The organism is Amycolatopsis sp. NPDC049868 (assembly GCF_044461365.1).
Lineage (GTDB): Bacteria > Actinomycetota > Actinomycetes > Mycobacteriales > Pseudonocardiaceae > Amycolatopsis.
In genome coordinates this window covers 1-56,717 of record NZ_JBITKV010000007.1, presented here as the reverse complement: position 1 = coordinate 56,717, position 56,717 = coordinate 1, and the positions used below count along the sequence as shown (strand labels likewise).

54 protein-coding genes and 1 riboswitch (1 of these 55 running past the window's edge) are annotated in these 56,717 nt (G+C 69.2%); of the genes, 23 read left to right on the top strand and 31 right to left on the bottom strand.

Going from position 1 to position 56,717, the window contains the following annotated elements:
- Positions 1-319 carry the final stretch of a winged helix DNA-binding domain-containing protein gene (locus ACIBTM_RS27320; RefSeq protein ID WP_395879999.1) on the top strand. It extends 728 nt beyond the left edge of the window, so 319 of the gene's 1,047 nt are visible here — the last part of the coding sequence; its start codon lies off the left edge, out of view; the stop codon is at positions 317-319.
- Here the strand turns inward: ACIBTM_RS27320 and ACIBTM_RS27315 are convergent.
- Positions 312-1,469, bottom strand: coding sequence for an epoxide hydrolase family protein (locus ACIBTM_RS27315; RefSeq protein WP_395879997.1), 1,158 nt, complete (start codon positions 1,467-1,469; stop codon positions 312-314). The two genes, ACIBTM_RS27320 and ACIBTM_RS27315, sit on opposite strands and share 8 nt — an antisense overlap.
- Positions 1,470-1,547: 78 nt before the next feature.
- Between ACIBTM_RS27315 and ACIBTM_RS27310 the strand changes: the two genes are divergently transcribed.
- The gene (locus tag ACIBTM_RS27310) at positions 1,548-1,940 is read left to right on the top strand and encodes an NUDIX hydrolase (RefSeq protein ID WP_395879996.1); all 393 of its coding nucleotides are present in this window, start codon (positions 1,548-1,550) and stop codon (positions 1,938-1,940) included.
- Here the strand turns inward: ACIBTM_RS27310 and ACIBTM_RS27305 are convergent.
- The gene (locus ACIBTM_RS27305; RefSeq protein WP_395879995.1) at positions 1,918-3,123 is read right to left on the bottom strand and encodes an MFS transporter; all 1,206 of its coding nucleotides are present in this window, start codon (positions 3,121-3,123) and stop codon (positions 1,918-1,920) included. The genes ACIBTM_RS27310 and ACIBTM_RS27305 overlap by 23 nt on opposite strands.
- 80 nt (positions 3,124-3,203) lie before the next feature.
- On the opposite strand from ACIBTM_RS27305, the gene ACIBTM_RS27300 reads away from it, so the two are divergent.
- The 6 genes from ACIBTM_RS27300 (at position 3,204) to ACIBTM_RS27275 (ending at position 8,399) form a co-directional block, all read left to right on the top strand.
- Complete coding sequence (locus ACIBTM_RS27300; protein ID WP_395879994.1) at positions 3,204-4,649, top strand: PLP-dependent aminotransferase family protein; 1,446 nt, start codon at positions 3,204-3,206, stop codon at positions 4,647-4,649.
- Between the two features lie 155 nt (positions 4,650-4,804).
- Positions 4,805-5,248, top strand: a complete 444-nt coding sequence (locus tag ACIBTM_RS27295; RefSeq protein WP_395879993.1) for a single-stranded DNA-binding protein — start codon at positions 4,805-4,807, stop codon at positions 5,246-5,248.
- An 84-nt stretch (positions 5,249-5,332) separates the two neighbouring features.
- The gene (locus ACIBTM_RS27290) at positions 5,333-6,361 is read left to right on the top strand and encodes a polyprenyl synthetase family protein (RefSeq protein WP_395879992.1); all 1,029 of its coding nucleotides are present in this window, start codon (positions 5,333-5,335) and stop codon (positions 6,359-6,361) included.
- A gap of 36 nt (positions 6,362-6,397) precedes the next feature.
- Complete coding sequence (locus ACIBTM_RS27285; protein WP_395879991.1) at positions 6,398-6,706, top strand: cupin domain-containing protein; 309 nt, start codon at positions 6,398-6,400, stop codon at positions 6,704-6,706.
- Between the two features lie 91 nt (positions 6,707-6,797).
- Positions 6,798-7,451 carry a TetR/AcrR family transcriptional regulator gene (locus ACIBTM_RS27280; protein ID WP_395880322.1) on the top strand — a complete coding sequence of 218 codons (654 nt, stop codon included), beginning with the start codon at positions 6,798-6,800 and terminating at the stop codon, positions 7,449-7,451.
- A gap of 78 nt (positions 7,452-7,529) precedes the next feature.
- A complete protein-coding gene (locus tag ACIBTM_RS27275) occupies positions 7,530-8,399 on the top strand; it encodes a hypothetical protein (protein WP_395879990.1) in 870 nt (289 codons plus the stop codon).
- Here ACIBTM_RS27275 and ACIBTM_RS27270 read toward each other — a convergent pair.
- Complete coding sequence (locus ACIBTM_RS27270; protein ID WP_395879989.1) at positions 8,396-8,959, bottom strand: hypothetical protein; 564 nt, start codon at positions 8,957-8,959, stop codon at positions 8,396-8,398. The genes ACIBTM_RS27275 and ACIBTM_RS27270 overlap by 4 nt on opposite strands.
- Before the next feature lie 57 nt (positions 8,960-9,016).
- Positions 9,017-9,529: a DUF664 domain-containing protein gene (locus ACIBTM_RS27265; RefSeq protein ID WP_395879988.1), complete on the bottom strand. Its 513-nt coding sequence runs from the start codon at positions 9,527-9,529 to the stop codon at positions 9,017-9,019.
- A gap of 99 nt (positions 9,530-9,628) precedes the next feature.
- On the opposite strand from ACIBTM_RS27265, the gene ACIBTM_RS27260 reads away from it, so the two are divergent.
- Complete coding sequence (locus ACIBTM_RS27260) at positions 9,629-9,976, top strand: ArsR/SmtB family transcription factor (protein ID WP_395879987.1); 348 nt, start codon at positions 9,629-9,631, stop codon at positions 9,974-9,976.
- Between the two features lie 33 nt (positions 9,977-10,009).
- The gene (gene recQ / locus ACIBTM_RS27255; protein ID WP_395879986.1) at positions 10,010-11,851 is read left to right on the top strand and encodes a DNA helicase RecQ; all 1,842 of its coding nucleotides are present in this window, start codon (positions 10,010-10,012) and stop codon (positions 11,849-11,851) included.
- Here recQ and ACIBTM_RS27250 read toward each other — a convergent pair.
- The gene (locus ACIBTM_RS27250) at positions 11,848-12,066 is read right to left on the bottom strand and encodes an antitoxin (protein ID WP_037344960.1); all 219 of its coding nucleotides are present in this window, start codon (positions 12,064-12,066) and stop codon (positions 11,848-11,850) included. The genes recQ and ACIBTM_RS27250 overlap by 4 nt on opposite strands.
- Before the next feature lie 153 nt (positions 12,067-12,219).
- Here ACIBTM_RS27250 and add point away from each other — a divergent pair, with 153 nt between their 5' ends.
- Complete coding sequence (gene add / locus ACIBTM_RS27245) at positions 12,220-13,194, top strand: adenosine deaminase (protein WP_395879985.1); 975 nt, start codon at positions 12,220-12,222, stop codon at positions 13,192-13,194.
- Positions 13,195-13,264: 70 nt separating this feature from the next.
- Here add and ACIBTM_RS27240 read toward each other — a convergent pair whose 3' ends face one another.
- A complete protein-coding gene (locus tag ACIBTM_RS27240) occupies positions 13,265-14,689 on the bottom strand; it encodes a cellulase family glycosylhydrolase (protein WP_395879984.1) in 1,425 nt (474 codons plus the stop codon).
- Positions 14,690-14,963: 274 nt separating this feature from the next.
- On the opposite strand from ACIBTM_RS27240, the gene ACIBTM_RS27235 reads away from it, so the two are divergent.
- Positions 14,964-15,785 (top strand): lytic transglycosylase domain-containing protein, encoded by an 822-nt coding sequence (locus ACIBTM_RS27235; protein WP_395879983.1) that lies wholly within the window; start codon positions 14,964-14,966, stop codon positions 15,783-15,785.
- On the opposite strand, the gene ACIBTM_RS27230 is transcribed toward ACIBTM_RS27235, so the two are convergent.
- From ACIBTM_RS27230 to ACIBTM_RS27220, 3 genes are read right to left on the bottom strand one after another with little or no spacing between them, the layout of a single operon-like run.
- Positions 15,782-17,134 carry a VWA domain-containing protein gene (locus tag ACIBTM_RS27230; protein ID WP_395879982.1) on the bottom strand — a complete coding sequence of 451 codons (1,353 nt, stop codon included), beginning with the start codon at positions 17,132-17,134 and terminating at the stop codon, positions 15,782-15,784. The genes ACIBTM_RS27235 and ACIBTM_RS27230 overlap by 4 nt on opposite strands.
- A complete protein-coding gene (locus ACIBTM_RS27225) occupies positions 17,131-18,012 on the bottom strand; it encodes a MoxR family ATPase (RefSeq protein WP_005155088.1) in 882 nt (293 codons plus the stop codon). The genes ACIBTM_RS27230 and ACIBTM_RS27225 overlap by 4 nt, the downstream gene beginning before the upstream one ends.
- Before the next feature lie 21 nt (positions 18,013-18,033).
- Entirely contained in the window at positions 18,034-19,479 is a 1,446-nt protein-coding gene (locus ACIBTM_RS27220) for an MFS transporter (protein ID WP_395879981.1), read from the bottom strand.
- Between the two features lie 62 nt (positions 19,480-19,541).
- On the opposite strand from ACIBTM_RS27220, the gene ACIBTM_RS27215 reads away from it, so the two are divergent.
- The 3 genes from ACIBTM_RS27215 to ACIBTM_RS27205 are packed head-to-tail and all read left to right on the top strand — an operon-like array spanning position 19,542 to position 22,340.
- A complete protein-coding gene (locus ACIBTM_RS27215; protein WP_395879980.1) occupies positions 19,542-20,498 on the top strand; it encodes a helix-turn-helix transcriptional regulator in 957 nt (318 codons plus the stop codon).
- Positions 20,499-20,508: 10 nt separating this feature from the next.
- Complete coding sequence (gene mgrA / locus ACIBTM_RS27210; protein ID WP_395879979.1) at positions 20,509-21,543, top strand: L-glyceraldehyde 3-phosphate reductase; 1,035 nt, start codon at positions 20,509-20,511, stop codon at positions 21,541-21,543.
- A gap of 44 nt (positions 21,544-21,587) precedes the next feature.
- Positions 21,588-22,340: a class I SAM-dependent methyltransferase gene (locus ACIBTM_RS27205; protein WP_395879978.1), complete on the top strand. Its 753-nt coding sequence runs from the start codon at positions 21,588-21,590 to the stop codon at positions 22,338-22,340.
- A gap of 284 nt (positions 22,341-22,624) precedes the next feature.
- Here the strand turns inward: ACIBTM_RS27205 and ACIBTM_RS27200 are convergent, their stop codons facing one another.
- The 5 genes from ACIBTM_RS27200 to sigC all read right to left on the bottom strand — a co-directional run bounded on the left by ACIBTM_RS27200 (position 22,625) and on the right by sigC (position 28,314).
- Complete coding sequence (locus ACIBTM_RS27200) at positions 22,625-23,437, bottom strand: aldo/keto reductase (RefSeq protein WP_395879977.1); 813 nt, start codon at positions 23,435-23,437, stop codon at positions 22,625-22,627.
- Positions 23,438-23,447: 10 nt separating this feature from the next.
- On the bottom strand, positions 23,448-24,689 hold the full coding sequence (locus ACIBTM_RS27195) for a PucR family transcriptional regulator (RefSeq protein ID WP_395879976.1): 1,242 nt from the start codon (positions 24,687-24,689) through the stop codon (positions 23,448-23,450).
- A 141-nt stretch (positions 24,690-24,830) separates the two neighbouring features.
- Positions 24,831-25,286 (bottom strand): (2Fe-2S)-binding protein, encoded by a 456-nt coding sequence (locus ACIBTM_RS27190; protein ID WP_395879975.1) that lies wholly within the window; start codon positions 25,284-25,286, stop codon positions 24,831-24,833.
- 26 nt (positions 25,287-25,312) lie between these two features.
- Positions 25,313-27,565: a molybdopterin cofactor-binding domain-containing protein gene (locus tag ACIBTM_RS27185; RefSeq protein WP_395879974.1), complete on the bottom strand. Its 2,253-nt coding sequence runs from the start codon at positions 27,563-27,565 to the stop codon at positions 25,313-25,315.
- 179 nt (positions 27,566-27,744) lie between these two features.
- A complete protein-coding gene (gene sigC, locus ACIBTM_RS27180) occupies positions 27,745-28,314 on the bottom strand; it encodes an RNA polymerase sigma factor SigC (RefSeq protein WP_240593837.1) in 570 nt (189 codons plus the stop codon).
- A gap of 58 nt (positions 28,315-28,372) precedes the next feature.
- Between sigC and ACIBTM_RS27175 the strand changes: the two genes are divergently transcribed.
- Both ACIBTM_RS27175 and ACIBTM_RS27170 read left to right on the top strand, forming a co-directional pair.
- A complete protein-coding gene (locus ACIBTM_RS27175) occupies positions 28,373-29,101 on the top strand; it encodes a zf-HC2 domain-containing protein (protein WP_395879973.1) in 729 nt (242 codons plus the stop codon).
- 207 nt (positions 29,102-29,308) lie between these two features.
- Positions 29,309-30,511, top strand: coding sequence for an ROK family protein (locus ACIBTM_RS27170; protein WP_395879972.1), 1,203 nt, complete (start codon positions 29,309-29,311; stop codon positions 30,509-30,511).
- Here the strand turns inward: ACIBTM_RS27170 and ACIBTM_RS27165 are convergent.
- Positions 30,508-30,984 (bottom strand): pyridoxamine 5'-phosphate oxidase family protein, encoded by a 477-nt coding sequence (locus tag ACIBTM_RS27165; RefSeq protein ID WP_395879971.1) that lies wholly within the window; start codon positions 30,982-30,984, stop codon positions 30,508-30,510. The two genes, ACIBTM_RS27170 and ACIBTM_RS27165, sit on opposite strands and share 4 nt — an antisense overlap.
- Between ACIBTM_RS27165 and ACIBTM_RS27160 the strand changes: the two genes are divergently transcribed.
- Both ACIBTM_RS27160 and ACIBTM_RS27155 read left to right on the top strand, forming a co-directional pair.
- Positions 30,983-31,465, top strand: coding sequence for a MarR family winged helix-turn-helix transcriptional regulator (locus ACIBTM_RS27160; protein ID WP_395879969.1), 483 nt, complete (start codon positions 30,983-30,985; stop codon positions 31,463-31,465). The genes ACIBTM_RS27165 and ACIBTM_RS27160 overlap by 2 nt on opposite strands.
- Positions 31,466-31,519: 54 nt before the next feature.
- Positions 31,520-31,873: a nuclear transport factor 2 family protein gene (locus ACIBTM_RS27155; RefSeq protein ID WP_395879968.1), complete on the top strand. Its 354-nt coding sequence runs from the start codon at positions 31,520-31,522 to the stop codon at positions 31,871-31,873.
- On the opposite strand, the gene ACIBTM_RS27150 is transcribed toward ACIBTM_RS27155, so the two are convergent.
- A complete protein-coding gene (locus ACIBTM_RS27150) occupies positions 31,870-32,376 on the bottom strand; it encodes a PaaI family thioesterase (RefSeq protein WP_038510496.1) in 507 nt (168 codons plus the stop codon). The two genes, ACIBTM_RS27155 and ACIBTM_RS27150, sit on opposite strands and share 4 nt — an antisense overlap.
- A 72-nt stretch (positions 32,377-32,448) precedes the next feature.
- Here ACIBTM_RS27150 and ACIBTM_RS27145 point away from each other — a divergent pair, with 72 nt between their 5' ends.
- Genes ACIBTM_RS27145 through ACIBTM_RS27135 form a run of 3 tightly spaced genes read left to right on the top strand, consistent with a single transcriptional unit; the run spans position 32,449 to position 36,142 of the window.
- Positions 32,449-33,006, top strand: coding sequence for a TetR/AcrR family transcriptional regulator (locus ACIBTM_RS27145; RefSeq protein WP_395879967.1), 558 nt, complete (start codon positions 32,449-32,451; stop codon positions 33,004-33,006).
- A gap of 44 nt (positions 33,007-33,050) precedes the next feature.
- Positions 33,051-33,785, top strand: coding sequence for an HAD family hydrolase (locus ACIBTM_RS27140; RefSeq protein ID WP_395879966.1), 735 nt, complete (start codon positions 33,051-33,053; stop codon positions 33,783-33,785).
- Complete coding sequence (locus ACIBTM_RS27135) at positions 33,782-36,142, top strand: glycoside hydrolase family 65 protein (RefSeq protein ID WP_395879964.1); 2,361 nt, start codon at positions 33,782-33,784, stop codon at positions 36,140-36,142. The genes ACIBTM_RS27140 and ACIBTM_RS27135 overlap by 4 nt, the downstream gene beginning before the upstream one ends.
- A gap of 81 nt (positions 36,143-36,223) precedes the next feature.
- Here the strand turns inward: ACIBTM_RS27135 and ACIBTM_RS27130 are convergent, their stop codons facing one another.
- The 4 genes from ACIBTM_RS27130 to ACIBTM_RS27115 form a co-directional block, all read right to left on the bottom strand.
- Positions 36,224-36,403, bottom strand: a complete 180-nt coding sequence (locus ACIBTM_RS27130) for a hypothetical protein (RefSeq protein ID WP_395879963.1) — start codon at positions 36,401-36,403, stop codon at positions 36,224-36,226.
- 39 nt (positions 36,404-36,442) lie between these two features.
- On the bottom strand, positions 36,443-37,399 hold the full coding sequence (locus ACIBTM_RS27125) for a Ppx/GppA phosphatase family protein (RefSeq protein WP_395879962.1): 957 nt from the start codon (positions 37,397-37,399) through the stop codon (positions 36,443-36,445).
- Positions 37,400-37,603: 204 nt separating this feature from the next.
- Positions 37,604-38,644 (bottom strand): LLM class F420-dependent oxidoreductase, encoded by a 1,041-nt coding sequence (locus tag ACIBTM_RS27120; protein WP_037344934.1) that lies wholly within the window; start codon positions 38,642-38,644, stop codon positions 37,604-37,606.
- Positions 38,645-38,724: 80 nt separating this feature from the next.
- Positions 38,725-42,036 carry a DUF885 domain-containing protein gene (locus tag ACIBTM_RS27115; protein ID WP_395879961.1) on the bottom strand — a complete coding sequence of 1,104 codons (3,312 nt, stop codon included), beginning with the start codon at positions 42,034-42,036 and terminating at the stop codon, positions 38,725-38,727.
- Between the two features lie 136 nt (positions 42,037-42,172).
- Here ACIBTM_RS27115 and ACIBTM_RS27110 point away from each other — a divergent pair, with 136 nt between their 5' ends.
- Complete coding sequence (locus ACIBTM_RS27110; RefSeq protein ID WP_395864054.1) at positions 42,173-43,168, top strand: AsnC family protein; 996 nt, start codon at positions 42,173-42,175, stop codon at positions 43,166-43,168.
- 42 nt (positions 43,169-43,210) lie between these two features.
- Here the strand turns inward: ACIBTM_RS27110 and ACIBTM_RS27105 are convergent, their stop codons facing one another.
- From ACIBTM_RS27105 to ACIBTM_RS27055, 11 genes are all read right to left on the bottom strand, one after another.
- Complete coding sequence (locus ACIBTM_RS27105) at positions 43,211-44,137, bottom strand: RluA family pseudouridine synthase (protein WP_395879960.1); 927 nt, start codon at positions 44,135-44,137, stop codon at positions 43,211-43,213.
- Positions 44,134-44,697, bottom strand: coding sequence for a signal peptidase II (lspA, locus tag ACIBTM_RS27100; protein ID WP_037344928.1), 564 nt, complete (start codon positions 44,695-44,697; stop codon positions 44,134-44,136). Before lspA ends, ACIBTM_RS27105 begins: the two co-directional genes overlap by 4 nt.
- 24 nt (positions 44,698-44,721) lie before the next feature.
- Entirely contained in the window at positions 44,722-45,330 is a 609-nt protein-coding gene (locus ACIBTM_RS27095; protein ID WP_395879959.1) for a hypothetical protein, read from the bottom strand.
- A gap of 19 nt (positions 45,331-45,349) precedes the next feature.
- Positions 45,350-46,693: an aminotransferase class V-fold PLP-dependent enzyme gene (locus ACIBTM_RS27090; protein WP_395879958.1), complete on the bottom strand. Its 1,344-nt coding sequence runs from the start codon at positions 46,691-46,693 to the stop codon at positions 45,350-45,352.
- A gap of 32 nt (positions 46,694-46,725) precedes the next feature.
- Positions 46,726-46,840: riboswitch (SAM riboswitch) on the bottom strand.
- A gap of 128 nt (positions 46,841-46,968) precedes the next feature.
- Positions 46,969-47,652: a M23 family metallopeptidase gene (locus ACIBTM_RS27085; RefSeq protein WP_395879957.1), complete on the bottom strand. Its 684-nt coding sequence runs from the start codon at positions 47,650-47,652 to the stop codon at positions 46,969-46,971.
- A gap of 131 nt (positions 47,653-47,783) precedes the next feature.
- Positions 47,784-49,262, bottom strand: coding sequence for a potassium/proton antiporter (locus tag ACIBTM_RS27080; protein WP_395879956.1), 1,479 nt, complete (start codon positions 49,260-49,262; stop codon positions 47,784-47,786).
- Between the two features lie 112 nt (positions 49,263-49,374).
- On the bottom strand, positions 49,375-50,058 hold the full coding sequence (locus ACIBTM_RS27075; RefSeq protein ID WP_395879955.1) for an ArsR/SmtB family transcription factor: 684 nt from the start codon (positions 50,056-50,058) through the stop codon (positions 49,375-49,377).
- A 43-nt stretch (positions 50,059-50,101) separates the two neighbouring features.
- Positions 50,102-51,703, bottom strand: coding sequence for a penicillin-binding transpeptidase domain-containing protein (locus ACIBTM_RS27070; protein WP_395879954.1), 1,602 nt, complete (start codon positions 51,701-51,703; stop codon positions 50,102-50,104).
- A 210-nt stretch (positions 51,704-51,913) separates the two neighbouring features.
- Positions 51,914-55,075: an isoleucine--tRNA ligase gene (ileS, locus tag ACIBTM_RS27065; RefSeq protein WP_395879952.1), complete on the bottom strand. Its 3,162-nt coding sequence runs from the start codon at positions 55,073-55,075 to the stop codon at positions 51,914-51,916.
- Between the two features lie 263 nt (positions 55,076-55,338).
- Positions 55,339-55,845, bottom strand: coding sequence for an Imm21 family immunity protein (locus ACIBTM_RS27060; RefSeq protein WP_395879951.1), 507 nt, complete (start codon positions 55,843-55,845; stop codon positions 55,339-55,341).
- Positions 55,846-56,045: 200 nt separating this feature from the next.
- On the bottom strand, positions 56,046-56,717 hold a 672-nt coding region (locus tag ACIBTM_RS27055; protein ID WP_395879950.1), incomplete at its 5' end, for a DUF222 domain-containing protein.

Genomic DNA, 56,717 nt, shown 5'->3' with positions numbered 1-56,717 from the left:
GACCGAGCTGTCCGCTTCCCCATGTCCACCGCGTCTGCTCGGCGCCTTCGACACGTACCTGCTGGGCTACCGCGACCGCGATCTTCTCCTCGACCCGGCCGAGGCGAAGCGCGTCAACGCCGGCGGCGGGATGATCGCGCCGACCGTACTGGTCGACGGCAGGATCGCCGGAACCTGGCACACCAAGCGGACCGCGAAGCAGACGAAGGTCGTCGTCGAGCCCTTCGCCGTGCTTTCGCGATCCGCCATCACCGGCCTGGAGTCCGAAGTGGACGATTACGGTCGCTTCCTCGGCGAGACGGCCGTCCTCGTCATTTGAGCGACCGGAAGAACTCCCGTACATCCGACACCAGGATCTCGGGCTCTTCCAGCGCCGCGAAATGCCCGCCGCGATCGACGTCGGTCCACCGCACGATCGTGTGGGCCTTCTCGGAGTACCGCCGGATCCCGACATCGTGCGCGAAGATCAACGCCGCCGTCGGCACGCCCGAGTTCTGCTCGACGGCTCCCCAAGTTTCAGCCTGTGCGTAGCCGACGTACGCGGACGAAGCCGCCGTACCGGTCAGCCAGGTGAACATGACGTTGGTCAGCAACCGGTCCCGGTCGATGATCTCCTCCGGCAGGGTGGGGCGCGGATGCGTCCACTCGCGGAACTTGTCCATGATCCAGGCCAGCTGCGCGACCGGGGAATCCACGAGCCCGTAGCCGAGGGTCTGCGGCCGCGTCGACTGGATCGAGATGTAGCCGATCTCCTCCCGCATGAAAGCACCGATCCGGTCGATGCGATCGCGTTCGATGTCGGTGAGCGAGGCGAGTTCCTCGTCCGACAACGACATCGGGGGCATCGGTGTCAGCCCGCCGTTGACGTGCACGCCGATCACCTTGTCCGGCGCGGACCTGGCCACCTCCGGCGACACCGACGCGCCGAGGTCGCCGCCCTGCACGCCGTAGCGTTCGTATCCGAGCCGGCGCATCAGCTCCGCCCACGCCCGGCCGATCCGCGGCATGGTCCAGCCGGAATCCGAGACAGGGCCCGAAAAACCGAATCCCGGAAGCGACGGGATCACGAGGTGGAACGCGTCCGCCGGGTCGCCGCCGTACGCTTTCGGGTCCGTGAGCGGACCGATGACGTCGAGGTATTCCACCACCGAACCCGGCCAGCCGTGCGTGAGGATCAGCGGCGTCGCGCCGGCTTCGGGCGAACGGACGTGCAGGAAGTGGATCCGTTGCCCGTCGATGACCGTGGTGAACTGCGGATGGCGGTTGATCTCGCGTTCGGCGGCGCGCCAGTCGTAGCCGTCACGCCAGTATTCGGCGAGTCCGCGCAGCCAGGCCACCGGCACTCCGGTGTCCCAGCCGTCTCCGGGAAGCGGAGCGGGCCAGCGCGTGCTGTCGAGCTTCGCGTGCAGCTCGTCCAGCTGCTCCTGGGGGACGTCGAGGCGGAAGGGGCGGAGCTCGGTGTTTTCCATGAAGCCCACGTTACGAGCCATTGCGGACAGTTTCTGTCCGCGATCAGGAAGGCATTCCGAGTACGGGAAGATTCGCTCGTGACGGACAAGTACTTGGCGTACGGCAGGCTCATCCGCGACGGGAAGATCCTGTTCATCAGACGGCAGCCGTCGTCGTTCCTGGGCGGCCACTGGGAACTTCCGGGCGGGACCGTCGAGCCGGGCGAGCGACCGGCCGAGACCGTGGTCCGCGAGTTCGCCGAGGAGACCGGGCTGACCGTCCACGTCACCGGTGAACGCGGCACCCACAGCTGGGACGACGTCGCGGGCAGGCCGATGCGGATCCACGCCGCGGTGTACACGCTCGCCGAGGAGAAGCCGGGCGACGTCGTGCTGGATCCCGAGGAACACGACGCCTTCGTCTGGTGCGCCCGGGAAGAAGCCGCGGGGCTCGACCTCGCCGAGCACTTCAGGCGAGCACTGGAGGACTGACTTCGAGACCGCGCTCCGGCCTTGTTCGCTCCGCCCACCGGACGGCTGGCGCGGTGAGCGTCCCCGCCAGCAGGAACAGCCCGCCCAGCACCACCCAGCCGACCGTTCCGCCGACCAGGATCAGACCGGTCAGCAGGACCGGGCCGAGCATGCGGGCGATGGCCGTCCCCGCGCCGAAAAGCCCTTGGTACTGCCCCTGTTTGCCGTCGGGCGCGAGACCGAAGCCGATCTCCCAGGAGCCCGCCGCCTGCACCATCTCCCCCACCACCTGCAGCGCGGCCCCCGCGAGCAGGACCAGTGCCGCCGCCCACGCGGAATCGCCCATGGCGGAGAACGAGAAGATCAGGCAGGAGACGAAAAGCAGCAGTCCCGCGTGACGGACGTAGCGGGAGGCGCCGCGCAGACCGGTCACGCCGCGCGCCACCCGCACCTGGAAGACCACCACGCTCGCCGTGTTGAGCACCAGCATCGCCGAGACCAGCCAGCTCGGCGCCGCGGTCCGGGTCGAGATCCACAGCGGGAGGACCAGACTGAACAGCGGCATGTAGAGCAGCATGATCATGTTGAGCAGCGCCAGAAGCGCATACGGGCGATCGCGCAGGACGGCCACGGACGGCTCGCCCGCCCGCGGTGGGGTCGGAGCCACCGCAGGCACTTTGCGGAGCACGAGAGCCGCGGCGACGAAGGCCAGCGCGTCGACGGCGAACACCGTCAGGAACGCCTCCCGCGTCCCGATCGCCAAAGCGATCCCGCCGAGCGCCGCGCCGATCGCGATCCCCGCGTTGGACATCGCCTGCAACCGGGCGCGGAACGTCGTGCGCTCGGCGGGGTCGATCAGGCCGGCGAGCAGCGCCTGCCGCGCCGCGCCGAGACCGCATTGGAAGCAGGCGTAGCCGCAGGCCGCGATCACGAACGCGAAAACCGAGTCCACGAAGAGGAACGCCGTGACCGACGCGGCCGTGCCCAGTGCCAGCAGGACGGCCGTGCCCTTCGGCCCGCGGCGGTCGGCCAGCTGCCCCAGCGCGATCCCGGCGACCGAGCCGACCGCCCAGCCCACGGTGAGGCCGAGCCCCACCTGCGCGGGCGAAAGCCCGACGATCAGCGTGAAGTACAGGGCCGAGCTGACGTAGTAGGCACCGTCGCCGACGGAGCTGATCAGCTGGGCCGAGGTCAGTCGCTTCATGTGCTCAACATAAGCACCGGATTGGCCACATCCCAGTTCCAATATCCACCATTCCGGTTGGGCCAATATAGGCTCGGGACGTGCCGTTCCACATCAGCCTCGACGGGCACGCCGACCTGGCCGCGCGCATCTACCGCCAGCTCCGTGACGGCATCCTCGACGGACGCCTGCTCGCCGGGGAACGCCTGCCCCCGACCAGGGAACTGGCCCGCGAGCTCGACGTCTCGCGTAACACCGTCGCGGTCGCCTACGAACGGCTCACCGCCGAAGGCTTCCTCGAAAGTCACGTCGGACGCGGGACCTTCGTCAGCCCCGGCTTCGTGGCGCGCTCGAAGCGCGCCGCGCCCGCCGGCACCGGAGTGCGGCCCATCGCGCGTTGGAGTTCGCTGCCGGACCCTCCCGGCGGCGACCGCCTCGCCCCCACCCCCGCCCCCACCCCCGCGTTCGACTTCCGTGTCGGCGCCCCGGATCCGGCCCTGTTCCCCTTGCGGACTTGGCGACGGCTGGTCAGCCAGGCACTCCGGCCGTCGTTGCTGCCCCCATCGGGGTACGCCGATCCAGCCGGGCTCGAAGCACTGCGAGTGGCGATCGCCCGGCACATCGGCGCCGCCCGATCCGTGCGAGCCGGCGGCGACGACGTCCTGGTCACCCAAGGCGCGCAACAGGCACTCGACCTGATCGGCCGGGTCCTGATCGAGCCCGGCACGCGTGTCGCCGTCGAAGACCCCGGCTATCCGCCGGCCGAACGGCTCTTCACCGCCCACGGGGCCCGAATCGTGAAGGTGCCGGTGGACGCCGAAGGCCTCGACGTCACCGCACTGGTGAAGGGCACCCGTCTGATCTATACGACACCCTCGCACCAGTTCCCGCTCGGCACGCCGATGTCACTCGCCAGGAGGACGGCGTTGCTGGCGTGGGCGGAACGGAACGACGCGGTGATCATCGAGGACGACTACGACAGCGAGTACCGGTTCTCGGATCGGCCGCTCGAACCTCTCCAAAGCCTGGACCACGACGGCAGGGTGCTCTACGTCGGATCCTTCTCGAAGACGCTGCTTCCCTTGCTGCGTTTGGGTTTCCTCGTCGCGCCCGCCTCGTTGCGCCCGGCGTTGCGGCAGGCGAAGCAGCTCATGGACTGGCACGGCGACCTCGTCACGCAATCGGCGTTGGCGAGCTTCATCGACGAAGGGCTGCTCGCCCGCCACGTGCGCAAGGCCACCAGGGAGTATTCGGCGCGACGTGATCGGATCCTGGCCTTCGCGCGCGACGAGCTACGGGACTCGCTGGAGGTCGTCCCGTCCAGCGCCGGGCTCCATCTGTGCGCACCGGTTTCTCCACATGCGACGGTCACTGTGGACAGTGCGGTCGCCGAAGCGGCCCGGGCCGGGGTGGCCGTCGAAAGCCTGTCCACGTACGGAGGAACGCGCGGCGGACTGGTGATCGGCTACGGGCTGGTCGGTTCCGACCGCATCGACGAAGGACTCGCCCGGCTCGGCGAGTGCGTTTCGGCCGCCAGGATGTCATGAAAGGGGCGTTCAGGACACTTTCCGTCTTGAACGACCCTTTCCTGACATCCGATCGCCGCGGGACGCCGAAAACTGTCGTACCCCGGTGGTCTCCTCTTCCCAGGCGACAGCGGGCCCGTCCGGGGCCGCGCGCGGAAGCAGAGGAGGAAAGTCCCATGGCCGGAGAAACGGTGCTCACGGTGATCGGCAACCTGACGACCGACCCGGAGCTGAAGTTCACCCCGTCGGGGGCCGCGGTCGCGAACTTCACGGTCGCGTCGACGCCGCGCGTCCTGGACCGCGCGAGCGGGGAATGGCGTGACGGGGATCCGCTGTTCCTGCGCTGCGCGTTGTGGAAGCAGGCCGCGGAGAACCTCGCCGAATCGCTCACCAGGGGGACCAGGGTGATCGTGCAGGGCAGACTGAAACAGCGATCGTTCGAAACGAAGGAAGGCGAGAAACGCACGGTGGTGGAGCTCGACGTCGATGAGATCGGTCCGTCGCTGCGGTACGCCACGGCGAAGGTGAACAAGGCGGGCCGGAGTTCGGGAGGCACCCCGTCGGACGGCGCGTGGGAGCGAACGCCGGTGGCCGCCGGAAACCCGGAGCCGCCCTTCTGACCGGGCGGTTTCCCTCTCAGGAGGGAGCGATCTCCCTCCCGCGCGTCATGCGGTCGCGCACCTCCGGCTCGGATGCTGGAGGTCGTGAACACGACCACGATCGTCACGGAACTCGGGCTGGACCCGGCGCTTGAGCGGCACATGAAGTTCGCCGCCGAACTCCGCACCGGGCTCGCCCTGGTCGAAGAAAGACTTCAGGAGGTGTTGCGCAGCCCAGGTCAACCGGAACTCACCGAAGCCGCCACCCATCTCGTCCGCGCGGGCGGGAAGAGGCTTCGCCCGTTGATGGCGTTGGCCGGAGCCGCGTTCGGCGACGGACGGGACGAGGCGATCTCGGCGGCCGTACTCGTCGAGCTCGTCCATGTAGCGACGCTCTACCACGACGACGTCATGGACGAGGCGCCGATGCGGCACGGCGTCACCAGCGCGAACTCCTTGTGGGGGAACAAGAAAGCCGTCTTGGTCGGAGATTACGTGCTCGCCTGCGCGGCGCGGGTCGGTGCCGCGCTCGGCGACTACGCGTTGCGATCGCAGGCGGAGACGTTCGGCAGGCTCGTGCGCGGCCAGTTCCTGGAGACGACAGGGCCGTTCGAAGACTGCGGCCGCCACGCGCCCTACGAGCATCACATCCAGGTGATGGCCGACAAGTCCGCGTCGCTGATCGCGATGGCGGGCAGGCTCGGCGCACAGGTGTCGGGCGCGGATGAGCGGACCATCGAAACGTTGGGCCAGTACGGCGAGCTGATCGGCGTGGCGTTCCAGATCTCCGACGACGTCCTCGACATCTCCGCGTCCACCACGGATCTCGGCAAGTCCGCGGGCACGGATCTCCGCGAAGGCATCGTCACCTTGCCGATGCTTCACGCGCTCGACGACGAGGGGCCCGGCGCGGCTCGCCTGCGCGAGATCATCGGGCACGGGCCGGTTTCCGATCCGGCGGTCCGCCAGGAGGCGCTGGGGCTCCTGCGCGACTCCGCCGGCGTCGTGCGTGCCCTCGCCGAAGCCCACGGGTACGCCGCCAAGGCGAGGGACCTCGCGCTCAGCCTCCCCGACCGGCCCGCCAGAGCACTGCTCGTCGGCCTTTCGGCGTTCGTGGTCGACCGCGGCGAATAGGCCCATGGTGCCCGTGACCAGGGTTACAGTGGCGGAATGACCACCGAAACCCTGGAAAACGTCGAAGGCCGCGACATCGGCTCCGGAGTCTCGATCATCCGCGAACGGACCGGCGTCGACGGTTCCGGGCCGAGACTGCATCAGCATCCGTATCGCGAAACCTTCGTCGTCATCCGCGGCCGGGCCAGGTTCACCATCGGCGATTCCGAACGCGAAGGCGGGGCGGGCGACGTCCTGGTCGTACCCGCGGAGACCCCGCACAAATTCGCCGTGATCGGCCCGGAAGTCTACGAAGCCGTCCACATCCACGAAAGCGACCACTTCATCACCGAGTGGCTCGAATAATTCTGTCGGACGCCAGAAAACCCTTCCCGGTCTAGAATCCGACGACGTGCTCGTGGACGGCGGGCACCCGAGGCGACGGGAACCGGGAACTGTGACCGACGTGGCGGACCGCAGCGGTGACGAAACCCGCCAGGTGGACAGATTCGGCCAACGGCGCGCGCAGCTGGCGATGTCGGCGCTGGTCACGTTGTCCGAACTGGGCTACGCGCGCACGAGCCTGCGGGAGATCGCGCAGAACTCCGAGTTCTCCCACGGGGTGCTGCACTATTACTTCCGCAACAAGGCCGAGCTGATCACCTACTGCGTCAAGCAGTACAAGGCCGAATGCGTCACCCGGTACGACCGGATGGTCGAGACCGCGGAGACGGCCGAAGAACTGAAGTCGGCCTTCGGTGCCGCGACAGCTGCCACACTGCGTGAAAACGCCCGGCTGCACAGGCTCTGGTACGACCTGCGCAACCAGAGTCTGTTCGAGAAACTGTTCCAGGCGGAAGTGCTCGCCATCGACGAGACGCTCGAACTGATGATCTGGCGGGTCGTTTCCCGGTACGCGGAACTGCTGGGCAAGCCGGCGGATTTCACACCATCGACGACGTACGCGCTCTTCGATGGCCTGTTCCAGCAAGGCCTGCTGAAACACCTCGCCGGCCAGGAGGACGCGGCGAGGTGCCTTCAAGACTCGGTCGAGCAGGTGCTGGCGCGGCTCTTCACCACAGCGACCGGCAACGCGGCACCGAAAAGGTGAAAGCGACGCGGTCTCGTGGGATCATCGTCGGACGCGCACCCGATCGGGCCTTGACGGCCACTGACCCTGCGGAGGGCGATGGACTTCGACGAGGTCGCGGACGAGCTCTACGCCGGCGATCCGGCCGAGTTCGTGGCGGTGCGCAACCAGCGGGCGAAAGAGGCCAAGGCGGCGGGTGACGCGGCCTTGGCCGAGCGTATCCGTGCTCTGCGGAAACCGACGCTCGCGGCCACGATCCTCAATCGCCGTGCCGGATCCCCCGAGCTGGCGGAGCTGGCCAGGCTGGGCGACGATCTCCGCAAGGCGCATTCGGCGCTGGCAGGCGAAGACCTGCGCAAGCTCGCCCGGCGGCGCCAGGAGCTGGTGAACCGGATCCTGCGGGACGAACGCTCGATGAGCGAGTCCGTCAGCCGCGAAGTCGAAGCCACCCTCGAAGCCGTCGTGGCCGATCCCGAAGTGGCGGCGCTCGCACTGGCCGGACGGCTGAGCAGCGGCGCGGACAGCTCGGGCGACCAATGGCTGACCAGTGGGTTCACCCCACAACCGAAGCGGAAACCCGCGCCCGAGCGGGAAAAGCCGGCCACCGTGTCGCATTTGGACGATCGGCGGAAGGCGAAACGCGCGGCCGCCGAGAAAGCCGAACAGGAGCGGATCGACAAGGCCCGCGAAGAGGCCGAACGCGAACAGAAGCGGGTGGCGGAGTTCAACCGGCTCCGGCGCGAGGCGGCCGAGCTCGCGAAGGCCCGCAAGCAGGCCGAGATCGACCTTTCCCGCGCCGAACGCCGGGCCGAGAAGGCGACGGAGAAGGCGAACGACCTCCGCCGGCGCCTCGCCGACGCCGAACTAGAGGAAGAGACGGCGAACGGTGACACCACGGCCGCGCAGACCGTCTTGGACGATCTGCGCGCCGAGGCGGAACGTATCGACGAAGCTCTCGAACAGTTCTAGGCAGGCTGCCGTTCACGAAGCCGCGTGGCGGTCACCCGGCGTCCGTACGGTGTCTTGCCACCCGGCTTGTACACCGACAGCACGGTCATGGTCACGTACATGGTCGTGGACACGATGATCGGATAGAACCCGTCCACGCGACGGCCCATTTCCACGAACACACCGTCCATAGTGGACTCGGCCGCGGCCGCCAGCTCCCTGATCCCCGGCAGCAGGGAGAACAACGTCAGCCCGGTGGCGATCAGGGTCAGCAAGAGCTTGATCGCGACCCACTTGTACCGGATCAGCCCCCATTTCGTGCCGACGCCGAGCACGATCCCGCTGACCAGGGCGGTCAGGCTGACCGGCAGCAGCAGATAGCCGCCGATCTGCTCCATCATCAGGATGGCGGCGTGCTGGCGCCGCGCGTCGTCGGTGAACACGGAGGTGAAGGTCAGGACCGTGTTCACCATGGTGATCCCGAGCCAGCCGAGTGACGAAACGACATGGACGACGAGGACGAGTTTCCGCCACCGCGGGGTGAGCGTCATCGGCGGTCGCCGCACTGTGGAAGTACTCATGCGACCAGTGTTTCCGCGGACGGGGCTCCCGTCGTCCGTCGTGAAGCGGCACCTCGGCTACGTATCGCGGCGTACGAGCCCGCGTACGTACGCCGCTTGCCCGGCGTGCTGGAGATCGTCGGACAGCACGCTGACCAGGCGAACCCCGAGGGTGACCGGCGGGTCCCACGCCTCGTCGACGATACGGTCGAGGTCGGCCTCACCGAGCCCGGCGACCCACGCCGCGGTCGCCTCGTGCACCGCGTCGTAGTACCCGGTCAGCAGGTCGGCGGAGCCGACACGGACCGCCTCGACATCCTCGGGGCGGTGTCCGTAACCGATGTCCGACGCCGGGAAGGGCAGCCCGAAACGGCCGACCCAGTCCTGCGCGGTCCAGATCTGCTCGGTGCCCATCAGGTCGGCGACGTGATCGTCCTGCACCCGGGCCAGATGCCAGACCAGCCACGCGATCGTGTTCGCGCCCGGTGCCGGGCTCGCGATCAGCTGGTCGGCGTTCAGCCCCTCGACGGCGTCGTGCACGACTTCCTGGACGCGGCCGAACCCGTCGGCCACCACTTCGGCCAGTTTCATCGATTCCCCTTCCGGCGTCTCCAGCCCACGATGCCACCGCGCGGTGACCCCGGCCTTGCAACCTTGACTTATATAAGCCCAGGCCGTGATAGTTGCCGGATGCACGCGTTCGACGTCCTCGGGGATCCGGTGCGCCGCCGGATCCTGGAACTGCTGGCGGGCGGGGAACAGAGTTCCGGCGACGTGACCACGGTGGTCCGCGCCGAGTTCGGGATCTCGCAGCCCGCGGTCTCCCAGCATCTGCGCGTCCTGCGCGAAAACGGCTTCACCACGGTCCGCGCCGAGGGCGCGCGACGGCTGTACTCGGTCGATCCTGGCCCGCTCAAGGAGATCGACGGCTGGCTGGAGCAGTACCGGCGGTTCTGGGCCGGGCCGCTCGACGCGCTCGCCACCGAGATCGCCCGCGGCCGCCGCGAACGCCGGAAGGCCGCCGAACAGGGCGACTAGGGACTGTCGGACCCCGCCCCTAGAATCGTCCGGGTGGCAGCCCCCGACATCGGTACCTCGGAAGTCTCGGAAGCCCTTGAAACGCTGAACCGCGTCTTCGGCTACGACGACTTCCGCGGCGACCAGCACGCCATCGTCGAACACGTCATCGCAGGCGGTGACGCGCTCGTCCTCATGCCCACCGGCGGCGGGAAGTCGCTGTGCTACCAGATCCCCGCGCTGGTCCGGCCGGGTGTCGGTGTGGTGATCTCGCCGCTGATCGCGTTGATGCAGGACCAGGTCGACGCGCTGCGCAACCTCGGCGTGCGCGCGGGGTTCCTGAACTCGACGCAGGACTACGCCGAGCGGAACAAGGTCGAGGCCGCCTTCCTCTCCGGCGAGCTGGACCTGCTGTACCTGGCACCGGAGCGGCTTTCGGTCGAATCGACGGTGCGGCTGCTCGATCGCGGCAAGATCTCGCTGTTCGCGATCGACGAGGCGCACTGCGTCTCCCAGTGGGGTCACGATTTCCGGCCCGACTACCTGATGCTGTCCGCGGTGCACGAGCGCTGGCCGGACGTGCCGAGGATCGCGCTCACCGCCACCGCCACGAAGGCGACGCACGCCGAGATCGCGTCCCGGCTCAACCTGGAGGACGCGCGGCATTTCGTCGCGAGCTTCGACCGGCCGAACATCCAGTACCGGATCGTCGGCAAGAACTCGCCGCAGCGGCAGCTGCTGGAACTGCTGCGCACCGAGCACAAGGGCGACGCGGGGATCGTCTACTGCCTGTCGCGGAACTCGGTCGAGAAGACCGCGGATTTCCTGGTGGAGAACGGGATTCCGGCGGTGCCCTATCACGCCGGGCTCGACGCGCGAACCCGCGCGAAACACCAGTCGCGGTTCCTGCGCGAGGACGGGCTGATCGTCGTCGCGACGATCGCGTTCGGCATGGGCATCGACAAGCCGGACGTCCGGTTCGTCGCGCATCTGGACCTGCCGAAGTCCGTCGAGGGCTACTACCAGGAGACCGGTCGCGCGGGCCGCGACGGACTGCCGTCGACGGCGTGGCTGGCGTACGGCCTCCAGGACGTCGTCCAGCAGCGCAAGATGATCGACACCTCGGAGGGTTCCGACGCGCACAAGCGGCAGCTGAGCGCCCATCTCAACTCGATGCTGGCGTTGTGCGAGACGGTCGAATGCCGCCGCGTGCAGGTGCTGAGCTACTTCGGGCAGCGGAGCGAGCCCTGCGGCAACTGCGACACCTGCCTGGCACCGCCGGAGACGTGGGACGGCACGATCCCGGCGCAGAAGCTCCTTTCGACCATCGTCCGGCTGCAGAACGAGCGGCGGCAGAAGTTCGGCGCGGGGCAGATCATCGACATCCTGCTCGGCAAGTCGACCCCGAAGGTGACCCAGCACCGGCACGACTCGTTGAAGGTCTTCGGGATCGGCACGGAGCTGAAGGAGCCCGAGTGGCGGGCCGTCGTGCGGCAGCTCCTGGCGCAGGGGCTCGCGGCGGTCGAGGGCGACTACGGCTCCCTCGTGCTGACCGAGGGCAGCGCGGAGGTGCTGAACGGGGCGCGGAAGGTCCAGCTGCGGCGCGAGCCGGAGCGGGCGGCGAAGGCCGCGGCCCGGTCGAGCGCGAAGAAGGCCGCGGCCGCCGACATGCCGGCCGAGGCGGCGCCGGTGTTCGAACTGCTGCGGTCGTGGCGGGCCGCGGCGGCGAAGGAGCAGGGGGTGCCCGCGTACGTGATCTTCCACGACGCGACCCTGCGCCAGATCGCCACCAAACGGCCGGCCACACTGCAGGAACTGGGCACGGTCAGCGGCGTCGGCGAGAACAAGCTCGCGAAATACGGCGAGCAGATCCTCGAGACGCTCGCCGAGGCCTAGTGCTCGTAGGGCCGACGGGGCGGCCGCCCGGTCATCCCGTCGACCTTGCGCACCGCGCCGTCGATCTGGCTGTGGTACTTGCCCTTGGTCTTGTGGTCGACGAAGGTCGCGGCCTTGTTCACGGCCTTGGAGACCTTCTCGGGGTTCTTCCGCACGTACGCGCGCACGGCCGTGGCGGTGCCGGCCAATGCGGTCAACTTCCGCAGTAGAGCCACGATGGTCCCTTTCCTCGGGGTCGTCTGGTTGTCCTGCTCAACGACCGATGGTGGCTCCTGGGTTCCCCGCGGCGAGCCGGATCACTCATTCCGGGGCCCGGCCGCCGGAAAACGGGGCGCGCGACGAGGGCCACGACCACTAAATTCGTGCTCATGCGGGATCTTTCTCTGCTGCCCAAGGCCCATCTGCACGTCCACCTCGAAAGCACCATCCGGCCGGACACGCTCCGTGACATCGGCGAGGCGAACGGCATCGCCGTCCCCGCGGAACAACCCGTATTCGATGGGTTCCGCGCGTTCGGTGACTACAACGGGCTGATCCGGTCCTGCCTGCGGAGACCGGAGGACTTCGAACGGGTGGCGCGTGAGTTCTGCGAGGACCAGGTCGCGGACGGCGTCCGCTACGCCGAGGTCACCTTCACGGCGGCATCGCACGGCGAACGGCTGGGCGAGCCGGACATGCCGCTGGCGTCCGTCCTCAAAGGACTATCGGCGGGTGCCGCCGAACACGGGCTCCACTGGCGGATGATCCTGGACCATTCGCGCCGCCGTCCGGTCGACCGCGCCCGGCTCACCCTCGACCTCGCCCGCCGGTACGCCCCGGACGGGGTGTTCGCCATCGGCCTCGCCGGGGAGGAGAAGTACCCGCTCGCGCCGTTCGGCGGGATCTGCGACGAGGCCGAGGAGGCGGGGCTGCATCTGATCCACCACGCCGGGGAGGACGCCGGCCCGGCCAGTATCCGCGAGGCACTGGAAGTCGGGCACAGCGAACGGATCGGCCACGGCATCCGGATCCTGGAGGATCTCGCGCTGGTCGCCGAAGTGCGGGAACGCGGTATCGCGCTGGAGGTCTGCCCGTCGTCGAACGTGACGCTCGGGCTCGTGCCGTCGTTCGAGGAGCACCCGCTCCCCCGGCTGGTCGACGCCGGGCTCGTGGTCACCCTCAGCACCGACGTCCCTTCGATCACCGGAACGACGCTGACCGACGAGTTCCTGCGCACCCGGGAGGCGTTCGCCTACCACGATCACGCGCTCGCCGGGCTCGCCAGGGCGTCCGTCGACGCGTCCTTCGCGCCCGCTGACCTCAAGCGTTCCCTCCACGCCGAGATCGACGCCTGGCTCGCGTAACGCAATCAGTCCTCTGAATGCGGTACTTGCGCGTGCAAGTACCGCATTCAGAGGACGAAACGCGAGGGGGTCAGCCGGTCGGGAAGTCGTCCGGCGTGCGGATGCGGTCCCGCACCCAGACACCGGCGGGCTTCAGCATCGAAGTGCCGGTGAAGGAGTTCCCGGCGCAGGTTCCGGTCTTGAACACGGCACCGGAGCGGAAGTCGTCGGAGAAGTTCCAGTTCGTCCAGCCGATCTTCTTGGCTGCCAGCAGATCCAGGTACTTCTGCGAGTAGGTGAAGTCGTTCCCGCCGTCACCCGTGTAGGTCTGGGTGCCGAATTCCGTGACGAACACCGGGATCCGGTCGGCCGTCCGTGCCAGCGCTTCGTAGTGCTCGTCGTGGTGCGACGCCGCGTAGAAATGGAACGTGTACATGATGTTGGTCGCGTTCACGGGGTTGTTCAGGATGTCGTTCTCGTCGCGGCCGTCGGAAATGCCGAAGGTCGACCAGCCGTGCGTCCCGAGGAAGACCACGCTGTCCGGGTCCTGAGCCCGGATCACCGGGATGACCTCTTCGGCGTACCGCTTCACGTCCGCCCAGCTCACGCCGTTCGGTTCGTTCGCGACGTCGTAGATGATGTTGACCTTGTCCTTGTGCCGCTGGGCGATCTCGGTGAAGAAGGTCTTCGCGAGGCCGGTGTTCACGTTCGGGTCGCCCGGGTCGAGCTGGTGCCAGTCGACGAGGACGTACATCCCGCGTTTCGTCGCCTCTTCGATGTAGTTGTGCATCATGTCGGTGAACTTGCGCGGGTTGCTTTCGTAGCCGTCGTCCTGGATGTACATGGCGACACGCAGGATGTCGGCCTTCCAGTCGATGGCCAGCGCGTCCAGCGAGGCGGTCTTCACGCATTGGCTGTACCACTGGATCCCGTGCGTGCTCATCCCCCGCAGCTGGATGGGCTTGCCGTACTGGTTGCAGAGTTTGACGCCGCAGACGTGGAGCTTTCCGTTGATGGACACCGGTGTTCCGGTGCCCGAACCGCCGCCGCCTTCGACCGACAGCGAGTCCGCGTTGGGGCCGCCGTTCGACGTGACGGCGGTGGTGCGGATCTTGTTGCTGCCCGCGGCGAGGTTCACAGTGGTGGTGACGGTGTGCCAGGTCGTCCACGCGCCGGTGCCGGCGAACCCGAGGTCGTCGACGGCGATGGAGCCGTTGACGGTGATGTCGAGCGGGCGGTTGGCGGTGGTCCCGTTGGCGTAGCGGAAGGTCAGCGTGTGCTGCCCCGCCTGTGCCGCGTTGACGGTGTACTCGACGTAACTACCGGTGACGTTGTCGTAGTTGACGAAACCGGATCCGGTGAAGCCGGTGTGATTGGATTCGACCACGCCGCGCGAGATCGTCGCGTCCTCGGCTTCGTATCGGACAGGTGCCGCGGAAGCGGTCTGGGCGGAGATCGGGACCGAAGCGGCCGCGAGCACCGTGACCAGCGCCGCCCGCCATCTTGGGCGTACCACTTTGTGCCTCCTTCAGAAGCATCGTTGCGTTCCGTGAAGCAGGGGCGCGGCGAGCCCTTGTTAAGAAACCTTCCTAACGCGGACTAGTCTCACCATTCGGGTGAAGCGCTGTCAACAGGGCAAAGGGGGCGATCGCGCCCTGCGATTAGTCCTCTACTTGCGGTAGTTGCACGCGCAACGACCGCATTCAGAGGACGAAACGCGGGTGGTGGCCCGCATCACCCGGACGGCGGGCCACACAAGTTCTCCACATTCGTCACGTACCGTGGAACCGGTGACCGCTTCGTCCCCTTCGACCCTGGACCTGATGGACCAGTGGCAGCAGCCGCCCCCGAAACGCGGCCCACGCGGCTGCGTGATGCTCGCGCTGCTGGTCGTGGGCGCCTTGGTCGCCGGTGCCGTCTGGGTCGTGATCAGCCTCAACGACCGTGAGCCGGTGCCGGTCAAGCCGGAATTCGTGGTCCCCTCGCTCAAGCCCGCCCCGCGTTCGGCCATCCCCGGCGACGCCGGACCGCTGCCCGCGGAGCCCGCGAAGGACGCATGGATCGCGAAGGTGTCGGAGAACACGGACATCCCCTCGCGCGCGCTGCGTGCGTATGTGAACGCGGCCGAGAAGACCACGAAGACCACTCCGCGTTGCGAGATCACCTGGGCGACCATCGCCGGGATCGGCCGCACCGAGTCCCAGCACGCCCGGCACGACGGTTCCCGCGCCGGCGAGGACGGCATCGTGACGCCGCCGATCATCGGTATCCCGCTCGACGGCTCCCCCGGTGTGCTGGCGGTCGTCGACACCGACAAGGGAGCCCTCGACGGCGACCCCAAATGGGACCGCGCGGTCGGGCCGATGCAGTTCCTACCCGCCACCTGGAAGCGGTACGGCGTCCGCGCGAGCGGCGACGGCGCGGCGCCGAATCCGCAGAACATCGACGACGCGGCGCTGACGACCGCGCGATACATGTGTGCGAAGGGCGGCGACCTCGGCGGACCCGCCGGCTGGTGGACCGCGGTGCTGACCTACAACAACTCCACCCAGTACGGGCAGGAAGTGTTCAGCAACGCCGACGCGTACGGCAAGGCCGCCCTGAAGCCTTAGGTGGGCAACAGCCGGGTGACCAGCCGGGTCAACTGGTGCACGTTCCGGCATTCGTACATCTCGACAACCTCCGCGTAGGCGTGCGCCTCGGAGTCCCCGGTGGACCACAGCGCGGTCCGCTCGGGATTGAGCCAGTACGTATGCCTTGCCGCGGAAGCGATCCCGCGCACCGCGTCGAGGTTCGGGTCGCCGCCGTTGGTCCTCGCGTCACCGAGGATGAGCATGGACGTCCGAGGGCCCACCGCGTCCGAGTAGCGCTCGACGAACTCGCCGAGCGCGTGCCCGTAGTCGCTGTGCCCGTCCCACCGGGTCAGTTCCGCGTCGGCGAGGATGCGCGCGCCGAGGTCTTCGGGATCGGCGGCGCCGGTGTCGACGAGATGGGTGATCTCGTCGCACGCGTCGATGAACGCGAACACCCGCACCTTGCTGAACTGGTCACGCAGGGCCTGCACCAGCAGCATGGTGAAGTTCGCGAAGCCGGCCACCGACCCCGACATGTCGCACAGCAGCACGATTTCCGGCCGCCCCGGCCGGTGCCGCCGGTACGACGGCCGCATCGGGACGCCTCCGGTGGACAGCGAGCGCCGCAGCGTCCGCCGCAGGTCGATATGCCCGCGCGCGTGCCGCCGTCGCCGCGCGGCCAGGCGGGTGGCGAGCTTGCGCGACAACGGCTGCACGACCCGCCGGAGTTCGGCGAGTTGCGCGCGGCTGGCGAGCAGGAAGTCGACGCGGTCGGCGGCAGGCGGTACCGCGTGCCGCGAAACCCGTTCCCTGCCACGGACTTCCGCCACACGCCGCCGTGCTTCGGTCCGCACGAGACCACGGAAGCCTTCGACCCGGCGGCGGACGTCGTCTCGGTCCAGCCGGTCGGTGAAATCCTCCCCCGGCAGACCGACGCGGATCGCTTCAAGCACGCGGACCACGAGTGTCTGCGGCTGAAGCCGTTCCAGTGTCTGGTGTGCCGACCAGCCGCCGCTCCCCGCCGTGCCGCCGTACTCCCCCAGCATGTCGACGGCGAGCCCCGCCAGCTGCGTCAGTTCCGGCTGATCGTTCGCCGCGAGCGCCGTGGCGAGCCGGTCGCGCAGCGCGGCCAGATCGTCGACGGGGTCCTGCGACGGCGCGCCGACGCCGAGCGGGAAGTAGATGTCGAAGGTCGCGTCGAACACCGCGCGCTGGCCGCCGCGCCGGACGAGCGCCGCCGCGAGCCCTTCCCGCATCTGCTCGCGAGAAGCGAGACCCAGCACTTCGAGTGCCGCGGCGGCGTCGACCGTCTCGCTGGGCCCCGCCGGGATTCCGTGTTCCCGCAACGCTTCCACGAATTCGACGAGCCTGCCCGGCACGCCGCTCACGAGTCGAGGACCTTGCCGAGTTCCAGCCGCGCGTCCGCCTTCACGACGTCGTCCTGGTGTTTGAGGATGACGCCGAGACTCGCGCGGACGACGTCCTCGCCGAGGCTGTCCGCACCCAGCGCCAGCAGGGTCCGGGCCCAGTCGATGGTTTCGGCGACCGACGGCGCCTTCCGCAGTTCCATCGCCCGCAGCGCGGTGATCACCTTGACCACGGAAGCGGCGAGCGCGTCGTCGACACCCGGCACCTTGAGCCGCACGATGCGCTGCTCCAGCGCCGCGTCGGGGAAATCGATGTGCAGGAACAGGCACCGGCGGCGCAGCGCCTCGGAAAGCTCCCGCGTCGCGTTGGAGGTCAGCACCACGAACGGTTTGCGCCCGGCGGTGATCGTGCCGAGTTCCGGGACGGTGATCTGGAAGTCGCCGAGCACCTCCAGCAGCAGCCCCTCGATCTCGACGTCGGCCTTGTCGGTCTCGTCGATGAGCAGGACGGTCGGCTCGTCGCCCTTGATCGCCGTCAGCAGCGGCCTGGCCAGCAGGAACTCTTCGCCGAAGATGTCGTTGCGGGCTTCGTCCCACGTCTCGTCCTTGCCGGCGGTGATCCGAAGGAGCTGCTTCGCGTGGTTCCACTCGTACAGCGCGCGGGACTCGTCGACGCCTTCGTAACACTGCAACCGCACGAGCCGGGAGCCGCTCGCCTGCGCGACCGCCTTCGCCAGTTCGGTCTTGCCGACCCCCGCGGGGCCCTCGATCAGCAACGGCTTGCCGAGGGCGTCCGCGAGGAACACCGTGGTGGCGACGGCCGCCGAAGCCAGGTACCCGGTGTCGGCGAGCTTCGCCGTGACGTCTTCGACGGAAGTGAAGTACCCGGTCCCAGCCACGCGGCCTCCCAGCTCGATCGCCTACCCGGCCGACTCTACGTCGCGGATCCGCTTCGGCAGCAGGAACCCGACCGCGAAGGTGAGCATCACCATCACCGCGACCACCCAGAACGTCCGCTGGGCGGCGTCGGTCGGGTCGGCGGTCCCGGCGTCGAAGAACACCGTGCCCAGCAGCGCGAGCCCGAGTGCGCCGCCGACCTGCTGGAGCGACGTCAGCGCGCCCGACGCCGATCCGGCCTCCGCCGGTTCCACCCCGGACAGGGCGATCTCGAAGTACGGCCCCATGATCAGCCCGGAGCCGATCCCGACCACCAGCAACGCCGGCGCGATCAGCCACGGACCCGTCTCCGGGCCGAGGAGCAGCAGCAACGCGACCACCCCGGCGGTCATGATCAGCGCGCCGGTGTGCAGCACCTTGCGGCCGTGTTTGCGCACCGCCTGCACCAGGCCCATCCCGACGATCATCCCCAGCGACATCGGCACCCCGGTCAGCCCGGCCTTGAGCGGCGAGAAACCGAGCCCGAGCTGCAGGTACAGCGTGAAGACCAGACCGAAACCGGAGAACGCCGCGAAGTAGATCGTCCCGGTGGCCATCCCGGCGAGGAAGCTGCGCTTGCGGAACAGGCTGGGCTCGACCAGCGGGTCACCACCTCGACGGCTCTTGCGCTTCTCGAACCACGCGAACACACCGAACACCACGACCGCGGCGGCCATCATCGCGAACGTCCACAACGGCCAGCCGTACTCACGCCCCTGCACCAGCGGGAAGACGATCAGCAACGCGCCGGTGGTCGCGAGCAGCGCGCCGGGGATGTCGAGGGTGAGCGAACCGCCGGGACGGGACTCGGGAAGGAACTTCAGCGCGGCGAGCACGGCCAGCGCGCCGATCGGGAGGTTGATCAGGAAGATCATCCGCCAGCCGGTGCCGAAGAGATCGGCGTCGACCAGCCAGCCCGCGAGGATCGGGCCGCCGACCGCGGCGAGGCCCATCACCGGGCCGAACATGCCGAACGCGGACTGGAGTTCCTTGCCCGCGAACATCTCCTTCATCATGCCGAGGCCCTGCGGCACCATCGCGGCACCGAAGAGGCCCTGCACCACCCGCGCGGTGATGATCATCTCGGGGTTCACCGCGACCGCGCAGAACAGCGAGCCGACGACGAAGCCGATCGCGCCGATCAGGAACATGCGTTTGCGGCCGAAGATGTCGCCGAGCCGCCCGCCGGTGAGCAGACCGGACACCATCGCGAGGGTGTAGGCGACGCCGAGCCACTGGATCATCGCCGTGCCGCCGCCGAGCGACGCCCGCATGACCGGTCCGGCGATGCTCGTGACCGTCATGTCGAGCAGTTCCATCACCGAGCCGGTCAGGATCACGAACAGCGCGGGCCAGCGCCAGCGATACGGCTTCGGCGCGAGGGTGTTTTCCGAGGTCACGCCGCTCGGGGTGTCCAGTGTCATCGTCATGGGAACAACGCTAAAGTCAATTCCGGCCACTTTCTGACCGGAATCGGAGCGAACCTGGATTCATGGCGAACACGAGTGCGCGGATGCTGCGGTTGCTCTCCCTGCTGCAGACACACCGCTTCTGGTCGGGGATCGAGCTGAGCGACAAGCTCGAAGTGAGCGAACGGACGCTGCGGCGCGATGTCGAACGGCTCCGCGAGCTGGGCTATCCGGTCAACGCGAGCCGCGGCGTCGCGGGCGGCTACCAGCTGCGGTCCGGCACGGTCATGCCGCCGCTGCTGCTGGACGACGAGGAGGCCGTGGCGATCGCGGTCGGCCTCCGGACGGCGGCGGGCGGTTCCGTGGAAGGCATCGAGGAGACGTCGGTCCGGGCGTTGACGAAGGTCGTCCAGGTGATGCCGCCCCGGCTGCGCAGGCGTGTCGACGCGCTCCAGGCGTACGCGACGCCGGCGGCCGTCACGGGCCCCCGGGTCAACGCCGCCAGCCTGACGGTGATCGCGCAGGCGTGCCGCGACGACGAGCGGCTGAAATTCGACTACGCGGCGCGCGGCGGCGAGGAGTCCGCGCGGCTGGTCGAGCCGCACCGGCTCGTCTCGCTCGGACGGCGCTGGTATCTGGTGGCGTGGGACCTCGACCGGGTGGACTGGCGCACCTTCCGCGTCGACAGGCTCAGCGAGCCGCGCACCACCGGTGCCCGCTACCGGCCGCGCGAGATCCCCGGCGGCGACGCGGTGAAGTTCGTCGAGGCCCAGATCAAGGCGAGGCCGACCACGCACACACTGGTCGTCCGGGTCGAAGCGCCGAAGGACCGGGTCGAATCGGCGGTGCGGTACCTCGGCGGCGCGCTCGAAGCGATCGACGAGACGTCCTGCCGCCTGACGATGAACGTCGACACCTTCGACTGGCCCGTGCTGATCCTCGCCGCCATCGGCGCGCCGTTCGAGGTCGAGAGCCCCTCGGCGTTCAAAGATCACCTCGGCACCGTCGCCGCGCTCTTCTCCCGCGCTTCCGGCGGCTAGCATCGGGCCCGTGAGCACCTATGTCGCGGCCGAGGGCCGATACGAGAGCATCCCCTACCGCCGCACCGGGCGCAGCGGCCTGAAGCTGCCCGCGATCTCGCTGGGCCTGTGGCACAACTTCGGGAACGACAAGCCGCTGGGCACGCAGCGGGACATCGCGCGGCGCGCGTTCGACCTGGGCATCACCCATTTCGACCTCGCCAACAACTACGGCCCGCCCTACGGCTCGGCGGAGGAGAACTTCGGCAGGCTGCTGGCGTCGGACTTCAAGCCGTACCGGGACGAATTGGTCATCTCGACCAAGGCGGGCTACGACATGTGGCCCGGCCCGTACGGCGAATGGGGCTCGCGCAAGTACCTGCTGTCCTCTTTGGACCAATCGCTCGGCCGGATGGGCCTGGACTACGTCGACATCTTCTACTCGCACCGTTTCGACCCCGAGACGCCGCTCGAAGAGACGGTCGGCGCGCTCGACACCGCCGTCCGGTCCGGGCGCGCGCTGTACGTCGGCATCTCGTCGTACTCGTCGGAGAAGACCGCCGAGGCCGCCCGGCTCCTGCGCGAACTGGGCACTCCGCTGCTGATCCACCAGCCGTCGTACTCGATGTTCAACCGCTGGCTCGAAGGCGACAAACTGCTCGACACGCTCGAAGCCGAAGGCGCGGGCTGCATCGCCTTCTCGCCGCTGGCGCAGGGGCTGCTGACCAGCCGCTACCTCGACGGCGTTCCCGAGAATTCCCGTGCGGCGCAAGGGAAGTCGCTCAACCCGGACACGATCACCGAGAACACCCTCGGCAAGATCCGGGCACTGAACGAGATCGCTCGGCGACGCGGTCAGACGCTGGCGCAGCTCGCGCTCGCGTGGGGCCTGCGCGACCCGCGGATGACGTCGGTGCTGATCGGCGCGAGCAGCGTCGCCCAACTGGAGGACAACGTCGGCGCGCTGAAGAACCTGCATTTCACGAACGAGGAGCTGGCCGAGATCGACCGCTACGCCACCGAGGCCGACATCAACCTCTGGAAGCGCTCGACCGACGCGGGCTAGCTAATCGCGTTGCCCCACCGGGCTGGGGAGCCGAGACTGCGGGAATGACTTTCGAAGATCTGCTCGCCGAAGGAGAAGCCGTCCCGGTCGAAGGCTGGGACTTCTCGTGGTTCGAAGGCCGGGCCACGGAGGAACGGCCGCCGTGGGGCTACTCGCGGTTGCTCGGCGAACGGATGGCGGCGGCTTCGGCGGGGCTGGACCTGCAGACCGGCGGCGGCGAGGTGCTCGCGGGCATCCCGAAACCGCCGCCGGTCCTCGCCGCCACCGAAGGCTGGCCGCCGAACGTCGACGTGGCCCGGAAGACCCTCGCGCCGCTGGGCGGCGAAGTCGTCGAGGCCGAGTACGACGCGCCGCTGCCCTTCCCCGACGAGTCCTTCGACCTGGTGAGCAGCCGCCATCCGATCGAGAACCCGTGGCGGGAGATCGCCCGCGTGCTGCGTCCGGGCGGCACCTTCCTGTCGCAGCAGATCGGCGCCGGCACCGTGCGGGAACTGAAGGAGTTCTTCCTCGGCCCGCAGGACTACGGCGGCTGGACGCCCGACGTGCTGCGCGTCGAGGCGGAAGCCGTCGGGCTCCGGGTGGAGCGACTCGAACCGGCGAAACTGCGGATGGAGTTCTTCGACCTCGCCGCGATCGTCCACTTCCTCCGGAAGGTGATCTGGATCGTGCCGGGATTCGAGGTCGGGAAGTACCGCGACAAGCTCGCGGAACTCCATCGGCTGATCGAGACCGACGGGAAGTTCGTCGCGCACTCCCGGCGGGTGCTCGTGGAGGCCGTCAAGCCCCGCGAGTGGTGAGGACGGTCAGAACCAAGGGTCCGTGAAGGCCTCCTTGCCTACCCTGAAGGTAGTAAAGGAGGCCTTCACGGACTACGCGATCGCCACCCGCAGCCTCAGCAACAACACCAGCCCCAGCAGTCACAGTGGTAGCGCGTGAAGGACCCCCTTCCCTCGGCTCAGCCGAGGAAACTCGACCTTCACACCTTCCCCAGTACATGAAGGCCCCCATCCTTGCGCCTATGTACAGGAAGGGGGCCTTCACGTACCTCAGAGGTAAGCACGGCGATGGTCGTCCTTACCACTCACGAAGCCAAGCGCTCCAGGTGCTCGTCGGTCAGCTTGACCGACGCGGCGGCGAAGTTCTCCTCCAGGTGCGCGATCTTCGCCGTCCCCGGGATCGGCAGGATCACCGGCGACCGCGCGAGCAGCCACGCGAGCCCGGCCTGCGCCGTGGTCACGCCGAGTTCCGAAGCGACGGCCGCGAGCGCGGCGCCGGCGGAGGACGCGGCGCCGTGTACCGGACGCCAAGGCAGGAAAGCGATCCCGGCCGCCTCGCACGCGTCCAGCACCGCTTCGTGCTCGCGATCGAGGAGGCTGTACCGGTTCTGCACGCTCGCGATGTCCACGATCTCCCGTGCCCGCGCGAGTTCGTCCACGGTGACCTCGGACAGCCCGATCCGGCCGAGCTTGCCCTCGTCGCGCAGTTCCCGCAGCGCGCCGAGCTGGTCGGCCAGCGGGGTCTCCGGGTCGATGCGGTGCAGCTGCAGCAGCTCGATCCGTTCGACCCGCAGCCGCCGCAACCCCTCGTCCACCTGCACACGCAGGGATTCCGGCCGTCCGTCGTACTTCCAGTCGTCCCCGGTCCGCACGACGCCGACCTTGGTGGTGACCACCAGATCTTCCGGGTACGGGTACAGCGCTTCCGCGAGAAGTTCCTCGTTGGCGCCGCCGCCGTACAGATGCGCGGTGTCGATCAGGGTGATGCCGAGTTCCACAGCCCTGCGCGCCAAGGCGATGGACGCCTCACGCGCGGGCCCGGGTTCGGTCGGCAGACGCATGGCGCCGAAGCCGAGACGGCGTACGGGCAGGTCTCCGCCGATGGCGAACTGTTCCATGCCGGGAAACCTAGCGCAGCGGGTCCCGCGGCGAGGGCAGATGCGAGGTATCCGGGAACATGTGGAGCGCGCGCAGGGCCGCGCCGAGTTCGGCGATGTCGGCCGGGTCGGTCAGCGAACGGCCCAGTTCCTCGGAGATCCGCTTCAGCCGGTGCCGGATCGTGTTGGGGTGACAGAACATCCGTTCCGACGTCAGCTTCGTGGAGCCCTGGCATTCGAACCACGCCCGCACCGTGAGCAGCAGCACGTTCCGGTCGTCGCCGGGCAGCTCCAGGATCGGCCGGAGCACGTGGTGCGCGAGCTGGACCGACGCCTCCGGCGCGCTGGCGACGAGACCGGCGAGCGGGGATTCGTTGAACTGCACCATTCCCGTCGTCCCCGGCATCATGCTGGAGAGCGCGACCCGCGCGAGGTGCAGGGCGCGGGAGGTGTTCCCGAGCCCGGTGAACACCGGGCTGACACCGATCCGGCCGGTCTGGTTCTCCCGCAGCAGCTCGATAATCACCTGGGACGCCGCCGGATCCCGCATCGAGACCACGCCGACCTGCAGGTCCGGCGTGAGCCGCCAGGCGGACGCGTGATGTCGTTCGCGAAGCCGGTTTTCGATCTGTGGCAACGGTTCGTGTCCGACGCGCGGGGTCTCCGCCGCGACGACCACATAGGTCCCGTCGAGCGAGAGTTCCAGCACGCGCGCGATGTCCCACAGCGTGCCTTCGGTGGCCGCGCCGCCGGCGAACAGCGCCTCGACCAAGGCCGAGCGCCGGCTTTGGTGCGCCAGCATGACTTCGGCGGTGGTGTCGCGGTAGGTCGTCGTCAGCGCCTCGGCGTAGTCGTCGATCAGCGCCCAGATCGCCGACGTCGCGGCGACGAGGCCGCGGAGGTCCTGATGCTCGCCGGAGGCGGTCAGTTCGACGAACCGGTTCCACACCTCGGTGAGCCCGATCCGGTAGGCCCGCAGGAGTTCCGGCAGCGGCGCGCCCTGCAACGCCCGCGCGCGCCCGGTCGCCCGCGCCTGCGCGAGGTCGGGTGCCTCCGTGCCGCGCAGGGTTCGCATGACGAACTCGAGGTTGTTCCGCACCGACGTCCGCAGTTCGGCGGGGGAGACGAACTGCGCGTCGCGGTACACCGGCATTTCGGCGCGGATCTGGTCGACGGTGGCGTCGATGAGTCCTGGCAGCTGTTTTTCGACCTCGCCCGCCAGTTCGGCGACGATGACGGCCGAGCCTTCGCGGAGCACAGTTTCGTAGTGCATGGACGTCCTCCGGGGCAGGGACTCCTCGTCGAGTCCCTGGGGCCGTCATCTAACACGACTTCCCCGGCGGCGGCCTGCCGAAGCCTTACCGCCCCGCTGATGCGGCGAAAACTCGGGATTTCCGCCGCACCAGCGGGATTCTCACATTTTCGCGGCCGCGCTCTTGATGGCTTCGCGGATCCGGAAGTAGGTACCGCACCGGCAGACGTTCTGGATCGCGTCGATCTCGGCGTCCGTCGGGTTCTTCGTCTTCTTCAGCAGCGCCACCGCGGCCATGATCTGCCCGGGCTGGCAGTAGCCGCACTGCGCGACGTCCTGCTCCAGCCAGGCCTCCTGCACCGGGTGCAGATTCTCACCGTCGGCGAGGCCTTCGATCGTGGTGACCTCCTTGCCCGAGCAGTCGGACACGGGCGTCACGCACGGGTTGAACGCCTCGCCGTCGAGGTGACTGGTGCAGGCCTTGCAGACGTTGATCCCGCAGCCGTACTTCGGGCCGCGGACGCCGAGCTTGTCCCGCAGCGCCCACAGCATGGGCAGATCCGCGGGCGCGTCGACGGTGACGGTCTTCCCGTTCACCGTGAAGGTGTAATTGGGCATCGGAACTCCTTGGCGGGGAAGGAAAGTCAGCGGGGGAAGGGTTCGAAGTCGACGGGGAAGTTGATCGGGAAGCTGCGCGGTTTGATCCCGGTCGCCCGCGCGTAGGCGTTCCCGATCGCGCCGACCGGCGCGGGCACGCCGAGCTCCCCGGCACCGCCGATCTCGCCCGTCTCCGGCATGACGAACACCTTGACGTCCATCGGCGAGTTCTTCTGCCGCGCGTAGTGGAACTGCGAGTAGCTGCCCTCCAGCGGAAGCCCCTTGTCGATATGCAGACCCGCGGTCAGCGTGGTGGAGATGCCGTCGGTCAGGCCGCCGAGCATCTGCGCCTCGATCCCGCGCGGGTTGATCGGCTTGCCGACGTCGACCGCGATGGTCGCCTTGGTGACGCGCGGCTTCTTCGGGTCGCGGGCGTCCATTTCGACGAGGCAGGCGGTGTACGACTTGTACTCGCCGTGCACGGCGACCCCCTGCGCGAAGCCGGCGGGCATCTTCTTGCCCCACTCGCCGAGTTCCGCGACCTTGTCCAGCACGGCGCGCTGCCGATCGTTCTTGATGAACTCGCGCCGGAACTCCACCGGGTCCTTGCCGAGCTTCGCGGCGATCTCGTCGACCATCATCTCTTCCGCGCCGCGCGTGCTCGACGAGTACACCGACCGCCAGGCACCGGTGTGGAAGTCCACGGGCACCTCGTTGAGCAGTTGCGTGGTGACGCCGAAGTTGTACGGCGACTTCACCGTCAGCAGGAACACCGTCTGCGCGAAGCTCAGGTTGCCGCCGACGGGCAGTTCGGAGGCGAACGCCGTGAGTACCTCGCCGAGCCCGTGGCTCCAGTCGGTCTCCACACTGGCGACGCGGTGTTCGAAGGTGAGCACCTGGCCGAGGGCGAAGGTGGCGCGGATCTTGTGGTGGCTCGCGGCACGGGCGCGGCCGTGCCGCATGTCGTCGATGCGGCTCCACATCAGCCGCACCGGCCGCTTGAACGCCTTGGAGGCGCGTGCGGCCTCGATGGCGCCGTCGGAGAACAGCCGGCGGCCGAACGATCCGCCCGCCTGCTGGACATGCACGGTGACCTTGTTCTCGGGCAGCCCGAGTTCCTGCGCGATGTTCTGCTTCGCGAGGATCGGCACCTTCATCCCGGACCAGATCGTCGCGCCGTCCTCACGGACGTCGGCGACCGCCGAGTTGGTCTCCAGCGGGGCGTGGCTGGCGAAGGCGAAGTCGAACTCGCCGTCGACGTACTGGGTCAGCAGCGGCGGCACGACGAACGGGAGCGCCGCGGCCTGCAGCTTCTTCTTGATCGTCGCGTTGTTCTCACCGTCGACGGTGCCGCCGTTCCAGCTGACGTCGAGGGCGTTCTTGCCGTCCAGCGCCTGGCCGAACGTCTCGGCCATCACCGCTACCCCGGTTTTGATGACCGCGATGTCGATGATGCCCGGCATCGCGCGGACGGCGGCCTCGTTGTTCACCTTCGCGACCGTGCCGTTGATGGTCGGCGGGCGGCGGACCATGACCGGCTTCGCGCCGGGGACGTCCAGGTCGAGGGTGTACTTCAGCTGCCCGGTGACCATCGCGCGGGCGTCCTTGCGCGACTGCGGCGTGCCGACCAGCTTGTGCGTGGACTCGGCCTTCGGGGTCGCGGTGAGCTTGCCGAGGTCGGCGCGGGCGGCCGGTTTGGCCAGCGCGCCGTAGTCCGCGCGGCGGCCGTCGGGGGCGATCACCGCACCGTCCCTTGTGGACAGCCGGTCGGCCTTGGCGCCCCATTGCCGCGCGGCGGTCGCGACCAGGCGGGCGCGGGCGGCGGCCGCCGCGGTCCGCACCGGGGTGTAGAGCGAGCGCATCGTGTTGGAACCGCCGGTCAGCTGGTTGAACAGCAGCTCCGGGCGGGCGTCGGAGAGGACGACGTCGACCTGGTCGAGCGGGAGGTCCATTTCTTCGGCGACCAGCATCGCGTTCGCCGTGGTGATGCCCTGGCCGACCTCGGTCCGCGGCAGCTCCAGCCGTACCCGGCCGTCTTCGCGGACTTCGAGGACGAGCAGGTTGGCGGTGGGGGCGTTCGACAAGATCAGCACGTCGCCGAGGTCGAGGATCTCGGCGGGGCCCGGCGGGGTCGGGATGACGGCTTCGGCCTCTTCGGGCGCGAAGGTGTCGATACCGATCTTCGTGGCGATCGTGAGGGTGGGTGCGGCGACGAGGTAGGTCAGGAACCGGCGGCGGCCGAGGCCTCCGGGGTCCGGAGCCTCATTGCCGTGGCCCTCAGCGGTGGTGGGACTGGCCATCGGGAAGATCCCTTCGAGAGCGCGCGGAGAAGGCGGGGACCCTCGCGCGGCCTGGGGTTGGATGGCGACACGCTAGGCATCGGCATTCGGCCTAGTCAACGCGGAGTAGTCGCGTCGCCCCATCTGTGTGACGAGATCACAGCGTAGGGGCTCAAATGTGTGACGCGCCACAGTGGGCGTCAGATGGAGTCGCGCTCCCGGCCCGCTTCGAGCAGGTCTTCGCGGGCACGGGCGATACGTGAGCGCACGGTGCCGACCGGGCAGCCGCAGATCTCGGCGGCCTCGGCGTAGGAAAGGCCCAGCACCTGGGTGAGGACGAGGACCTCACGCCGCTCCGGGTCGAGCCCGTCGAGCAGCATCCGCAGCTCCACCAGGTCTTCGAAGCCGGCGACACCCTCGGCCTGGCGGGCGCCGCGGCGTTCGGCGGTGGCCTCCCAGTCGACGTCGGCGAGCTTCGGGCGCGCCGAAGCCGCCCGGATGCGGTCGACGACGACGCGGCGCGCGATCGACAGGAGCCAGGTCCGCGAAGACGACCGGCCGGCGAACCGGCGCAGGCTGCCGAACGCGCGCAGGTACGTCTCCTGGGTGAGATCGTCCGCGGCGCCGACGTCGGCGAGATGCGCGACGAAGCGCCAGACGTCGGCCTGAGTGGCACGCACCCAGTCCTCGAGCGCCCGCCGGTCGCCGCGGGCGGCGGCGAGAGCGAGCTCGGTCACCCGCTCGTCGTCGTGGTTGCGCGCCCCGGCCATACGAGAAACGTAGCAGCGTCCCGGGAACCGGGGCAGGCCCGCGCCCGACAAGTGAGATGTGAAGTGCGAGACCTGCCGCGAGGCCCTTTCCGCCCGGCTCGACGGCGAAACCGAACCCGCTCCGCCCGAGGCGGTCGACCGGCATGTGGCCGGTTGCGCCGCCTGCCGGTCGTGGCTCTCGCGCGCCGAACGGCTGCACCGGACGATGTTGCTGCGCCCGGCTCCCCCGGTTCCGGACCTCACCGCCGTCATCCTCGAACGCACCCCCGCCCCGCCGGGCGAGGGCTGGCCGGCCAGGATCGCGCTCGCGCTGGTCGCGATCGCGCAGCTCGGCCTCGCCTTCGCCCAGCTGCTGGGTGTCGAAGACCACGGCGCCGGTCACGGTACGGAATCCCTGATCGGGCACCTTTCCCACGAAAGCAGTGCGTGGAACCTCGCCGTCGGCGTCGGTCTCGGCTGGGCGGCCGTCCGCACGAAGGCGGCGTCCGGGCAGCTGCCCGCGCTGACCGGTTTCGTCGCGCTCCTCCTGGCGTTGTCGGCGGGCGACCTCGTCACCGGTCAGGTGACCGCCGGACGCGTGCTCACCCATGGGCTGGTCGTCGCCGGACTGCTGTTGCTGTACGTGGTGAACCGGCAGCACCGGCTGCGCAACCGGCCCAGCCCGGCGACGACGGCCGACCACCCCGATTCCCACTACGCGGAAACGGACCACGAGACCGGCGAAACCCCCGAACGACCTCGCCAGCACAGGGGATTCCGGCGGCCGGCGAGCCGCCACGTCGCCTGAACCCCTTGGTCTGAACCATTTTCGGTCACTGGGAGCACGCGCCCGAATACCGGGTGAATCACGGTTTTTCGCGCGCGGCGTGCGCGATTCGCGGCGCGGACCCGTTTATCGTCGCCTGGAACCACCGAATGTAAACCTTCTTGCCCATTTCGGGCCGGAGGCGGATAACTTTGGTGGAACACCTTGGTTCGACAGGAGGCGAAGCTCGTGGTTGGCGCAGGAATCCCACCCGTCGGCACCCCCGCCGGGATGCGGAAGATCAATCAGCGCGCCGTGCTGGACCTTCTGCGCCGCAGCGGCCCGGCGACGCGACCTCAGGTCGCCAAGGACACCGGTCTGTCGAAACCCACGGTGAGCCAAGCGTTACTGGCGCTCGAAGCGGCCGGTCTCGCCAGGGCGACCGGGCACACCTCGACCGGCACCGGCCGGTCCGCCGTCCTCTACGAAGCGGATCCCACGGCGGGCTACGTCCTCGGTGTCGACATCGGACGCGAGCACCTCCGCGTCGCCGTCTCGGATCTCGGCCACACCGTGGTCGCCCGCCGTGACGAGCGGAACACCTCGCGTTCGGGCACCGCGCTCGTCAGTGCCGTTGGCGCCCTCGCGGCGGCGACGGTGCGCGAAGCGGGACTGTCGCAGACGGACATCGTCGTGCGGGTCCTCGGCTCCCCCGGCGTCGCCGACCCGGACAAACGCTGCTTCCGGCACGCGCCGAACCTGCCCGGCTGGGGCAAGGCCGGCCTGCTCGACGAACTCGAAGGCGTCCTCGGCCCGGATCTCATGGTCGAGAACGACGCGAACCTCACCGCCGTCGGCGAATGGGAACGCGGTGCCGCGCGCGGCGCGTCCGTGTTCGGCTGCGTCACCATCGGCACCGGCGTCGGGATGGGCGTGATGGTCAACGGCCAGGTCTTCCGCGGCGCGACGGGCGCGGCGGGCGAGATCGGCTACCTGCCCTACGGCCAGTCGCACGCGGCGGGCGAGGGCGAGGACGCCCCGCCGGTCCGCGGCCACCTCGAAGAGGCGACGGCGGCGCAGTCCGTCGTGCGCGGCGCGCGCGAACTCGGCCTCGGCACGGCGAAATCGGCCCGCGAGGTCTTCCGGCTCGCCCGCGACGGCGACGAGCTCGCCCTGCGTGCCGTCGAGGCGGAGGCCGACAGGCTCGCGTACACGGTGGCGTCGGTGGCGGCGGTGATCGACCCCGAACTGATCGTGCTCGGCGGCGGCATCGGCACCGCGGCCGATCTGCTGCTCGACCCGATCGACCGTGCCCTGCGCTCGTTCACTCCCCTGGTCCCGGCGGTCGTCCAGGGCGAACTGGGCGACGACGGGGTGCTGACCGGCGCGATCAGCGTCGGCCTGCGCGCCGCCGAGGGGCTGGTCTTCGAACGCAAGGTCGGCGCGGCCTAAGTGGTCGCCATCGGAGCGGCCCTCCATGCCTGACCGGCGACGCTGATCCGCCACGGCGTCAGCCGCAGCACGGTGATGCCCGGGTCCAGCGGGTCCGCACCGCCCATGATCTTCGGGTCGAAGCCCAGCGGCTCCGGCGTTTCCGACGCCAGTCGCCACAGGTGCCGCCGGGTCTCCTCGTCGTCGGCGTAGGCGGCGCCGCATTCGGCGACAGCGACCTCGTGCGCCGGATCCCAGTACGAACACGAGACGAACGGCGTACGCGCCAGGTGCGCCTTCTTCAGCGGCGTCGGCCGGGTGAACAGGTGCCCGACGAGGCGGGCGTCGCGTTCCTCCCAGATCGGGTGCACCACCCGGGATCTCGGCCTGCCCCGCCGGTCGACGGTCGCGAGCGTGCACCAGACCACACGATGGGCGACGCGGACGAACTCCGCCGACACCTCGGGCGGCGGCGTGCTAGATTCCACAACCATGGTTGTGGATCCTACTCCGTCGAGCCTCGACCTGTCACTCGTCTCACTGTTCGCGGGCTGGGCGATGGGCGGGGAGGTCCAGCGGAGACTGACCGCCGAGGGCCTCGGCGAACTGCGGTTCAACGACGGCGTCGTGTTCCAGCACGTACTCGCGGGACCGCTGTCGATCTCCGCGCTCGCCGAACGGATGGGCGTGACCCAGCAGGCGGCGTCGAAGGCGGTCGCCGAGCTGGAACGCCGGGGCCTGCTGTGGCGCGAGCCAGATCCAGCCGACGCGCGGACTCGTCTGCTGCACCTGACGGAAAAAGCCGAAAGCGCCGTCGAAGCCTCGCGGAAACACCGGGCCGCACTGGAAAAGGAGGTCACCACCGAGTTCGGCGAAGAGCGGGTCGCGGACGCGAAAGCGTTACTGGCCGGGATCCTCGGCCGTTACGGCGAACCGGAAGCGATCCGCGGCCGCCGGGTCCGTCCGCCGCTGTGAGGCATTACCTCCGCGGTAATCGACGGCGGCGGACCCGCGCGGAACGATGCCTTCATGACCACAGCCAAGAAGATCGTCGTCGAGTGTTTCGAGAACTTGTTCGTGCACAAGGATTTCGCCGCCGCGAGCGCGAACGTGCACCCGGATTTCGTCACCCACAGCCCGGGTTTCCCCTCCGGCCGTGACGCTTTCGTCGAAGCGATGCGGAACTCACCGATGGCCGGCGCCGACGTCTCGGTGAAACGCGTGATCGCGGACGACGATCACGTCGTCGTGCACCTGCACTTCGTCCTGCCGGGCGAAGACACCGGGACGGCCGTCGTCGACATCGTGCGAGTGGAAGACGGGCTCATCGTGGAGCACTGGGACGTCAAGCAGCCCGTCCCGCCGGGCACCGAGATGTTCTAGGGCTTGATGATCAGGCAGGTGCTCGACGCGGTCGCGAGCACCTTGCCCTGCCCGTCACGGATGTCGCCCTCGGCGAACGCGACGCGCGAACCGGCCTTCACCACCCAGCCGTGCGCGCGGATCTCCCCCACCGAACCGGAAATGGCGCGCAGGTAGTTCACCTTCAGCTCCACCGAGGTGTAGCCGACTCCGGCGGGCAGGGTCGAGTGCACCGCGCACGCCACCGCCGAATCCAGCAGGGTCGCCGCGACCCCGCCGTGCACGGTGCCGATCGGGTTGTAGAGCGACTCGTCCGGCGTCGCGGCGATCACGACGTCCCCCTCGGCCACGCTCACCCAGCGCATGCCGAAATGCGCCGAGATCGGCGCGGGCGGGATCCGGCCCTCGGCGATACCGGTCAGGTACTCGAGCCCGGACAGCTCCCGGCCGAGCCGGGCGGTGGGCAGCGGATCCTGCCAGGTCACGGTCTTCTGCCTGGTCTGTCCGGTGACGTCGATGGTCATGGCGGCCTCCTAAGACGATCGTCCTAGGCTTTCCTAAGACGGTCGTCCTAGTCAAGGACTATGCTGAGACGCGTGTCCGACACCACCACTCGCGAGCGGATGATCTCCACCGCGATGACGCTCTTCCGCCGCGAGGGCTACCAGGCGACCTCGTGGCGGCGGCTGGTCGAGCAGGCCGGTACGCCGTGGGGGTCGGCATACCACCACTTCCCCGGCGGCAAGGAGCAACTCGCGGTCGCCGCGATCGAACTCGGCACCGCCGTCGTGTCGAAGACGGTCCGCCGCGCTTTCGAGCGCACCGAGACCGTCGAAGACGCCGTCGCCTGGTGGTATCGCAAGGCGGGTGAAGCGCTGGCCGCCGACGACTACCGCGGTGGCTGCCCGCTCGCCACGATCACGCTGGAGATGGCGCACGCCTCGCCCGTCATCACCAAGGCGTGCCAGGACGCGTTCGCCGCCTGGCACGCGCTCCTCGTCGAACTGCTCAGCGATGTCAAGGATCCCGAAGACGTCGCCACGGCCATCATGAACAACCTCGAAGGCGCGCTGCTGGTGAGCCGGGTCCACCGGTCGCCGGAACCGCTGGACCGGGCCGCGCGGCACGTCGCGCTCGTGGTCCGCGCCGCCTGACGAAGCCGAGCGGCCACCGGCCGGCGCGGGTAGCGTTGCCAGGCATGATCGGTCTGCCCGACACCATCACGGCCTGTCTCTTCGACCTCGACGGCGTGCTGACCGGAACAGCGGCCCAGCATCGCGAAGCGTGGAAGCGCACGTTCGACGAGTTCCTGCGCGCCCGCGACGGCGACGCGTTCGCGCCGTTCACCGACACCGACTACGCGGCGTACGTCGACGGGAGGCCGAGGGCCGACGGCGTCCGCACCTTCCTCGCCTCACGCGGGATCGAGCTGCCCGAAGGCAACCCCGACGACGGCATCGACGCCGCCACCGTCAACGGGATCGGGAACCGCAAGAACCAGCTGGTACTGAAGATCATCGACGAGGAGGGCGTGACCCCGTACCCGGGCTCCGTCCGGTATCTGGAAGCGGCGAAGGCGGCGGGCCTGCGCATCGGCGTCGTCACCTCGTCGGCCAACGGCGCGAAGGTGCTCGACGCCGCGGACCTGACCCGGTTCGTCGAAGCGCGGATCGACGGGATCGTGATCGCCGAGAAGAACCTGCGCGGCAAACCGGCCCCCGATTCGTTCCTCGCCGGTGCCGAGGCGTTCGGTGTCGCCCCGGGGAACGCGGCCGTCTTCGAAGACGCGCTCGCGGGCGTGCAGGCGGGCAGGGACGGTGGTTTCGGTTACGTGGTCGGGGTGAACCGCGCGCACCAGGCGGGCGAACTGCTCGCGCACGGTGCCGACGTCGTGGTGGACGACCTCGCCGATCTACTGGAGGACCGCAAGTGACGGAATCGCTTTTCCGCGGCTACGAGGTCGCGCCATGGGAGCTGCGCTGGCACGGGATGGACGTCGACGCGTTGCAGCGCACCGAATCGGCGTTCGCGGTGTCCAACGGGCATATCGGCCTGCGCGGCACGCTGGAGGAGGCGGAGCCGCGCGGCCTGCCGGGCACCTACCTCAACGGTTTCTACGAGCAGCACGATCTTCCGTACGCCGAAAGCGGCTACGGCTATCCCGAAGCGGGGCAGACGGTCGTCAACGTGACCGACGGCAAGATCCTCCGGCTGCTGGTCGAGGACGAACCGCTCGACATGCGCTACGGCCAGGCCACCGAACACGACCGGGTGCTCGACTTCCGGAAGGGCACCCTCGCCCGCGACACCGTCTGGTCTTCGCCGACCGGGCGCCGCGTCCGGGTGAAGACCGAACGCCTGGTCTCCTTCACGCAACGCGCGGTCGCCGCGATCCGGTACGAGGTCGAACCGCTCGACGACGATCTCCAGCTGGTGGTGCAGTCGGATCTGCTGGCGAACGAGCCGATCGAGTCCGACACTCGCGATCCGCGGGTCGCGGCGGCGCTGGAATCGCCGCTGGTCGGGGAATACCACCACGCGGAGGAGTATCACGCGGTGCTGGTGCACCAGACCCGGCGATCCGGGTTGCGGATGGCCGCCGCGATGGACCACAAGATCGACGTCTCCGACGGGGTACGCGCGCATATCGAGGCCGAGGACGACCTGGCCCGGCTCACCATCGCCGTCGACGTGCCCAAGGGCGGACGGCTGCGGATCACCAAATTCCTCGCCTACGGCTGGTCCGCGCAGCGTTCGGTGCCCGCCGTGCGCGCGCAGGTGGAGGCCGCGCTGGCCGGGGCGCGGCAGACCGGTTGGAAGGGACTGATCGCCGAGCAGAAGGAGTTCCTCGACGACTTCTGGGAGACCTCGGACATCGAGATCGACGGCGACCCGGAACTACAGCAGGCCGTGCGGTTCGCGCTCTTCCATCTCCTGCAGGCCGGGGCCCGCGGCGAGACGAGGGCGTTGGCGGGCAAGGGATTGACCGGTCCCGGCTACGACGGGCACGCGTTCTGGGACACCGAGACCTTCGTCCTGCCCGTGCTCACCTACAGCATTCCGGACGCCGCCCGCGACGCCCTGCGCTGGCGTCACTCCACTTTGGACAAAGCGCGGGAAAGGGCGGCACAGCTGGGTTTGCGCGGTGCGGCGTTCCCCTGGCGGTCCATCAACGGCGCGGAGTGTTCGGCGTACTGGCCGGCGGGCACGGCCGCGTTCCACGTCAGCGCGGACATCTCCGACGCCGTCGTGCGGTATCTCAACGCCACCGGTGACGACGAGTTCATGCGGACCTGCGGCGCGGAACTGCTCCTCGAAACCGCGCGGTTGTGGTTGTCGCTGGGGCATTTCGACCGGCGGGGCCGGTTCCGGATCGACGGTGTCACCGGGCCGGACGAGTACTCCGCGGTGGCGGACAACAACGTCTACACGAACCTGATGGCCCGCCGGAATCTGTTCTACGCCGCCGAAATCGTCGGCCAGCACGACGACATCGCCCGGCGGTTCGACGTCGGCGAAGACGAGGTCGCGTTGTGGCGCAAGGCGGCCGACGCGATGCTGGTGCCCTACGACGAGGATCTCGGCGTCCATCCGCAGTCCGAAGGGTTCCTGGAGCACGACGAGTGGGATTTCGAGGCCACGGACCCGGATTTCTACCCGCTGCTGCTGAACTTCCCGTACTTCGACCTGTACCGCAAGCAGGTGGTCAAACAGGCCGATCTGGTGCTCGCGCTGCACCTGTGCGGGGATTCCTTCACCCCGGAGGAGAAGGCGCGCGACTTCGCCTACTACGAGGCGCGGACGGTGCGGGATTCCTCGCTGTCCGCGGGAACGCAGGCCGTGGTGGCGGCCGAGGTCGGGCATCTCGACCTGGCTTACGACTATCTGGCCGAGGCGGCGCTCACCGACCTGCACGACGTGCACAACAACGTCCGCAACGGACTGCACCTGGCCTCGCTGGCGGGCGCGTGGCAAGGCACCGTCGCCGGATTCGGCGGACTGCGCGACCACGGCGGGCGGCTGACGTTCGCGCCGAGGCTGCCGCCACGGCTACGGCGGATCGCGTTCCGGCTGACCTTCCGCGGCACCCGGTTCCAGGTCGAGATCGACGGCGAGGGCGCGACGTACCACGTGATCACCGGGGAGCCGCTGGAACTGGCGCACCACGGCGAGACATTCACGGTGACCGCCGAACCGGTGCGGCTGCCGATCCCGGCGCTCGACCCGGGACCGGCGCCGACGCAGCCTGCTGGGCGCGCTCCGGTGCGAAGGCAACCGAAGGACGCTTGATCGGTCCCTTCGCGTGCTATGAACGGTCCGTTCCTTGCAAATTTTGCAAGGAACGGACCGTTCATAGCACCCGCGGCAAGCTCAGTCCGGAGGTTCGAGCGGCACCTCGCCGCCACCCGGCACGTCGTCGACCTCCTTGGTGCCGTGCGGCCCGGCGTCACGGTTGGGCGCGCTCGGCACGTCGGTCTTCGGCTGGATCCCGCGGAGGTCGTCGAGATCTTCTTCGTCGTCCTGCCCGAAGCTCTTCTTGCTTTCCCTCATGTGTCCGGGGTACCCGCTCGCGGCCGGATCCGCCAGTCCTCAGGCGGCTTTCGCCGGTTTGCCTTCGAGCGTGACCAGCCCGTCGAGCATGCCGAGCAGCAATCCGTCCCTGGTGGACCACGGGCAGATGGCGACCTGGCCACCCGAAAGCGTCAGCAGCGCCTCGGCGACGATCGCGCCCGCGAGCGCCTGATGGGAGCGCTGCCGCGAGATACCCGGCAGTTCGGCACGGCGTTTCGCCGGCAGCTTCGCCAGCCGCGGGATCCACGCGCGGAGGTCGTCGAGGTGCAGTTCCCTGGAGCGGGACGGGCGGTCACCGGCGAGCCGGGCGAGCTGCCGCAGCACCTTCGAGCAACCGACGGCGCGATGGTCGCGGATCTGCGGCAGGACGTCCCGCATCGCGTCGCGGACCTCGTCGAGCACGTGTTCCCGCATCGCCCGCACGACCTTGGGCGACGGGCATTCGGTGGCGAACCAGTCCCGGGTCAGCGAGCGCGCGCCGAGCGGCAGGGAATGCGCGAACCCGGCTTCCTCGGCGTCTCCCGCGGCGAGTTCGACGGTCCCGCCGCCGATGTCGAGCACGAGCAGCCGTCCGGCGGAAGCGCCGTACCACCGGCGTGCGCCGACGTAAGCCAGTTCGGCCTCGCGGCGGCCGGTGAGAAAGCGCAGTTTCACCCCGGTGGCCTTCGCGACGTCGCAGACGACCTGCTTCACGTTGGCCGCGTCGCGGATCGACGACGTGGCGAGCGGGTACACGTCCCCGACCCCATGTTTGGTGGCCATGGTCATCCCCGCCTCGACCGCGGACGAGACCGCGTCGATACCACGCCGGGTCAGGTTCCCGTCATCGTCGAGTTCCCTGTCCAGTCGCAGCCGCGTCTGGTGGCTCAGCACGGGGTCGAGTGGCGAACCACCCTTGGCCAGGACCACCAGCCGTGCACTGAACGACCCGACGTCCAGGACCGCGGCGGACGGCTCGCCGATCTGCTTGCGCACGCGAGGCACCTCACCTTCGTCGCGAACGGATTCCCCCGAGGTCTCGCTTTCACTCCTGATAATGGCGGATTTTCCCGCCGTTCAGGCGTAATTCACGTTCTCTTTCCACCGGGAGGACGTTTTTTGACCACGAAGGGGGTACACCAGCGCAGGTCAAGTATACCGTATCGATACAGGTGAGAGGTTCGCCTCCCCTCTGCGCGCCTAATCGATGAGTTCGCGCAGCTTCGAAACCTGTGCGACGCGGGCCTCCCGGCCGGGCAGCAGCGGGTTGACCACCAGCGTGGTCGCTCCGGCCTCACGGAAGGCGGCCAGCCGCTCCTTGACGTAGCCCTCGGGACCGATCAGCGAGATCGCCCTGATCAGTTCCTTCGGCACCGCCGCGGCGGCCTCTTCCTTCTTGCCGTCCAGGTAGAGGTCCTGGATGAGCTTCGCTTCGGCCTCGTAGCCGTACCGCTGGGCGAGACTGTTGTAGAAGTTCTTGCCGCGCGCGCCCATGCCGCCGATGTAGAGCGCCAGCATGCCGCGAAGGTGGTCCAGCATCCCTTCGACGTCGTCACCGATCGCCAGCGCGGTGCCGACGAAGGTGTCCAGCTCGCCCAGCGACGGGTCGCGCTTCGCCTTGCCCTCCGCCAGCGACGCGCCCCAAACGTCGGCCGCCTTCTCTGGGTGGAAGAAGATCGGCTCCCAGCCTTCGGCGAGTTCGGCGGTGAGCGCGACGTTCTTCGGGCCGATCGAGGCCAGCAGGATCGGGATCCGCTCGCGCACCGGGTGGTTGATCAGCTTCAGCGGCTTGCCGAGACCCGTGCCCTGCTCGGGTGGCAGCGGGATCGAGTAGTGCGTGCCGGAATGCACCACCTTCTCCCGCCGCCACACCTGACGGCAGATGTCGATGATCTCGCGGGTGCGCCCGAGCGGCGCGTCGTACTTGACGCCGTGGAAACCCTCGATGACCTGCGGGCCGGAGGCGCCGATGCCGAGCGTGAACCGGCCGTCGGACACGAAGTCGAGCCCGGCGGCGGTCATCGCGGTCAGCGTCGGCGTCCGCGTGTAGATCTGGAAGATGCCCGACGCGATCTGGACACGATCGGTCTTCGCCGCGACGTAGCCGAGCTGGCTGACCGCGTCGAACGAGTAGGCCTCGGGGACGAAGACGATGTCCAGCCCGGCCTTCTCCAGTTCGACGATGTCGGCCACACTCTCGGCGAACCCGCCGGCGTAGCTGATCGCGGTCCCGATCCTCATCGGCATCTCCTCATCGAGTTACTGAGCGCTCGCTTAGCGATAGTATGCGCCGGGACGGCGCTCTTCGCCTGTGTCCCGGCTCACTGCGCGGCCACCCAGCCCTTCACCACGTCGTCCAGCACCGCCAGCGGCAGGATCCCGTTGCTCAGCACGACCTCGTGGAAGCCCTTGATGTCGAACCGGTCCCCGAGCGCGGCCTCGGCCTCGGCGCGGATCCGTTCGATCTCCAGCCGTCCCACCATGTACGACAGCGCCTGCCCCGGAACGGCGGCGTAGCGGTCGATCTCGGCCTCGATCTCCACCCTGGCCATCGGCGTGTTCTCGACCAGGTAGTCGACGGCCCGCTGACGGCTCCAGCCGAGCGCGTGCATCCCGGTGTCGACGACCAGCCGTCCGGCGCGCATCGAATCCTGGGTGAGCATGCCGAACCTGGTCAGATCGCTCGAGTACAGGCCCATTTCGTCGGCGAGGCGCTCCGAGTAGAGACCCCAGCCTTCGACGTAGGCGTTGACGTCGGCGTGCCCGCGCAACATCGGCAGGCCCTTGAGCTTGTGCGCGATGCAGATCTGGAAGTGGTGTCCCGGAACGGCTTCGTGGAAGGCGATCGCCTCGCTCGTGTGCTTCGGGCGCTGCTCGGCCTCGTAGGTGTTCGCGTAGTAGGTGCCCGGCCGCGAACCGTCGAGCGCCGCCTCGATGTAGTACGCCAGGGTGCCGCCGGGCGCCTCCGCGGGCGGGACCGGCTCGACCTGGCACCGCTCCTCGGGCACGGTCGAGAACCACTCCGGCGCGACGGCTTCGGCACGCAGGATGGCGTCACGCGCGGCGGCGAGCAGTTCGTCGCCGTCTCGCCAGCGCAGCGCCGGGTCGGTGCGCAGCCGCTCGAAGATCTCGTCGAGATCCTTGGTACCGAAGATCTTCTCGCCCAGCTCGCGGTACTGGTCCGCCAGTTTCGAGATCATGTCGAGGCCGGTGTCGTGCAGTTCCTGCGCGGTGCGCTCGGTGGACGTGTGCGCCCGGATCAGCGCGGCGTACTTCTCCTGCCCGCCCGGAAGCGCGCAGAGACCCGGCTCGGTTTCGGGCTTCGCCACGGGACGCAGTTCGTCGGCGAGGAAATCGCGATACCGCTTGTAGGCGGGCCGGACGACCTCGGCCAGCAGCCGGTCCCGTTCGGCTTCGTAGCCCTCCACGGAAACGGACGCGGTGAGTGCCAGCGGATCCCCCGCCTCGTCGCCGAGATAGCGCTCCACGTAAGCGATCCCGCCTTCGACGAGGAAGTCGGGCGGGACCAGCCCGTCGGCCGCGGCGGCGCGCTGGCGCGCGATCAGGGCGTCCAGGTAGGCGCCCATGCCTTCCAGCCGCTTCAGGTAGCCGCGAACCTTTTCCTCGTCGTTCAGCGACAGCACCGAAAGCTCGTTGAGCATGAACAGCGCGGGCGAGGCGAGCCCGTCGCTGACCGAGAACTCCGCGGCGCGCGAATCGATGACGTCGACCATCGCCTTCGCCTGCTGGATCACGACCTCGCGGGTGACCGCCTCGGCCGGGGAAAGTCCTTCGGTGGCAAGGGCTTCGGCCCGCTCGGCGATGGCGACCGCCGACGCGCGCTGAGCGGCGGCGGCCTCCGCGCCCGGGTCGGGCAACGCGCCTTCGTCACCGGGGAGGCCGAGCAGGGAGCGCCACAGCGGAAGCTCCTCGAACTTGAGCTCCATCAGCTCCTCGGCGAGGCCGTTCGGGGTGTCGCCGTGGCCCTTCACCCAGTCGCGGACCACGCCGTCCAGCACCGAAAGCGGCAGCGAACCGCCGCCGAGCACGACGTCGTGGAAGGCCTTGATGTCGAACCGGCTGCCCAGTGTCAGCTCGGCCGCGGCGCGGATGCGCTGGATCTCCAGCCGCCCCACCATGTACGACAGCGCCTGGCCGGGGAAGGCGATGTACCGGTCCACTTCGGACTCGATCTCCACGAGCGCCATCGGCGTGTTCTCGGTGAGGAAATCGATGGCCTGGCGGCGGCTCCAGCCCAGCGCGTGCAGCCCGGTGTCGACGACCAGCCGTCCGGCGCGCATCGAATCCATGGTCAGCATGCCGAGTTTCGCGACGTCGTCGGAGTACAGGCCCATCTCGTCGGCGAGGCGCTCGGTGTACAGGCCCCAGCCCTCGGCGTACGCGGTGAAGTCACCGACGCGGCGCAGCAACGGGAGCTCGGTGAGCCCCTGCGCGAGGCTCAGCTGGAAGTGGTGGCCGGGGATGGCCTCGTGGAAGGCCGTCGCCTCGGCCGCGTGCCGGAACCGCTCCTCCGCCTTGTGGGTGTTGGCGAAGTAGATACCCGGCCGGGAGCCGTCGACCGCGGGCCACATGTAGTACGCGGCGGGCGCTCCGGGTGCCGATTCGGCGGGGACCGCCTCGACCGTCCACGGCTGCGGCGGGATCCGGCCGAACCAGTTCGGCGCCTCGGCCTCGGCCCTGGTGATGGCCGCCCTGGCGGAGTCGAGCATCTCGTCGGCGCTGGACCAGCGCAGGTCCGGGTCGGTGCGAAGCTTGGTGAAGATCTCCTGGAGGTCGCTGGTGCCGAAGACCCGGGAGCCGTACTCGCGGTACTCGGCGGCCAGGTTCGCGATCACGTCGAGACCGGTCTGGTGCAGCTCACGCGGGGTGCGGACGGTCGTGGTGTGCATCTCGGCGAGCAGGGCGTAGAGGCGCTCGCCGTCGGGCAGCCAGCAGACGCCGGGCTTGTCCTCGGGACGGCCGTGCGGCGCGATCTCCTTCGCGAGCACCTCCCGGTACTCGGCGATCGCGGGCCGGACGGCGTCGCGCAGCAGGCCGGCGCGGCGGGTCTCGAAGTCCTCGTCGGGCGCGGGCTGGCGTAGCAGAGGATCGGCCGAGGGATCGGCGAGGTGGCGGTCGAGGTACGCGACGGCGGCGTCGACCAGGTAGGCGACCGGGACCAGGCCGCGGGCCACGCCGTCCCGGTGCCGCTGCGCGGCCTGCCGCAGGTACTCCGGGATCGCCGCGATCCGCCCGAGGTGCGCCTCCGCCTGCGCGCCCGTCCCGACCGACATCATCGGCAGCACGGTCAGCACCTCGGCGGCGGGCGAGATGAACAGGTCACTGATGGTGAACTCGACGAACCGGGAGTCCAGCAGGGCGATCCTCGCCCGCGCCATCGCGATCAGGACGTCACGGGTGGTCTTCTCCTCCGCGCTCAAACCGTCGGTGGCGAGTGCCTCGGCCCGCTCGGCGAGCCCGGCCAGCCGCGCGCGGAAAGCGTCTCCCGCGGCCTCGCTGAGATCGGTGAGCCCGGTCGATTCCGGACGGAAGCCCTGCAAAGCGGGCGTGACCGGCTCGGCGTCGAAGAGGGCTTCGACGAACTCGTCGGCGAGGGCGGAGACTTCGCTCATGTTTTCTTTCCCCAGTAGTCGGTGGAGGCGGTATCCCCGACCCTAATGGAGAGCGAGTACTACCGAAGCCGGGTTTTGCCGCGCTCGGGCGGCCTCTCCCCACGGCGCCGAAGGCGAGACGGTAGCGTTCCCGGACGTGGCCGTGACCGATCCCGTGGACATCCGCCTGCTCGCCGCCCTCGCGGACCTGGGCAAGGCGGCCGTACACGAACTCGCGGCGAAGGTCGGGATGGATCCGCGCGAGGTCGCGTACCGCCTGGTCGCCCTCTCGGGCAGCGGGTTGCCCCTGCTCGTGGGTGTGGAGAGCGACCCGAACGGACTACGGTCCGCCATCGCCGGCTCGCCGCCCTCCTGGGCCCAGCAGCCCCAGCAACCTCAGCAGCCCCCTCAGCGTCCGCCAGGGCATTCCGGGCCACACAACATCCAGGGCACCCCCTCGGGGCCGTACAACGTCCAGGGGACGCCGTCGGGCGCGTACAACGTGCACGGCACGCCTTCGGGCCGCTATCCCGGTCCGCCGTCGGCTCCGGTGCGCCAGCCGATGGCGCCGCCGCAGCCACCGCCGCGGCCGCCCGCCCCACCGCAGCAGCAGTTCGCCCCGCCGCCGATGGCGCCCGCCGACCCGGTGATGAGCACCTGGGGTGTCCCCCAGACCGCGTCCTGGGCGCGCGGCGACGAGCAACAGGTCACCCCGCAGGCCGCCCCGGAGGGCAAGAAGGGCCGGACCGGTGACGTGATGGAGACTCAGGGCCTGGAGGGCGAGCAGCTCACCGTCCAGTTGCTCGAGGTACAGGACCCGGCGGACTACCTGTTCAGCGCGGCGGGCTACTCGCTGGAGGCCGGGGAACGGTCGGTCGTGGTGCACACCGAGATCACCAACCGCGGGAACATCCCGTTCGTGTCGCTCCCGGACAACTACCTCGAACTGCTCACCGCGGACGGCAAGCCGATCGCGAAGGCGCCGGTCTCGCTGACCTCGCGGCCGCCGCACAAGATCGGCGTCCGGCCTGGCGAGACCCTCGGCGGGCACACCGTCTACGTGCTGCCGGACGCCACCCGCGTGGTCGCCGTGCGCTGGTCGCCGCGGCCCGAGCCCGACGAGCGCACGCTGACCTGGTCGATCGAGGACTAGCGCACCCCTTTCCGCATTCAGAGGACTAAATGCGGAAAGGGGCTAGTTCTCGTCCTGCAGGATCCGCAGCGCGTTCGCCAGGTCGTCCGGGTACTCCGATTCGAACTCGACCCAGCGCCCGTCGGCCGGGTGGGCGAAGGCGAGCGTCTTCGCGTGCAGCCACTGCCGCGAAAGCCCGAGCTTGCGCGCCAGCACGGGGTCGGCGCCGTAGGTCAGGTCGCCGACGCACGGGTGCTTGAGCGCCGAGAAGTGCACGCGGATCTGGTGCGTGCGGCCGGTCTCCAGCTTGATCTGGGCCAGCGACGCGGCACGGAAGGCCTCGACGACCTCGTAGTGCGTGACGCTGGGCCGCCCGCCCTGGACGACGGCGAATTTGTAGTCGTGCCGGGGGTGCCGGTCGATCGGCGCGTCGATGGTGCCGCGCGTCGGGTCCGGGTGGCCCTGGACGATGGCGTGGTAGCCCTTGTCGACGGTGCGTTCCTTGAACGCCCGCTTCAGCACGGTGTACGCGTGCTCGCTCTTCGCCACGACCATCACGCCGGTGGTGCCGGCGTCCAGCCGGTGCACGACGCCCTGACGTTCGGCCGCGCCCGAGGTCGCGATGCGCAGCCCGGCGGCGGCGAGCCCGCCGACGACGGTCGGCCCGGTCCAGCCAGGGCTCGGGTGCACGGCGACGCCGACCGGCTTCGAAATCACCACGATGTCGTCATCGTCGTGCAGGATCTTCATGCCTTCGACGGGCTCCGCGACGACCTCGATGGCCGAGGCCGGGTCGGGCAGCGTCACTTCGAGCAGTCCACCGGCGGTCAGCCGGTCCGACTTCCCGGCCGGCCTGCCGTCGAGGAGGATCTCGCCGGATTCGGCCAGTTCCGCCACGACGGTGCGGGAAAGTCCCAGCAGCTTCGCCAGCCCCGCGTCGACGCGCATTCCGTCGAGCCCGTCGGGGACGGGCAGCATGCGCGCGCTCATTCGGTCGCCGCCTTCTTCTTGTCCTTTGTGGATGTTCCGTCGTAGTCCTTGCCCAGCAAGGAAAGGATCACGATGAGCACGCCGCCGACGCAGATCGCGGAGTCGGCGACGTTGAAGATCGCCCAGCCCTGCCCGTTCGGCGCGAACGCGGAGATCATGTCGACCACGTGCCCCTGCAGCGGGCCGGGGGCGCGGAAGATCCGGTCGGTCAGATTGCCGAGCGCGCCGGCCAGCACCAGGCCGAGGCCGATCGCCCAGCCGACCGAGCGCAGCCGCCGGGACAGCCAGACGATGGCGATCACGACGGCGATCGCGACCAGCGCGAGCACCCAGGTCAGCCCGGTCGCCATCGAGAAGGCGGCACCGGGGTTGCGCACCAGCTGGAAGTACACGAGCCCGCCGAGGAACTCGACCGGCTGCTTGCCCTCCAGCGTGGACACGGCGATCTGCTTGGTGAGGAGGTCGATCCCCCACAGCACCGCGGCGACGACGAACACCACGGCGACACGCTTCTTGGGCAGCGGCGGCGATGGCGGCGCGGTTTCGGGCTCTGTACTCACTCCCCCATTGTCCACTGAGCGTGTTCAGACCTCCTCGGCGGCCGCCTTCGGCCTGCTCAGCAGGGCCGCGAACGCCCCGGCGAGCGCGACGAGCGACGACAGCACCAGCGCGAGCTGTCCTTGCGCGGGCACGACCGCGCAGAGCACGAACACCGCCGCCACGGCCAGCACCAGCACGCTGCGTTCCAGCCAGGCCAGCAGCACCAGGCCCAGCGTCAGCAGGATCGCGCTCCGGGTGTCGCCGTCGAGGTCGAATTCCCAGTAGCCGACCAGATCGGCCAGCGCGATGGCGACCAGTCCGCCGAGCGCGATCGCGGCGACCTTCCACCACCGCATGGTCTTCGTCCGAAGGGCGTAGAAGAGCACCGTGCCGAGGTAGACCGCGAAGACGGCGAACAGCCAGCCGTCGTTCCGGCCGAGACCGGAGAACGACACCGAGTTCACCGAACCGAAGAAGCCGCCGTCCGCGACTCCGTACAGATCCTGAGTCAGGAACTGCCGCTCGCCCGTCGCGGGCGCGTAGGCGAACCAGCCCCCGGACCGGACCCCGCCCAGCGAGAAGGCCACCACGGCCAGCTGGGCGAATCCCAGCAACGCCAGCGGAAACCAGTAACGCGGTCGCTCGTTCCCCATGCGGGGTGAGGGTAGTGGCTCAGGCGCAGAACGGGGGCAGTTCGCGCGGATCGTTTTCCGGCACCCAGCGGCCCTCCGGCTTCTCGTACTGCCAGCGCGCGCCGCGGGCGACGATCTGGCGCAGCGCCAGGACGATCCGGTCCACGTGCTCGGTGGTGCTGCCGAGGCCGAGGCTGACGCGCACGGCCTGCTGGCCCGTCGAACCGGCGACGGCGATCAGCCGCTTGGTCGCCACGTGCGCGCAGAACGCGCCGTCCCGCACACCGATGCCGTACTCCGCGGAAAGGACCGCGGCGAGCCAGCCGGGGTCGAAGCCGTCGACGACGAAGCTGAGCGTGCCGACGCGGTCGACAGGCGCGTCGAACAAGCGCAGTTCGGCGAAGCCGGGAATGGCGGCGAGGCCGCGACGCAACCGCGCGAGCAGTTCCTCCTCATGGGCGACGATGCCGTCCCAGTTCGCGGCCAGGGTCTCGCAGGCGACCCCGAGCGCGTAGACGCCGACCGTGTTGGGCGAACCGGCTTCGTGCCGCTCAGGTCCGGAATTCCAGACCACGGATTCACGGCTGACGAGCTTCGTCGCGCCGCCGCCGGCGAGGTACGGCTGGGCCGCGCGCAGCCAGTCCGCGCGGCCGATCAGCGCGCCGGCACCGAAGGGCGCGTACAGCTTGTGGCCCGACAGCGCGACGTAGTCCACGTCCAGTTCGCGCACCGAGATCTTCCGGTGCGGCGCGAGCTGTGCCGCGTCGAGCGCGACCCGGGCGCCGTGCCGCCGCGCGACGGCCGCGATCTCCTTGACCGGCAACAGTTCCCCGGTCACGTTGGACGCGCCGGTGAGCACGACCAGCCGCGGCCCCTGCGGGCAGTCCGCGAGCGCTTCGTCCACAGCGGACACAGCGGCGAGGCGGGTGCGTGGCGTCTCGATCCGGCGGACGTTCGGCCCCTTCCACGGCAGCAGCGCGGCGTGGTGCTCGGTGTCGAATACGACGACCGACGTGTGCTTCGGCAGGCTGCGGGCGAGAAGGTTGAAGGAATCGGTGGTGTTGCGGGTGAACACGACGGTGTCGGTCGATCGCGCGTCGACGAAGTCCCGCAGGATTCCGCGTGTGCGCTCGTAGAGCTTGGTGGAGACCTGCGAGGCGAACCCGGCCCCGCGGTGCACGCTGGCGTACCAGGGCAGGAACTCGTCGACCGCGGCCCGCACCTTGTCCAGACAGGGTGCGCTCGCCGCGTGATCGAGGTTGGCGTAGCCGATGTCGCCGCCGGTGACCAGCGGAACCCGCAGATCGGCGCAGGCGACCGTCGGAATTTCGTGCGTGGCAACGGTTTCAGCAGGGGTGCCGGTGCGTTCGAGAGCGAGGGTCATGGTCATCCTCCGGGCCAGGGGACCCGACGAGGATCCCGCGCTTGCCCGCCGCACCACGCGACGAGCCAGGTCCTCACCCGGGGCACCCCACCGCGGAAGGAGGGTTGCCGGTCAGCTAGCCGGGGCTTGACGCTGACACTCGTGACCTACGGACGAAGTTAGCGGATGGGCGGGCGATCGAGCCAGCCCTCGTCCGCATCTTGAGACGCCGCTCACGTGACCAGTGAGCGGGAAGCACCGCTGCCCGGCGCCGCGCCGCGCCGGGCAACGGCAGGTCAGACCCGGAATCGGCCGGGCAGTCCGATGGTCGCGCGGGAGGAGACCTCCGTCGCGGTACCCGAGTACTGATCGGTGCCCGCGGTGAACTGCCAGCCGCCGAAGGTCTTGCCGTCGACCGCCTCGCCGTAGGCCTCGGCGACCTTGGTCGAGACCTCGTCGTAGGACTTGCCGTTCCAGTTGCCCGCGCCGACCCCGAAGTCGCGCGAGTCGCCGCTCTGGGCGGCGGCCGTGGGCAGGGTCCACAAGGTGAAGTGCACGTGGGCGCCGGTGCTGCTGCCACCGCAGGGCAGCGCGTTGCCGGTCCGGCCGAGTGCGTCGCCCGGGGCGACCTTCTGGCCGTCGGTGACCGAAATGTTCTCCATGTGGTAGTACCCGGTGCGCCAGCCGCCGTCGTGATCGACGGTCACCCAGTCGCCGCCGGAGCAGTGCTGGATCCGGACGGTGCCCGCCAGCGGGGCACGAACGGTCTTGTCACCGGGGCTGAAGTCGATGGCGTTCTTCACGCCGGAGTTCCCGTTGTCCGAGTGGATCCCCGCCGAGTAGACCGACTGGCCCGTGTCGAAGGGCAGCCCGAACGCGGGAAAGGCACCGGCCGCTGTCGCCGTCGGGGCCGAGAGAATCACTCCGACGAGTGCCGCAGTGACCCCCAGACCAGCGAACCGCACAGGACGTTTCGTCACCTTGCGTACTCCTTACCCCGTGACACTCACCCATTCGATGGAGTCGATTGCGGGGAAAGTAATCCAAAAGGAGTACGAAAGGGAAGAATTTTCTGAGATCAACCGACGAACAGCTGGTATCGGCTCGTGACCTACTGGCCGGATTCGCCCTTCCACCTGGCGAGGCGGCCCGCGCGGTCGACGGCCCGCAGGCGTCGTTCCGCCGCGTCACGGACTTCGGCGGTGGTCACGACGAGTAACTGGTCGCGTTCCTGAAGCCGGGTGTTCTTGTTCGGCGTGAAGCCGGCGCCGTCGCGGACGAGGAGGCTGATCGTCGCCCCCACCGGCAGCCGCAGCTCGGCCAGGTAGACGCCGTGCATCTTCGACCCGGTGTTGATCCGGACCTGCAGGAGTTCCGCACCCATCTCGTCGAGCGGCGCGGAGTCGACGTCGATCTCGTGCGCTTCGGCGTGCCGGGCCAGCCCGAGCACTCTCGCGAGCGGGGTCAGCGTCGCCCCTTGGAGCAGCGTCAGCACGATGACCAGCACGAACACCGCGTCGACCAGCTCCTGCGCACCGGGCACGCCGGACGACAGCGGGATCAGCGCGAGCACGATCGGAACCGCACCGCGCAGCCCTGCCCAGGACAGGAACACCTGTTCCCGCCAGGGGATCTTGAACGGCAGCGCCGACAGGACCACCGACAGCGGGCGGGCGAGCAGCAACACGACCGCCCCCGCGACGAGGCCCTGGACCAGGCTCTCGAAGATCCTGCCCGGCGAGGCGAACAGGCCGAGCAGCACGAACAGGCCGATCTGCGCGAGCCAGCCGAGCCCTTCGGCGAAGGACAGCGTGTCCGACCGGTGCGGCAGCTTCGAGTTCCCCAGCACCAGGGCCGCGACGTAGGTGGCGAGCAGCCCCGACGCGTGGGCGAGCTGCCCGCTCGAATACGCCACGACGCAAACCGCGACGGTGGCCAGCGGGTACAGACCGGTGGCGGGAAGCGCCGCCCGGCGCAGCGCGAACGCCCCGCCCCAGCCGAACGCCAGCCCGATCACCAGCCCGGCGGCGAGTTCGTAGACCACCAGCAGCGGCAGCGACCAGTCGACGGTCGCGCCCTCGGCGAGGACGACGACGGCGATGTACGCGGGGGCGTCGTTGATCCCGGACTCGATCTCCAGCGCGCCGACGAGCCGCTTCCCGATCCCCGCCGATCTCAGCACGGAGAACACCGCGGCGGCGTCGGTCGAGGCGAGTACCGCACCCCACAGCAACGCCATGCGCCAATCCAGGCCCAGCAGCCAGTGCAAGGCCGCGCCGGTGACCGCGATGCTCACCGCGACGGCCACTGTGGACAGTGCGATTCCGATTCCCAGCGAGGGTTTCACGGCCGTCCACCGGGTGGTGAGGCCACCTTCGGACAGGATCATCACCAGCGCGGCGAGGCCGAGCGACTGGGTGAGCTCCGGGTTGTCGTACTGGATGCCGAACCCGGCTTCGCCGAGCAGGACACCCATCCCCAGGTACAGCAGCAGCGAAGGAAGGCCGACCCGGATCGACACCCGGACGGCGATCACGGCGACGAGAAGCACCGCACCACCGGTGCCGAGGATGAGCGGGAGCTGCTCCATGTCGCCTCCCGTTCCGGTCGCCGTGAGGGCTCCAGAATAGTGAGGCGATGATCGTCACACGTTCGTGCACCGGTCGAAAAGTGCCCGGATAACCTGTGTTACAGACTGTCCACTACGGACTGCGCAGGGCCACCAGGTCGACACCGAGTTCCGCGAACGGTCGTTCCGCAGCGGGCAGGACCTTCACCGCGCGGTTGCCCTCACGTGACAACCAGCCGGCACTCACTCCGTGAGACAGTAACGCCGCGGCGACCCGGCCCGCCAAATGATCACGGCGCACTGTCCAATCCAGACAGTCGCGCAGCATCGGACGGCGGCCGCCGTCGATCTCCACGCCGAGCGCGTCGAGCACCGCGCGTCCGCGACCGGTCAGCGTCAGTCCGTCGGCGTCGTCGATCAGCCCGGTGGTGAGCATCCCGTCCCGCAGCGCGACGCCGACCGTCCCGGCGAGGTGGTCGTAGCAGGTCCTGGCGAACTCGAGCCGCTTCACCCGCACTGAGGACCGCAGTCCCTTCACCGGCCGGTGCTCGGCGTGCTGTGCCAAATGCTCGATCAGCTCCGCCACCCGGGGGTCGGCTATCCGGACGTAACTGTGCCTCCCCTGTTTGACCCGCACGACGAACCCGGCGTCGGTCAGCTTCGTCACGTGCTCGCTCGCCGTCGACGCGGCCACCTCGGCCGCGCCCGCCAGCTCGGTCACCGTCCAGGCGCGCCCGTCGAGCAGCGCGAGGCACATCGACGCGCGGCTCGGATCGGCGAGCACGGCCGCGACCTCGGCCAGGGCGATCGTTTCCATGCCTTCACCGTAGAAGACGCACGGTTCGGCGCCCGCCGAACCGTCAGCCTGCCAGGAACTTCGCCGCCAGCTGGACCGCGGGCTTGGAGTCGTTGGAACCTTCGAGCATGACCGCGAAGGCGACGTCACCGCGATAGCCGACGAACCAGCCGTTGGCGTCCGCACCCGAGCCGAACTGTGCCGTGCCGGTCTTGCCGAAGACGGCTCCGCTTCCCTTCAGCGCTTTCGCGGTCCCCGTCGTGCAGACCTCGCGCATCATCGCGCGGACCTGGTTCAGCACCCCGGACGGCGGGGCCTGATATCCGGCGTTGACCTTGGTCTCCAGCCCCTGCCACAGCTTCGGCACCGCCGGCTTCCCCGTGGCGACCGTCGCGGCCATGAGCGCCGCGCCCAGCGGGCTGACCTGCACCCTGCCTTGGCCGATCCCGGCCTCGACCTGCTCGTCACCGCTGCTCGACGGCTCCACCTTCCCGGTCTCCGTCGACAGTCCCGGGATCTCGAAGTCGGCGTTGAGGCCGAGCTGGCTCGCGGCCTTCGCGAGGCCGTCCGCGGGCAGTTGCCCGGCGAGCCGCCCGAAGGTCGTGTTGCACGACGCGGCGAACGCCGTCTTCAGCGAAACGGTGCCCAGATCGAACCCGTTGTCGTTCTTGAGCGTGCGGGTCCCGATCTGCTCACTGCCCGGGCAGGGCAGCGGGGAGTCGGCGGAGACCCCGCCCTGCTGCAGCGCCGCGGTCGCCGTGGCGATCTTGAAGGCCGAACCCGGCGAGTACAGCCCGTTGAGCGCCTTCGGCTGGTTCCCGGCGGCGCCGTTCTGGGCGACCGCCAGGAGTTCGCCCGAGGTCTTCATCGCGACGATGATCGCCGGTCCCCCGAAGCCGTCGACGGCCTTCTGGGCGGCGTTCTGGGACGCCACGCTCAAGGTCGAAACCAGCGGCTTGTCCGTCTCGGCCGCCTGTCCGAAAAGCGTCTCGACCGGTTTGCCGGAGACGTCGACGCGCGACACGGTGACGGTCGCTCCGGTACCGCTGTTCTCCCCGGAGGCGACCTTGGACAACGCTCCCTGCAGGATCGGGGCGACGCCTGTCGCGTCACCGCCGACGAGTGCCTTGCCATCGCGGTCGGCCACGACCGGCTTGGCCGCGACGGGGGCGAGGGAAAGCCTCTGCCCGGCTTCGAGCTTCGGGTGGATCACCGACATCGCCCAGCGGACCACCCATTTCCCGGCGTTGCGCACCAGTTCCAGCTTGCCCTCGTATTTCCAGGCGCTGTTGCCCGCGAACGTCCACGCGACGTGGAAGGTGGCCGACGTCGTGGTCGCGTTGCCCGGCGTCGTCGGGACCTCGCCGAGCGACGTCCTGACCGACGCCCCGTGGAGCGCCGCACGCGTTGCGGCCCACGCGGTCGTGGCCGCCGCCGGATCGTCGACCGGGGCGGTGTTCAGATCCCCCATGTCGAACAGCCGCAGGAAGCGGCCGGCGACCTGCGCCGGGCTCTCCTGAGCGTTCTCGGTGGAGTCCCCCTGGCCACCGCCGGAAGCCGCGGGCGCCCGGTCCTCCCTGACCAGCAGCACCACCGCGGCCACCACGATGGCGACCACCGCCAGCGCGGCGCCGATCAGGATCCCTCTTTTCCGGGCAGGACTCATGGATTCGCTCTCCCCCCATACGGCGCGTACCCTCGCGCGCCCCCGGGCGCCAGCCTGCCGATTTCCCCCGCGCAAGGCTGGCGGGCGGCGAGAAAGCGACGGTTCCGAATCCGTTTCGTGATCCCGGTGATCGAGACCCGCCTAATGCTATGAACGGCCCGTTCCTTGCAAATTTTGCAAGGAACGGACCGTTCATAGCGCTCGCGAGGGTCAGGTCTTGGTGACCGCCACGGTCACCTTCGTGCCCTCACCGACCGTCCCGGCCGAGCCGTCGGCGACGGCGCCGTACGCCACCGAAGTCGCCAACGTCTCCGAAGCGATGAACTCCTCATGTGTCTTCGCGGCCGTGACCACGTCTTCCGGCGCGTCGACCGTCAGCGCGATCCGGTCGGCGACGTCGAGCCCGGCGTCACGGCGGGCCTGCTGCACGACCCGGACCAGGTCGCGGGCCAGCCCCTCGGCCGACAGCTCGTCGGTCACCTCGGTGTCGAGCAGCACCAGCCCGGCACCGCCGGGCAGTTCCGCGGCCGCGCCGCCGCCCTTGGCGACCAGACGCCGGTCGTACTCGCCTTCGACGAGCTCGATCCCGGCGGCCACGACGGCGCCGCTCTCGGACGTCGTCCACTCACCGGCCTTGACGGCCTTGATCACCGTCTGGACGTCCTTGCCCAGCCGCGGTCCGGCCGCACGGGCGTTCACCGCGACCTCGAAACCGCCGTGCGCGGCGACGTCCGTGGTCAGCTCGACGGACTTGACGTTGACCTCGTCGCGCAGGATGTCGGTGAAGTCGCGCAGCGAGTCGGCCTCGTGCGCGGCGACGACCAGCTTGGCCAGCGGCAACCGCACCCGCAGCTTGTTCGACTTCCGCAGCGAAAGCGCCGAGGAAGCCACCTGGCGCACCCGGTCCATCGCCGTCACCAGCGCCGCGTCGGCCGGCAGGTCAAGCGCGTTCGGCCAGTCGGTCAGGTGCACCGAACGGCCACCGGTCAGCCCGCGCCAGACGACCTCCGTGGTCAGCGGCAGCAGCGGCGCCACCACCCGCGAAGTCACCTCCAGCACGGTGTGCAGGGTGTCGATCGCGTCCTGCTCGCCCGCCCAGAACCGGTCGCGCGACCGGCGCACGTACCAGTTCGTCAGCACTTCGAGGAAGTCACGGACGGTCGAGCAGGCACCGGCGACGTCGTAGGTGTCGAGCGAGTGCTCGACGTCGGTCACCAGTTCGTGCGTCTTCGCCAGCACGTACCGGTCGAGGATGTGCTTCGAATCCGTGCGCCACTGGCCTTCCACGCCCTCGGCGTTCGCGTAGAGCGCGAGGAAGTAGTACGAGTTCCACAGCGGCAGCACGGCCTGGCGGACGGCGTCGCGGATGCCCTTGTCGGTGACGACCAGGTTCCCGCCGCGCAGGATCGGGCTCGCCATCAGGTACCAGCGCATCGCGTCGGAGCCGTCGCGGTCGAAGACCTCGTTGACGTCCGGGTAGTTGCGCAGCGACTTGGACATCTTCTGGCCGTCCGAGCCGAGCACGATCCCGTGCGAGATACAGGTGCGGAACGCCGGCCGGTCGAACAACGCGGTCGCCAGCACGTGCAGGACGTAGAACCAGCCGCGGGTCTGCCCGATGTACTCGACGATGAAGTCACCCGGGTAGTGGTGCTCGAACCACTCGGTGTTCTCGAACGGGTAGTGCACCTGCGCGTAGGGCATCGAACCCGAGTCGAACCAGACGTCCAGCACGTCCTCGATCCGGCGCATGGTGGACTTCCCGGTCGGGTCGTCCGGGTTGGGCCGGGTCAGCTCGTCGATGAACGGCCGGTGCAGGTTCTCCAGCCGCACGCCGAAGTCGCGCTCGATCTCGTCGAGCGAGCCGTAGACGTCCGTGCGCGGGTACGCCGGGTCGTCCGACTGCCACACCGGGATCGGCGTGCCGAAGTACCGGTTGCGGGAGACCGACCAGTCGCGGGCGTTCTCCAGCCATTTGCCGAATTGGCCGTCCTTGACGTTCTCCGGGTACCAGGTGATCTGCTGGTTCAGCTCGACCATCCGGTCCTTGAACTCGGTGACCGCGACGAACCACGACGAGACGGCGCGGTAGATCAGCGGGTTCCGGCAGCGCCAGCAGTGCGGGTACGGGTGCTCGTAGGTCTCGTGGCGCAGCAGCACCGCGCCCTGACGGCCGGCGGAACCGGTGCCGTTCTTGAGATCCTTGATGATGTTCGGGTTGGCGTCGAACACCTGCTGGCCCGCGTAATCCGAGACGGTCGCGTCGAACTTGCCCTGCGCGTCCACCGGGGTGACCGGGACGATGCCCGCCGCGTCGGTGACGACCTTGTCCTCTTCACCGTAGGCGGGAGCGATGTGGACGACACCGGTGCCGTCCTCGGTGGTGACGTAGTCCGCGGACAGCACGCGGTGCGCGTTCTCGTGCCCGGCGAAGTACGGGAACGGTGGGGCGTAACGGGTTCCGAGCAGTTCGGTCCCGGTGTAGTGCCCGACGACGGTCGGCTCTTCACCGAGCTCGCGGGCATACGAGGCCACGCGCGCTTCGGCGAGCAGGAACCGCTTGCCGTCGCTTTCCACCACGACGTACCGCACGTCCGGGTGCACCGCGGTCGCGAGGTTGGACGGCAGTGTCCACGGGGTCGTGGTCCAGATCAGCAGATAGGTGCCGTCGAGCTCGTTGTCGTTGCCCTCCAAGCGGAAACCGACCGTGACGGCCGGGTCCTGGCGGCTGGCGTAGACGTCGTCGTCCATGCGCAGCTCGTGGTTGGACAGCGGGGTCTCGTCGCGCCAGCAGTAGGGCAGGACGCGGTAGCCCTCGTAGACCAGGCCCTTGTCCCACAGCTGCTTGAACGCCCAGATGACCGACTCCATGTAGGACAGGTCGAGCGTCTTGTAGTCGTTGTCGAAGTCGACCCAGCGGGCCTGACGGGTGACGTAGTCCTGCCACTCGCCGGTGTAGCGCAGCACCGACTCGCGGCACGCCTCGTTGAAGACGTCGATGCCCATCGCGTCGATCTCGGATTTCTCGGTGATCCCGAGCTGGCGCATGGCCTCGAGTTCGGCGGGGAGGCCGTGGGTGTCCCAGCCGAAACGGCGCTCGACGCGCTTGCCCTTCATGGTCTGGTAACGCGGCACCAGGTCCTTGACGTACCCGGTGAGCAGGTGACCGTAGTGCGGGAGACCGTTGGCGAACGGCGGGCCGTCGTAGAAGACGTACTCGTTCGAACCGTTGACGCCGGGGTCGCGGGCGTCGATCGAAGCCTGGAAGGTCCGATCGGCTTCCCAGTACGCGAGGACGCGCTTTTCCGACTCGGGGAACGAAGGCTGGGACGGGACGCCGGTCTCGCCGTCCACCTGTGCCTTGGGATACATCTTCGGTGCTCCTCGCGGTTCGTCTCTCTCGTACGGGCTTTCACCCACACGGGGACGAGACGGCCGTTTCCGGCGCGTTCCGCGGTACCACCCCGCTTGCCCGGCCGGTGATGTTCCGGCTGGGCCGCTCATTCGACGGCTGTGACGGGCCGTACCCGTCCGGTTCTACTGAGGGCGCGAGCCCTGTTCTTCCGGAGGCTCCCCGGTGATGGCCGGATCGGTGCCAGTTGATTCAAGGGTAGCGCGCGGACGCAACCGGGTTGTCACCCGGTCATCTGGACCAGGCCGACGCCTCGGGTGTGGACGGCCCTGACCGCGAAACTCCCCTTTTCGATGTCGACGTACTCCTGCTGCGGCGTCCCGCCGGCGGGAAACTCGACACCCAGCTCCGTGCCCGCCGTCACCGAGTCCATGAGGATCGCGGGACCGTCGGTCTCCCAGTGACCGCATCGTTCCCACGGTGTGGCGGGATCAGCGAGAAGCCGCTCGGCCTCGGCGAGCAACTCGCCCTCGGAGTCGGCGGCGAGCCAGCGGAGGAACGCCCGGTGTTCCGGGAGGTAACAAGTGGCGGCGGGTTCGTCGCCGAGGACCAGGCCCGTCGACCCGCCGATGGGGAGCGTGCCCGCGAGCGCGTTCACCGCGCAGGCGCGGTCGTAGTCGTCCTCGCCTCCTTCCAGGCTTCCTTTCCAGTGCGCCAAGGCGGAAACGGGCACGACGATGAGCGGGCCGCCGAGGGATTCGACCCAGGATTGAGTCCGCGTGATGGTCACGGCGGCAGTGTGCCGTGAGGGACCGACAGTTTCGGCGATAATGCGGCCATGGGTCGAGTCGAGTGGCTGGCGCTGCGGGCTGGACGACGGCAGCGCGGTCGAGGTCCTTTCCCGAGTTGCCTGCCGGTTCCGTCGAGCAGGTGTCCGTCTTCCTCGCTCCCGAAAGCGCGAGCGTGTAGGTCGTTATACAGATGTTCGGCCTATGTTCTGAGGTGCATGGTGTTCCGCCTCGGTGCCCCGGTGGGGTCGAGGTAGGCGGGTGGGGTGAATTCCGGTAGGCCGTCTTGGGCGATCTGGACTTTCCATTCACTGCGGTGGATCAGCCGGTGATGTTTGGTGCAGAGCAGGACGAGGTTGTCGATTTTCGTTTCGCCGTGGTGTCGCCAGAACACAATGTGGTGGGCGGTACAGCGGGGCACTGGCATGTCGCAGCCGGGGAACGTGCAGCCGCCGTCACGAATGGTGAGCGCGTATTTCTGGGCCAACGACACAGTCCGTTTGGAGCGGCCGATGTCCAACGGTTCGCCTGCGGTGCCGAGGACACCGGGGCGGACGCGGGCGTCGCAGGCGAGGATCCTCGCGTCGGTCGCGCTGATCGGCCCTACTAGATCCAGGTGGGCTTCACCGATGTCCCGAATCAAATCGTCGTAGGACATGGTGATGAGGATGTGCGTGGCTTCCCCGGCTTGGCCGGGGAGGTTGCGGCTGGTGGTCTTCAGCCGCACGTAGTCGGTGAAGGCATCCCCGTAGCGCTCGTCCTGTGTGCGGCGGTCGCGGACCCCGTCGATGGCCTTGTGCGGCTTGGCCATCGGATCCAAATCCGACTTCAACCGGGCGTAGGTTTCCAGGTCGAGTCGTGCTTTGAGGCCCAA

Bases quoted from the DNA above. Each gene is read 5' to 3' on its own strand.
- ACIBTM_RS27285 (WP_395879991.1), top strand. From the start codon at position 6,398: ATGACCACCGAAACCCTGGAAAACGTCGAAGGCCGCGACATCGGCTCC.
- ACIBTM_RS27315 (WP_395879997.1), bottom strand. From the start codon at position 1,469: ATGGAAAACACCGAGCTCCGCCCCTTCCGCCTCGACGTCCCCCAGGAG.
- ACIBTM_RS27305 (WP_395879995.1), bottom strand. From the start codon at position 3,123: ATGAAGCGACTGACCTCGGCCCAGCTGATCAGCTCCGTCGGCGACGGT.
- ACIBTM_RS27275 (WP_395879990.1), top strand. From the start codon at position 7,530: ATGGACTTCGACGAGGTCGCGGACGAGCTCTACGCCGGCGATCCGGCC.
- ACIBTM_RS27095 (WP_395879959.1), bottom strand. From the start codon at position 45,330: ATGGGGAACGAGCGACCGCGTTACTGGTTTCCGCTGGCGTTGCTGGGA.
- ACIBTM_RS27090 (WP_395879958.1), bottom strand. From the start codon at position 46,693: ATGACCCTCGCTCTCGAACGCACCGGCACCCCTGCTGAAACCGTTGCC.
- add (WP_395879985.1), top strand. From the start codon at position 12,220: ATGCGGGATCTTTCTCTGCTGCCCAAGGCCCATCTGCACGTCCACCTC.
- ACIBTM_RS27185 (WP_395879974.1), bottom strand. From the start codon at position 27,565: ATGGCCAGTCCCACCACCGCTGAGGGCCACGGCAATGAGGCTCCGGAC.
- ACIBTM_RS27200 (WP_395879977.1), bottom strand. From the start codon at position 23,437: ATGGAACAGTTCGCCATCGGCGGAGACCTGCCCGTACGCCGTCTCGGC.
- ACIBTM_RS27220 (WP_395879981.1), bottom strand. From the start codon at position 19,479: ATGACGATGACACTGGACACCCCGAGCGGCGTGACCTCGGAAAACACC.
- ACIBTM_RS27190 (WP_395879975.1), bottom strand. From the start codon at position 25,286: ATGCCCAATTACACCTTCACGGTGAACGGGAAGACCGTCACCGTCGAC.
- ACIBTM_RS27150 (WP_038510496.1), bottom strand. From the start codon at position 32,376: ATGACCATCGACGTCACCGGACAGACCAGGCAGAAGACCGTGACCTGG.
- ACIBTM_RS27205 (WP_395879978.1), top strand. From the start codon at position 21,588: ATGACTTTCGAAGATCTGCTCGCCGAAGGAGAAGCCGTCCCGGTCGAA.
- ACIBTM_RS27155 (WP_395879968.1), top strand. From the start codon at position 31,520: ATGACCACAGCCAAGAAGATCGTCGTCGAGTGTTTCGAGAACTTGTTC.
- ACIBTM_RS27080 (WP_395879956.1), bottom strand. From the start codon at position 49,262: ATGGAGCAGCTCCCGCTCATCCTCGGCACCGGTGGTGCGGTGCTTCTC.
- ACIBTM_RS27105 (WP_395879960.1), bottom strand. From the start codon at position 44,137: ATGAGCGCGCGCATGCTGCCCGTCCCCGACGGGCTCGACGGAATGCGC.
- ileS (WP_395879952.1), bottom strand. From the start codon at position 55,075: ATGTATCCCAAGGCACAGGTGGACGGCGAGACCGGCGTCCCGTCCCAG.
- ACIBTM_RS27215 (WP_395879980.1), top strand. From the start codon at position 19,542: ATGGCGAACACGAGTGCGCGGATGCTGCGGTTGCTCTCCCTGCTGCAG.
- ACIBTM_RS27270 (WP_395879989.1), bottom strand. From the start codon at position 8,959: ATGAGTACTTCCACAGTGCGGCGACCGCCGATGACGCTCACCCCGCGG.
- ACIBTM_RS27120 (WP_037344934.1), bottom strand. From the start codon at position 38,644: ATGAGGATCGGGACCGCGATCAGCTACGCCGGCGGGTTCGCCGAGAGT.
- ACIBTM_RS27295 (WP_395879993.1), top strand. From the start codon at position 4,805: ATGGCCGGAGAAACGGTGCTCACGGTGATCGGCAACCTGACGACCGAC.
- ACIBTM_RS27070 (WP_395879954.1), bottom strand. From the start codon at position 51,703: ATGAGTCCTGCCCGGAAAAGAGGGATCCTGATCGGCGCCGCGCTGGCG.
- sigC (WP_240593837.1), bottom strand. From the start codon at position 28,314: ATGGCCGGGGCGCGCAACCACGACGACGAGCGGGTGACCGAGCTCGCT.
- ACIBTM_RS27160 (WP_395879969.1), top strand. From the start codon at position 30,983: ATGGTTGTGGATCCTACTCCGTCGAGCCTCGACCTGTCACTCGTCTCA.
- ACIBTM_RS27195 (WP_395879976.1), bottom strand. From the start codon at position 24,689: ATGCACTACGAAACTGTGCTCCGCGAAGGCTCGGCCGTCATCGTCGCC.
- ACIBTM_RS27140 (WP_395879966.1), top strand. From the start codon at position 33,051: ATGATCGGTCTGCCCGACACCATCACGGCCTGTCTCTTCGACCTCGAC.
- ACIBTM_RS27260 (WP_395879987.1), top strand. From the start codon at position 9,629: ATGCACGCGTTCGACGTCCTCGGGGATCCGGTGCGCCGCCGGATCCTG.
- ACIBTM_RS27265 (WP_395879988.1), bottom strand. From the start codon at position 9,529: ATGAAACTGGCCGAAGTGGTGGCCGACGGGTTCGGCCGCGTCCAGGAA.
- ACIBTM_RS27130 (WP_395879963.1), bottom strand. From the start codon at position 36,403: ATGAGGGAAAGCAAGAAGAGCTTCGGGCAGGACGACGAAGAAGATCTC.
- ACIBTM_RS27115 (WP_395879961.1), bottom strand. From the start codon at position 42,036: ATGAGCGAAGTCTCCGCCCTCGCCGACGAGTTCGTCGAAGCCCTCTTC.
- ACIBTM_RS27075 (WP_395879955.1), bottom strand. From the start codon at position 50,058: ATGGAAACGATCGCCCTGGCCGAGGTCGCGGCCGTGCTCGCCGATCCG.
- ACIBTM_RS27165 (WP_395879971.1), bottom strand. From the start codon at position 30,984: ATGGTTGTGGAATCTAGCACGCCGCCGCCCGAGGTGTCGGCGGAGTTC.